Here is a 54869-nt window from a genome sequence, read left to right as displayed (position 1 = left end):
TGATGACTTTCGAGTTGGTAAAAAAAAGATTGAACCCCGATCTTTCGGTTTTAGGGGTGGTGCTGACCATGTACGACCGCCGTAATAGACTAGCAAGACAGGTTAAGAATGAAGTGCGTAAAGCCTTTCCGGACAGCCTGTTTGAAACTATCATTCCGCGTAATGTCAGGCTGTCGGAAGCACCCAGTTTCGGTAAACCAGCTATTTCATATGACGCTAAATCAAACGGTGCTTTAGCTTATGTTAACCTCGCTCAGGAAGTGGTAGCGAGGCATGCTGAGCAGGAACAGACATAAAAAAAGGCCGACAAGGTCGGCCTGAAATTCCTGTTTTTGCGGGAGTTCGTTAGTAGCGTGCTTCCATTCTTTGTGTCTTTTTGTCTATGAAAGGCTGGCACTCAACTGTGATTTCATCCTTGAAATGCTTTTTGATGATTCTGGCCTGACACTTGGTACATTTAAATGATACCAGGCCACCGAGGTTGCAGGATACAAGCCTGAACTTGCGTGGTTCATCCTTTTCCCAGTTCTCAGTTTGATTATCGCAAAGCTCACAGTGGACATCTGTGTCAACGGGGTAGGGAAAATCCCAATACTCCTTGAGCAGTTCCCAGTCTCCTGTAGGTTCTGGGCGCTCGGCAGGAGCTTCTTTGGGAAGAAAATCTTTGAGATGGGGCTTCATCTGTGTCCACATCTCAGCCGCGATCAGGACGCCAATCAGATTGCCGTCTTTATCGAAAAGTTCAGTCAGATTATCATCGTGTTTAGACATTTTGCCTCCGACGGTTCATGAGTTCAAGTTGATGGGCATACAATAATCACGGTTTGAATCAAGTCAAAGGAAATCTTATTAGCTCTTCGTGTGAGGAGTATCGTATAAAGGAGTATGGTCATGGCAGGAGTAACAGGTGGTCTCGGAAGAGGGCTTGATGCTCTTCTCGGTGGCGGCAAGTCGGGAGAAGAATCAACAGGCAAGGATATCTCAATTGATGCGCGGCAGATCGACATTGATATGATTGTGGCTAATCCTAATCAGCCCCGCAAGGAGTTTTCTCCGGAAGCCTTAAAGGATCTGTCTGAATCAATCCGTTCCAAAGGAGTTCTGCAGCCTATTCTTGTCCGTCCTGTCTCGGGTCGCAGGGATAGATTTGAGCTGGTAGCCGGTGAGCGTCGTCTTCGGGCCTCTAAGCTTGCAGGGCTTGGTGAAATTCCGGCACTCGTTAAAGAGATGACTGACCTTGAGAGCATGGCCATCGCTCTCATCGAAAACCTGCAGCGCGAGGATTTGAACCCTATTGAAGAGGCAAAAGGCTATCAGGAGCTGATTTCCAAGTTTGGCCTCAGTCAGGAACAACTGGCCGGGCAGGTAGGCAAAAGCCGTTCCGCTCTTTCAAACTCGATGCGTCTGTTAACATTGTCTGATTCGATTCAAGATGCAATCGGCGATGGGAAAATTTCTGCGGGCCACGGAAGAGCACTGATGGCAGTGAGCGAAGATGAATCCAGAGAAGTTCTATTTGAGAGAATTGTTTCTGGTGGATTATCGGTTAGGCAGGCTGAAAGTGCAGCAAATTACTTCAAAGAAAATGGGGAGCTTCCTCCTGAGGAAGCTGTTCAGAAGCCTAAGGGATCTAAAAAGGCTAAAAAGGAGCCGAAGCCTGTTGATGAGAGTCTTAAGCGGATTAAAGGTAGACTGGAAAGTGCACTGGAGACCAAGGTCTCTTTCAGCGGTTCGCATGCTAAAGGCAAATTAAGCATAAAATATTCTTCAGAAGAAGAGCTTGAGCGGCTTGTTGCAATTCTTGAACTGCGTTCCAGTTAACCCCATTTCAGAGGAATCACATAAATAATGAACAAAAAAATTTTAAGCGTGCTGCCTGCTCTCAAAGGGCAGAAGGTTCTGATTATCGGGGACGTAATGCTTGATCATTACGTGATTGGAGCGGTTGATCGTATTTCTCCTGAGGCCCCTGTTCCCGTTGTTCAGGTGACTGACGAAAAGTATCTTCTGGGTGGCGCAGGAAACGTGGCTAGAAGTATCGTAGCCCTTGGGGGAGAGCCTCACCTAACCGGCTTTGTAGGACGGGATGAAGAAGGTAAGGTTTTTGCCCGCCTATGTGCTGATTCAGGTATCAATTGCAGCCTCCATGAGTCAAACGATCGTCCAACCACAAAGAAGACTCGTGTTCTGGCTCATAATCAGCAGATGGTTAGAGTCGACAGAGAGAAAACGGATGATTTCTCTGCAGAGCTGATGGATAATCTTTTTGATTTTCTTGAAAAAGAAATCTGTAATTACAAGGTGGTGATCCTTTCCGACTATGGGAAAGGAACTTTGTCTCAATCCTTTTTTGATCGTTTTTGGAAGTTGATTGAAGAAAAGAGGCATAAACCTCATATTCTTGTTGATCCGAAAACAGTAAACTATGATCGTTACAAGTCCGTGAGCCTCCTTACTCCTAATGCCAAAGAGGCTGGGGAAGGTGCCGGTATGCTCGTTAAAAGTCGCAGTGATGTGCTCGAAGCCGGGCGCAGGCTTTTTGATAGGCTTGATCCTGATCATTTGCTTATCACCCTTGGGGGAGATGGAATGGCTCTTTTTGAGTCTCGTGAAGTAGTGAAGCATGTTCCTACTTTTGCCCGCAAAGTCTTTGATGTTACTGGCGCGGGGGATACCGTAATTGCTACAATGGGCTTAGGGCTTGCTTCAGGACTCGACCCTCTTACTTCAGCTGTACTTGCGAACTATGCAGCAGGAATCGTTGTAGGTCAGGTCGGTGCTGCAACTGCTTCCGTTGAAGAACTTGCAGAAGCTGTCCGCAATTGGCCTAAGCCGGAAATAAACACTTGGAGTGAATAATACTTGAACTTGTTCATGCTAACATGACATAAAGAAAGGTGAAGCTGTATTCCATTCTGAAAGTCTAAAAGGAGTCGGGGGGAGAAGTGAGTAGACAGGCTAAACGTTTGCAGAAGCTTATTCAGGCGAATGAAGTGTTGGCAAGTATTGAGTCTCTGACTGATCTCCTGCCGCAACTGCTCAGGCTGGCTCAGGATGTCACGGGTGCTGAGGCTTCTTCGATTTTACTTTATGATGAAGAGAAGAATGTCTTACGGTTCACTCTGGCTATGAATGACGTTCTGGGTGAAGAAAAGATGAAGGAGCTTAAAACCGGTTTTGAACTGCCGGTAGGGCAGGGAATCGCCGGTTGGGTAGCGGAGCACAGGACTCCCCTTAATGTTACCGACGCTCAGAATGATCCCCGTTTTTCCAAGGCCGCGGACAAAAAAACCGGATTTGTTACAAGGTGCATTCTCTGTATCCCCATTATTCACAGAGAAAGGCTGCTGGGTGTTGTGCAGGTTCTTAATTCTGCAGCCAAGGAGTGTTTCGGTCATGAGGATCAGGAATTACTTGAGAGCTTCGGACATCTTGCAGGGGTAGCTCTAGTGCGTTCCGATTTACTGATTCAGCGCCTGAATCAACAGAAATTTGAGACTCAGCTGGAAGCGGCTTCAAGGATTCAAAAGCAGTTCAGTCCCAAGCAGCCGGAGCTTGAGGGAGGCAACATAATATGGGGCAACTCTGTCCCTGCTCAGTTTGTAGGTGGTGATCTCTATGATTTTATACCTATTTCAGATGGAAGCTGGTATATTTATGTAGCAGACGTTTCCGGAAAAGGTTTGCCTGCTGCACTGATTATGTCCGCTTTGTGGACAAGAATAAGAGCTGAATCTTTGAGTGAGAAAGATCCCGGGAAAATGCTTGAGTCCATCAACATCGGGGCATGGGAGTTCATGGGTGGAGAGATGTTCGCCACAATGGTTCTCATGCGTTATCATCCTGATACTGGAGAAGGGCAGTTCGCTGTGGCAGGGCATACTCCGCCGATGCTTGTTTCAAAGGGTGAAGTTACCGATCTGGAGCGGCCTATGGGCCTTCCGGTTGGAATTCTTGACGAGGGTGAGTTCGGGACTCTGGATTTTAAGCTTGAAAAGGGGCAGTCGCTGATTGTTGTCACGGACGGAGTTGATGAAGCCAGAGCCGGAAACGGTGATTTTTTTGGTGAGGAAAGGTTGTTGGATACGTTACGCAGCTCTGGTGAACCTCCACTAGGGGAAAAGCTAATACAGAAAGTAGCCGACTGGCGTGGGGAGACCCCTCCGAATGACGACACTACAGTAGTTGAAATTTACAGAGCCTAGCGTCCGAAAGCGCAGGAGCGTTCGCGGAAGCTGAAATGGTTGTGCGTCAGCATAGAGATAAGGAGTGATTATGAGTTTGGCCTGGAAAATGGAATCCTCCATTGATGATGTATTGATTAAGATAATTGGTGAGGTTGATTTCACCGGAACTCCTCAGCTGCGTGAGGAGCTGCATGATTTCGTGGGGCAGACTTCGGGAGAGGTTCGGGTTGATCTTTCTGAACTGGAGTATCTGGACAGCTCTGGACTTGCATCGCTGATAGAATTGAGACGCATTCTGACAAAAGATGGGCGCAGTGTTAAGATTGTAGCAGTTACTGAACAGGTTGACAGGTTATTGAAGCTGACTCAGGTGAAGCCTCTTTTTGGAATGACTTAGAGTAGATGTGACTAATCTTTGAAAAGGTGAAATATGAACGGGACAAGCGTACTGGCATGGATGATTTCCAGATTGCTTGGATGCCTGCGTCTTACTCCCGGCAAGAAAAAAACATTTTATCGTAAAAGGCTCTATCGGGACCTGGCCCAGGTTGGAGCCGACTCCATTCCCATAGTGAGCGTGATTTCTGCATGCACCGGAATCATTCTGGCTCTGCAGTCCGCACAGCAACTCGAAAAAGTCGGGGCCATCAGCTATGTGGCCAATCTTGTAGGCGTAACGATCATTCGTGAGTTGGGCCCTCTCCTTACTGCTATCATTGTTACCGGACGATCTGGGGCCGCTTTCACTGCCGAAATTGCCACAATGCAGATTTCAGAAGAAATAGATGCATTGGAAGTAATGGGCATAGAGCCGGTGCGTTTTCTTGTTGTTCCCAAATTGATTGCCATGCTTATCATGGTTCCCTGCCTGACTGTCTGGGCTGATTTTATAGGTATTTTCTCAGGCGGTGCTTTCTCTGCCCTCGCTCTGGGTATCAATAAATCTACATATTTTTACAACTCAATTGAATTTCTGCAATTAAGAGATGTTATCTCAGGTCTTGTTAAAAGCGGAGGATTTGCAGTCGCTATTACAGTGATTGGCTGCTGGCAGGGGTTTCTGGCTCGGGAAGGAGCTGCCGATGTTGGCCGGAAGACAACTAACTCAGTAGTGATTTCGATTTTTATGATAATCCTGCTGGATCTCTTCTTCACAGCCTTGAACTTTCTTTTTCGGTGATAATCATGATGATTTCGCGATATGCTCAAGATATAACTCTCAAGAATCTCAGCCTTGGTTATCCCGGGAAAATTCTGATGGAGAATTTGAATGCTGTACTCCCTGCCGGGAAAGTAAATGTTATTCTCGGAGGCTCAGGCTGCGGAAAGTCTACACTTCTTCGTCATATTCTGGGGCTGAATAAGCCAGTATCCGGTGAAATTTTTCTTGGTGATACCAATCTGACCGGCCTGGATGATGAAGATGAGTACAAAAAGATCAGGACCCGTATGGGAGTTCTGTTTCAGGATGGGGCAATGCTCGGTTCATTGACTCTTGGAGAGAATGTAGCCCTCCCGCTGCAGGAGCACACAGAACTGCCGGACAGCATAATCGAGGAAGTGGTCCTGATGAAACTGCGTATGGTCGGACTGGGAGAGTTCATCCACTACTTTCCCAGCCAGCTGTCAGGGGGCATGCGGAAAAGAGCGGGGCTGGCCCGGGCTATGGTCATGGACCCCACAACCTTGCTCTGCGATGAACCTTCATCCGGATTGGACCCGATAACCGCCGCTGATCTTGATCAGCTTATTCTGAAGCTTAAAGAGACATTTAATGTTACAACAGTAGTGGTTACCCATGATCTGGACAGTCTGTTCAACATTGCTGATCATGTTGTGGTTCTGCATAAAAACAGATGTCTGTATCAGGGTGATCTGGACGGGCTGCGCGAGTCTGATGATCCATATATAATTGATTTTCTGGAACGGCGTCCCACTGAACATGATGAGACAATGGAAAGGGCAGTTAAATTCCGCAGCAGACTATAACCGGAGTATGAAATGGTTCTTAATCCACGAAGTTCCGTGTCGGATATAATCAAGGCAGGGCTGGCGGTCCTTGCCGGACTGGTTGTGCTCGGCCTTTTCATAGTTTTTCTTGGAGGGCACGATTTTTTTTCGGAATATTCCAAGTATAGAATTCTTTTCCACAATGTTAAGGATCTGACTTCAGGCAGGCCTGTTAAATATGCAGGTCTGAGAGTCGGTAAAGTGGACAGTATAAGCGTCGACCCTGAATCTCCCGGTCTGATTTCCGTAACCATCAACGTCCAGAAGGATTTCCCATTGTACGATGGAACAGTCGCTACTGTGACCCAGAAGGGGCTTGTGGGAGATAACTATATACTTCTCCAGCTTTCCGGAGAAGCGGGGAACAGACTTGATCCCGGAGACCGGATTCCTGCAGCTGTGACCATGAGCATGAATGATGTAGCTGCCGCAATGGGGAAATCTCTTGCCAGACTGACTCCTCAGCTTGAAAGGCTCATAAATGGCGTTGAGAGGCTCTTTTCCGATCAGAATGTGTCCAACATCGAAAAAAGTCTGAAAATGGCTCCTGAGCTGCTTGCCCAGACCAACGCAACTTTGGTTTCTTTCCGTAAAGAGTGGCAGAATCTTGCCGGGACTGGAGCTGAGGCAGTGCGAAGCGGCTCGAACAATATAACGAGGCTTACAGCAGAGGTTACGGATACTTTGCAGAAAATAGAGGAGGTTCTGTCTACTCTTGAAAGTGATCTGAGCAGTACTTTGCACAATGTGGACGGGCAGGTGGTCCGGGCTGTGGATGGAATTGAAGGTCTTACTGATGACCTGAGAAAAAATATGGAATACGATCAGGAAGAGTTGGAGATGATCCTTATCAATATAAACCGTCTTTCAAGGGAAATGAACCGGTTGGCCCGTTCCCTGCGTGAACGCCCCTGGCAGATTCTCAATCCTCCTCAGGGAGCAACAAATGATTAATAAGTTTATTTCGGTGCTGATTGTCCCGGTTTTAATTATCCTATCCGGCTGCATCGGAGGTAAATCTGTGGAGTCTTCTTTTCTCCGTGTGGGAATCAGCCATGATGTCAGCAGTTCATGTGAGCGGGTTAAACCTGATCTGCCCAGACTGGCAGTAAAAAGGTTTGTATCCATGCCCTCTATTGACAGGGAGACGGTCATAGTTGCCAATGGCCCTGTTCTTAAGCCTGATTACCGTTGGAGCTGGGAGGGAACTCCGGGGGAGATCATGGATCTGGAAGTTGTCCATGCCCTGAGCTGTCTGAACAGTTATGAAGTTGTAACTCCTTATAGGCCCGGTATTGAAAGATCCTTAGTGCTATCCGGAGTAATTACATCCTTTGAATTGCAGAGATCCGGAATGGATGAATTTCATATTGCGGTGCGCTATTCTCTGTGGGACGGTTCCGGAAAGAAACTGCTTGCCCGCAGATCCGTCATGGCAGCAACTCCGGTCGGTAGTATCACTGGGCATTCGATAGCGGATGCGGCAAGGCAGTGTATGGGAGTAGTTATGGAAAAGACAATTCACTGGCTTGAGAATCTTGGGGAAATCCTCCCTGTCACAAAGCAATAACGATAAGATGTATTTCATACATGCCATAGCCGAGGCGAAAATCAGCGAATCTGAGCGTAAAGGAGAGTTTGATGATCTCCCGTGCAAGGGACATCCTATCGAGTACGAGGACGACTCCATGATTCCTGCGGAGTTGCGCATGGCCTATAAGGCACTTAAAAATGCCGGGTACCTGCCACCTGAGATGCAATTGCATAAAGATATTCACTCCGCCCTTGATCTGTTGGAAAACATGGAGGATGAAAAAGAGCGGTATGTGCAGATGCAAAAGGTTAACATACTGTTTGAGCGGGTTAAATCCTCGCGGGGAAAGAAGATTTCAATTGACGCTGAAGACGAATATTATAAAAGCATTGTCGAGCGCATAACTTTACACAGCAAGAGATTCAAGGAAAAAGAAGAATGATTCCAAGATATTTTAGGGCCTGTTTATGTGGGATGACCTTAATTGTTATAGGAACAGTCCTGACCGGGACCGCCCACAGTTCAGACCGTGAACGGGTAGGGCAGTCCTACATAAATATCCCTCAGCAGTTGGAAAAGGGAACAACAGCATCTTTAAAAAAGTATGTATCCAAACTGCTTTCCACTGAGTATGTAAGTGCTTCAAAACTTTACGATCCACCCATTGAAGGGCTGGAAGACAAATTTTATTTTTCGGTTAAAAGAGAAAAGGCTGTCCCGATTATTGCGGGTGGCGTTTCGGCTTTCGCGGGTAATGAAGAGGGGCTCGCCGCTGCCCTTTACGATGGTACAGTCCGTATCTGGAGCGATCTACCGTGCCGTAAAATACATCTCCCCGGAGGGGGAGGGGCTGAAAATATCGGTTATGGTCCTGGGAGCCCCTCACTGGCCGCCACATCTGCCGATGGTAACAAGCTTTATGTTTTTGATGTAAAAGAATGCTCAAGGGTTCCGGGAGAAATTCCTGTAGAGCATGGACCGGTTAAAAAGATGGCTGTATCCCGGACAGGGGACTGGCTCGGAATAATAGACAGTTTTAACACCCTTAAATGTGGATCAGTCAAAGGCCCACTTGACGAAGTTAGCGTACTTGAGGGCACTCCCATACATCTTGGGTATACTCCCGGGCAAGGGGTTCTTATTGCCGTGGAAGCATCCGGCAAGATAACCAAGATGGGAATGAAGACCATGTCCCGAATGAATGCAGATCATGTTCCGGGGGGACCGTTCGGCTCTGCCAGAATGGCGGGTTATGTGGTCTGCCTGACTGCTGATGATGGAACTCAGGTCTACTGGGATCTGCGCAGGCGAGAAGTTGTTAAGAAGTCTCAGGCGTTGAGTGAGCAGCCTTCATGGATTTATGAACAGGGTGATTCTCTGGTTTATTCTACAGGGGTTGATCGCTGGAAAGTGACCGAGCACCTCGGAATGCCGATGTTTATTGTTTCCTGTTCCGTAAAGGAAAAGTTGCTCAGAGTTCGTGACCTGGATGGTGAAACCCGTTACTATAGTACACTGGACGGTAAAGAATGTTCCAGTGGCGAAGCTGATGACTGGGAAGTGATTACTCCTAAAAAGGGAGTATATTCCTCTGGAAAAGATTCTTTCAGGCTCTATGACAGGGTTTTTCAGAAAGGGCTGCAGGCGCTTTACTGCCGGCATATAGAAGGGCGCGGTTTCTACCTCTGGTGGAGCCAGACTTCAAAATATGCAAAAAGAAATGCTCACCCACTTGAATTACCGGTGCGGGAAAGTATACTGGCTGACCAGCCGGTGCTGTGGGTACCACTCATTGAAGGTGAAATCAGATAATTACAGGGCGTAAACCCGACTCAGGAGGTTTCGAATGCCTAAAAAAGCGACACAAGATAAGAGTTCAATCAACACTGATATCCCCATTCTGGGAAAAGCCAAAATTCCTTCACCGCTGAAGAGATGTATTTTTATTGAGGATCAGGAGCGCACTCTGGTTAACCTGGCAGAGGAGGAGATGGATTCATCCGTTGAGGATAATGTTTACCAGAAATTTGAGAAAGCCGGACCAAGGGCTTTTACCTATTTTGACCCTTCCAAAACCAAATGCGCTATCGTCACCTGTGGAGGGCTCTGCCCAGGTCTTAACGATGTAATCCGGTCAATTGTGCTTGAGGCGCATTACCTTTACAAAGTTCCTTCTGTCCTCGGGATCAAGTTCGGCCTGCAAGGTTTTATTCCTAAATACGGCCATGATGTTGTGGAGCTTACCGCTGAAAAGGTGGCCAATATTCACCAGTTCGGAGGTACAATCCTCGGTTCTTCAAGAGGGCCGCAGGATCCAGAGGAAATTGTGGACGCTCTGGAACGAATGAATATTTCCGTTCTTTTTATGATCGGTGGTGACGGAACCATGCGTGCTGCGCAGAATATCGTAGCAGAGATCGCAAAGCGTAAAATTAAAATATCTGTTATCGGCGTGCCCAAGACGATTGACAACGATATTAACTTTGTAACCAAGTCTTTTGGTTTTGATACAGCTGTAGACAAGGCTACAGAGGCCATTCAGTGCGCTCATGTCGAGTCGCTGGGCGTGGTAAACGGTATCGGGTTGGTCAAGCTTATGGGCCGTGAATCAGGGTTTATTGCCGCTCAGGCAACACTGGCTCTGAAGGATGTTAACTTTGTCCTTGTCCCCGAGCATCCCTTTGAATTTGATGGGGAATATGGATTGCTAAGGTCCTTGGAAAAACGCCTGGAAGAGCGTCAGCACGCTGTAATCGTATGCGCTGAAGGAGCCGGGCAGGAACAATGCGAGTATACCGGTGAAAAGGACGCTTCAGGAAACCCGGTGCTTTGCGACATCTGCACCCTGATCATCCGCCGTATCAAAGATTACTTCAAGGATAGCGGGAAAGAAATAACTTTAAAGTTCATTGATCCAAGTTATATTATCCGTTCAGTACCGGCTAATGCCAACGACTGCGTCTATTGCGGATTTCTGGGGCAGCATGCGGTTCACGCCGCAATGGCCGGAAAGACCGGGATGGTGGTCAGCCGTTTGCAGGCGCGATATGTCCACCTGCCGCTCAACCTTGTTACCACCAAGCGCAAGAAACTGAACATCAGGTCCGACTACTGGCGTGCTGTCCTTGAATCTACGGGACAGGGACATCTGCGCAATGATATGGAAAAGGATATCTGTGAAATGTAATTGTCCGTTTTAGGTTCGTTGAAAAAAATCCCGCAAAACCTCAGGTCTTGCGGGATTTATCCGTTTGGATAAGGTGATTGAATGCTGTCAGCTTTTTTTGAGTTCTTTAATGAAAGCGTCAGCCTCATCAATAGATTTCTGCATTTCCTTGATCAGGCGGCCTATGTCTGCTTCAAGGGTGTCCAGTTCGCTTTTAAGTGAAGCAATAGCTTGTGCATTAAGGTTGTGCTTCAGGTAAAGAACCTGATCACGAAAAACATCAAGGACAGGGTCAATTTTGCCTTCAGCCTTGCGCATGGCAGAGACTAGACGCTTGAATTTGCTTTTGGTTTTAGAAAGCTTGACCCGGCTCTCATTGCGCAGTTTTCTGCTGGTATACTGATCGAGTTCGCGGTTCCATTCTTCAAAAAGATCTGAGCCCACTTCTTCAACAGCGTCTATGCGTTTTCTGACATCAAGGGCTGCGGCCTCACTGTCCTCATATTCATCGTTCAGTCGTTCATATACTTCCTGAAGATCACCGCCATGGAATCCGGTCAGAGCGCTGAATTTCTCAAGAGCAGTTTTAAACTGTTCGCTGGCTTCCTCCTGTGATTCCCTCGCCTTTTCAACGTTTGAAACCAGAATATCACGCTTGTGATAACCCATGGTCTCCATTGTTTTATAGTAAGCGGACTGGCAGCCTGTGGATACCAGCATAAGGCCTACTAAAAAGGCACATATCAGTCTGTTTTTTAAATACATTAATTTCTCCTTTCCCTTAATGCGGGCTTTCAAAAAATATTTTCTATCTTAGAATTGGCGGTAATAATTGTCAAAAAAGCCCCGGCACTTGAGTGCCGGGGCTTAGATTGCTGATTTTGACTATGTCATCAAACTCGGCTGGATTATTTAAATCTTACTCAGGAAGTAAGCCCATGAACTGAATCACGAACCCAGAACATCATGTTGAAATTTTCGGCAATGCCCTCTTTGATCTGGTTCAGCGCGGCTTTCTCCATATCATGGATACGGATGAATACATGGCGCATGTTCTCCTGTTCCGGTTCGTAAGAGGTCAGAATAGACATGACTCTGGCGTTATTGTCTTTAAGGTAGTCGAGTACTCCGTTCAGTGAACCGGGCTTGTTGGAGAGAGCCAGGCCTATTTGAACGCCTCCGTCCATAACTCCGGTGATCTGGATAAGAACCTTGAAAACATCAGTGTTGGTAATGATTCCTACGCATTTGTTATTGACGTCAACTACAGGTATACCACCGATCTTTTTGTCTTCCATGATAACAGCTGCTTTCTCCACTGTGTCTTCCACAGATACAGTTATTACCTTGCGGGTCATGATATCCTTAACTTTGATCTCTGAAAGCAGATAGTAAAGCTCATGCATGTCAAGGGTGGTTGCTTTTGACGGTGACGCTTCCTTGATATCGCGGTCCGAAACAATCCCCACAAGTACGCCTTCATCATCAACTATAGGCAGTCTGCTGATATCATTGTCTTTCATGAGTTTGGCGGCTTTCATCATGGATCGGTCATGAGTGAGTGTGATTACATCAGTGGTCATCCAATTCTTGACGAGCATTCGGAACCTCCTTGAGTGTGGCTGCCTGCTACACGGTTGTACATGCTACCGCTGACTGACGGCTCTGCTTTAGGTGTTTCTATTTAAAATCTGCTTACACAATGCAGTGTAATTCCTGACTTGATTCAAGATATCCATTTTCCTACTAATATGATTATATAAACAAATGTCTGCGGTCAATGTTCAGTGTATGAATTTTATTTGCAGCTTGCATTTTCCTGATGAAGGATGAAATCAAATAGGTATGTGGCGTTGTTATTTTTTTAAAAACAGTTCCATTGGTGGAAAGTGATAAATTAAGTTAATGATTTGCGGATAAATAAACCCGGTTTTAAGTCATCGTTCTCACATCGCAGAACCGCCTGAGTTCCGGAGTGTATTGTCTCCTGTATTTCTCCGTGAATATTTTCAAACCGGTAACTGCCGGCGGACATTAACGGGCGGTTAAGGCCGGGAAGGATTATTTCCGCATTGCACTTGTTCTCCCAGCGCGACTTGACAGAGACCAGCCAGCTGTCATCGGATTGCTTTTCAATAACTCTGGCAACCATGGGCTTACGCTCATCCTTGCCGGGAGGGTTGGCAATTGTTGAAGGGCCGGACTTCTTGAAAAAAGCAGTGCTCAAGGGGCGGGTGGCGGTGTTGACGAGCTCTGGCATAGCCTGCTCCGGCAGGGGGAGTCCGTTTTGCACTGCGTCTATTACCGTGCGGTAAACATCCACCACCTGTGCAAGGTAGGAAGAGCTTTTTGTTCTCCCTTCAATTTTAAGGGAAGCGATCCCCATTCTGGAGAGCATCCGAACATACCGGACAAGGCAGAGGTCTTCTGCTGCGAAGAATTCAGTGTAACCGTCGTGATCAACCGTTTCCCATACATCCTGACCGGGACGAGTCTTTTCTTCCACTTTGATTCCGGTGGCCTTGTACTCAAAGCGGCAGGGGTGGGTACAGCGTCCCATATTTGCGGAGCGGTCATTCAACCATGAACTGAGGAAACAGCGTCCCGAAATAGCCATGCACATTGCTCCGTGCACGAACATTTCAAGTTCAATATCCGGGCATCGGGCAGCTATGTCAGCTACGTCTCTTGCGGATAACTCCCGTGCGAGGTTCACTCGTACAGCTCCGAATTTTTTCCAGAACCGGGCGGCTTCACTGTTGCCGGTATTTGCCTGAGTGCTGATATGAACGGGAATATCGGGAAGAATCTCCGAAGCAAGCATGAGCACGCCGGGGTCAGCTATGATCAACCCGTCAGGAGGGCATTCAGCGAGCTTTTCCATGTCGGCACTTACCGATCCCAGGTCCTTTTCCTTTGGGTAGGCGTTTATGCAGAAATATGCCTGTACATTGTTGGATCTGGTATGTTCGAAAGCCTGTGGCAGTTCTTCCCACTTGAAACCAGCCCCGGCGGAACGCAGATTGAGTCCCCCCGCTCCGAGGTAAACGGCATCAGCGCCATAAGCTACGGCTGTTTCGAGTTTCTCCATGTTCCCGGCCGGGCAGAGCAGTTCCGGCATTTTGGAGATATGTCCTTTCATCTTATGACCAATAGGGGTGTCTTTTTCAGTTTTACTCATGATAAATCTGGATTGAGAAAGTTATATTTTAAGTCCTTTGGACTGCCTGAAGGCTTTTAGGTCATCAAGAACGCTATGGTGGACAAAAAGATTTCCTGCGCCCTTGCCGAGCTGTATGTCTGGTTTGACGTATCCGTGGAAGTCCGATCCGCCACTGGCCTGCAGATTATATTTTTTGGCCATTTTCTTGATGAAACCTGTCATCTCGATAGTGTGTGAGCTGTAATATACTTCAATTCCCTCAAGGCCAAGGTCTTTAAGCCTGCGAATTTCGCTTTCCAGAATCTCTTCGTCAGAGCTCACCAGATAAGGATGGGCTAGTATGGGGGTAGCGTCGTTGGAGTGGAGCAGCTCAAATGCTTCCTCTGCGGTAATATTATTTTTGGGAATGTAGGCCTTCCCGTTTTTGCCCAGATAGTCCTGAAATGCTTCTTCAAAATCTTTGACATACCCCCTTGATAACATAATTCGGGCCATGTGCGGGCGTCCGATTGTGCCTGAGCCTTCCGCATGAAGATCTTCCATGGTAATATCCATACCCAGTTTTCGGAGGTTGGTTACCATGCCCTCGTTTCTGCTATTTCTGCGGGCGCGTATTTCATCAAAAGATTTTTTTAGTTTGTAGGAATATGGATCTACCCAGAGTCCCACAATGTGAAGCACTCCTACCTCTGTGTGGACACTTAGCTCACAGCCGGGAATGACTTCAACCCCGGTTTTGACTCCGGTTTCAAGGGCTTCGGGTAAACCGTCCATGGTATCATGGTCTGTCAGGGCTATGGCGGAGAGTCCGGCCTTTCTGGCAGCGCGGACAAGTTCTTCCGGTGGCATTGTTCCGTCTGAAGCTGTGGAATGTGTGTGCAGGTCAATGGCTGGCATCTGATTCTCTCCAAAATGACTGAGTGTTTCCTGCAGAATGTAATCATCATTGCGTGAAGTGGAAACTGCGGGGTTGAGGAATTTGTTTTCTATAGTTATAGGGTACTGATCAGACAATGCGCAAGGAGTACCTTAGTATGGCTCTTAATAAAGAACTGATTGATATTCTGGTCTGTCCCAAATGCAAAGGGGAACTTGAACTTCTCGAAGGCGAAACCGGGCTCAAATGTGATTCCTGTAAAGTCGTCTACCCGGTAAAAGATGAAATCCCGATAATGCTGGTGGATGAAGCTGTTCCCGCTGATAAGTGGGACAAAAGCTGATTTAAAAATAATAAACAATGCGGTTCACAGCCCCTATCGGCTGACCGCGACACACACAAGGAGTATCCATGTCCCAAGCCAAAGACGGCGACAAAATCCGCGTTCACTACGCCGGAGCCCTCGAAGACGGCACTGAATTCGACTCCTCTTACAAAAGGGGTGAGCCTCTTGAGATTGTTCTCGGCCAGGGAATGCTGATCAAGGGCTTTGAAGACGCCGTCAAAGGTCTTTCGGTCGGTGAAAAAGTAAAAGCAACCATCAGTCCTGAAGAAGGCTACGGTCCTTACCACGAAGAACATACCTTCGAAGTTGACCGCAATCAGATTCCGCCCGAGATCAACCCCGAAGTGGGCATGATGCTTCAGGTGAACACCGATCAGGGTGTAACCAACGTAACCGTTAAGTCCGTTACCGATGAAAAGGTAGTTCTTGACGGCAACCATCCCCTCGCAGGCCAGACTATGGTCTTCGATATCGAGTTGGTTGAAATACTCTCTTAAATAACTGTCTGGTCCGTTTTTCAGCGGACGTTTCAGCTGTTAAGTAAATAAAAACGGTCGGCTTTTCCGGGTAATTCCGGAAAAGCCGACCGTTTTTTTATTGAAAAATTACAGGGAGGACCTGAGTTGGGTGAAAATGTCCGTCTAATCTTCTGCTGAAACGGCTTTTTCAGGACTGACTAAATAAACCCCCGCACCGATGACCGGAACGGGGGCTTAATTTATCTGGACTCAAAGCTGTAGGTTAAATTAACCGCAGCACTTCTTGTATTTCTTGCCGCTTCCGCAGGGGCAGGGCTCGTTGCGTCCGACTTTTTTATCTTTCTTGATTGGCTGGGGAGGCACGATGTCACCATCCACATAAAGCCATTTACCTTCACGTTTTTCAAAAACGCTGGCTTCGTGGTGAGTATGAATCGCTCCCTGCTGTCTGAATTTGGCGATGAATTCTACTTCGCCCTTTTCGTCTTCGGGTTGCCCTTTGGAGGTGGAAACAATGGTGAGTCCCATCCAGGTGGAAGTTTCAGCCCAGTTTTTTACCTGTGCTTCATCGTAATCATGCTTGCTTTCGGGAGCCAGTGTGTCTCCCAGATAGTCCACTTTTTTTACAACAAAAGCGGAGTAACGGGAACGCATGAGGGCTTCGGCTGTGGGGGCAGGTTCTTTACCTGTGATGTAAGGTTCGCAGCAGCTTTCGTAAGCATTGCCGGAACCGCAGGGACATTCATTCATGTTTGTTGATCTCCAAATTTTTTTCTATGACCCGTGGACGTTTCAGTCCATGACAGGCCTAATGATTTCCGCAGGATTCGTGGTCGTCACAAACGGTTGCGGAATCAGTGACATTACCGGTGCTCCATTGAGCTACAGCTTCCTTGAGGTCACCGCTGCAACCGCGGATAACCTGAATACCGCTGTTCTGCAAGAGGTTCACAGCTCCTTGGCCCATATTGCCTGCAAGCATTACTTCAACACCCATTTCAGCGAGTGTGGGAACAATGTTGGATTTGCATCCGCAACCCGGGGGAGGGGTAAGTTTATCTTCTTCGACAATATTCTTGGACTCGTCCAGAGTGAAGATGGTGAAAGCTTCACAGTGACCGAAATGTCCGTCAATCTGCCCGTCTCTTGAAGGGAGTGCTATTTTCATGATTGTATTCTCCTTAAAAAAAAGTAAGAACGATGCAGACCCAAAAACATCGAACTCAATAGAATGCGTACGCCACATACGCATCCAAAAAACAGTAACATCCGATTGAGACGCTATGATAAGTATCACATCCGCATTGTCCATACCCGATAATGAAATAAATTTCATCTCCAGCCGCAGCTCCGGCCCCGGAGGCCAACACGTTAACACCACTTCGTCCCGGGTGACCCTGATTTTTGATGTAGAGGGTTCGCTGAGTCTTTCAGATCATCAGAAGCATCTGATCAGGACCAGGCTGGCCAACCGGATAAATTCAAAGGGAGAGCTTCAGATTTCCTGTGACAGTCAGCGCAGTCAGCACCGCAATAAGGAAGAGGCTTTAAGCCGTTTCAGATGTCTGCTTGCCGAGGCTTTGCGGCCTGTGAAAAAAAGGCGTCCCACAAGGGTCCCCGGCTCCGCTAAGCGTAAACGTCTTGACCGCAAAAAGAGACGTTCAGAGGTAAAGAAGGGGCGGGGGCGTGTGGATTATTAATTCATGGTGCTGATACCGGATAGCAGGGGAACTGTGAATCACCCCGCCATGTTGCAAATGCCAGATGGTTTCCGACCCTCTAATCGTGGGACCTGTCTTCCGGGTAGCAGTGAGCGCCTAGTAATTAACAGTCACCGATTAAATCAGAGAGTAAGAACAAAGTATACTGATCCGACCAGAAGCAGACTCAGCGTGCGTAATCCCTGATTGTAAATAATCAGCTTGAGTGCCATCCGGCCCCGGAAAATTCCTGCGTAATAGGGAAGCTGGTGGCGTAAGGCCCTCATTGGCGTGGAGAGAATATTTCCAATCATAAGCGCCAGCACTATGCTGTGCGGTTCCAGTGTCCCGGCATGCAGAAGTGAGCCGGCTGCGGCCAGCCCTGCGGTGAATTCTGCGGCCAGACTGAACGCGATTATACCGAAAACCTGTGGACTGAGCCATGACAGGAAGGTCATGTGTTCACTGAGATAGCTCTGGAAGTCGTTGAATAGCCCGTAATGGCGCAGAAAGAAAAAAACGATATAGATAGGCACGGTGATATAAATAACCCGGGGCAGCCTTTTTTTGAGTCTTTTGAGAGCTTTCTTTAGAATGGCCGAAAAGGATTTTGGTTCATGCTCCTGAAGCTTGCTCATAATGTCCGCGGTAAAGTCATCAGGCGGTAGGGTTATTCTTCCCCAGAGAACGATGGCTCCGGTACGGATCACCGCTGCAATCAGAGTCAGTCCGACATAGATGAAGGCAACGCTTCCGATGAACGGTGCGGCAATGAAAAAGACAGTGGGCATGTGAAGGAAGTAGGTCGGCAGGCTGTTGAAAAGGTTTGATACAACCAGTTCCCGGTCAGATATTTCACCTTTTTCATATGCTTCCGAAAGCATGGAGTTGGCAGCGACACCGGAGAAAAAGGCCAGCGCGAAACTGGCCCCGCTGATATCTTTCAATCTTCCGGCCCGGATGAGCGGGGTCGCCAGGCGCCCCATGGTTCTGGCCCACCTCAAGCCTTCTACAATGTTTCCTATCAGCAGCCCTATGCTGATAAAGAGGACCAGTCTGAACAGGGGCCAGCCCAGTCCGTTCCAGAGAATGTCGGGAGAAAGAGACAAAAAGACCTACTTTGTTTTCCAGGTGTCCGCTTTTGTAATGCTGAGCAGGGAGTTACTGTTTTTAACTGCTCCAGCAGCAGTCAGTTCTTTAAGAGCTGCATTAAAGTCGGTTTCATTACCGTTCCATTTGGCCAGGCATCCTTCGATGGAAATCTCGTCAGGTCTGGCTTTGCAGTTCGTATCAGGATCTATTTTGTTACCTTCCTGCCCTTCGATAAGCAGAAAAAGGGATACTGCTTCAACTGAAAGTCCGAGATCAAAAATGGTTTTAGCCATTGTGTCCTCCATATTTAAATTTTACTGGAAAGGTATACCTGAACCGGAACAAGGGCCAGTTAAAAATGTTATCTTTATGAGTATAGAGCGGGGACTTTATTGCTGCAATCCCTCGTACAGCTGAAGAGATTCGAGGCTGTGCCGGATAAAATTTAGCGAAATCGGCTCAGGAAACGCAAAGGCTGCAGAATACTATTTAACTAAAATCCGGGGTGGAATATTTTTCAATGTAGGGGAGCTATCTGAAACTGCATCCCGATCTGTCGCACATGATTGTTCCAAGAGTTGTGCCTGCCTGGTTCTTCAAGATACATCTTTTCAATGGTCTTCCACTGTAATTGTAATATTCTGCAAGGGTCCGGTACAAGCTGAGAGCTGTTGATTCTGTTTTACCGTTAAGGGCTTCATTGCTTACTGTTGCATACAAAGTGTGGCCTTCCCTTCTAAATTCATTGAAAATTTTCTTACCGGAAGAAGTTTTGAGGTTCATGAATTTTTCAAGGCCGTGAAGTTTTGTTTTATATGCCCTTAATTTTTTAGTGTAGAGTGTGGAGCTTGGATTTATCTTTTTCAGGGCAGCATAGCCATTGATATTTTTTTCAATGAGAAATCCGGGAAGCGATTGGACGTGACGCATCAGCAGTTCTTCTTCTGTTCCGGGCAGCAATTCCCTGTATTCCTGAGGACATTTTGTCTCACGCTTTTTCAAGTCAGCTGAATAGGCAACAATACAGATATTTTTCTCAGGTTTCGGAGTAAGTTCAGCTACTTTGTTCAGAAAGGCTTCAACAGTCGATAGAGGGTGCTGTGTGGAGGTGACTGCAAGATAGAAATCTTTTTTGACTACGAGGTCGACAATTGACTTGTCCCTCAGAGCTTCTTTTTCCGCCTTTTCTATGAACTGTCTGCGGTCCTTAATAAGCTGGAGTCGTTTTTCATAATGCTTCTGGCGTGCCACATAATAATTGTTGGAAGGGGAAAGGGCGTGAAGTCTGTTATAGCCATTAAGGTTTTTTTCAACATCAACCGGGCTAAGGGAGTATACATATTTATATAAAATCTTTTCGATATCGGACTTCTTCAATGAACCCTCGGTTCCACTTTTTATCGAATTGAGATCACTGTCCAGTATTACAATTTCAGACTTGGAGAAATCACATTCCGCTGAAATCCTGTCGTTACGCAGAGATTTGATCCGGGAAACAGTTTTTATATTTTCAGTACGCAGATTTGAGTCCAGAATAACCAGATAATCGTTGTTCTCATGCTCCACAGCTTCCACTCCGGAGGTATTTTCAAGAGCATTGGTAAGTAAAGATGCACAATTATCCTGTGCCCATGCAGGAAGAACCAAGGTAGAAAAGGTAAGCAGTAAGGCAAGGATAAGTCGGGTATTCATGTTTCTCTCTTTTTTATGATGTGAAGTTGACCATGCCTTTCTTGTTATTCCGGTATTATTACAGAACACCCAGAGCCTGAAATTTAAGATAGATTTCCCTGCTGACCCAGGCATCGGTCGCAGCGTAGGTTATCTGTTGCGGGGTCAGCTCCTTGCGCCCCCAGTTGGAGCACTGCACTCCCTTGGATATCCTGAATCCAAGCAGGTTGGCAGCCAGATTGCGCAGCCCGTTGGTCTGCATCTCAAGTGACCGGGCGAGGTCGCCAAGGTCTACGAAGCCTCTGCCCTCAAAGGATGAAACTTCCCTGAGTTCTTTGACGTCGTTAATAACAGCCACCCCGGTTTTAATTATATCGGCAGAGGAGAGCATTTTTTTTATGCAGTCGGAAAGTGAAATATGACTTAGATGCAGGAGGTATACGCAGTCTTCAGTGGCCAGTTGGATAAGAGAGGGAGGGTAGGAAACCCCTTTTCGGAAGACCGGTCTGGTTTCAGTGTCGAATCCAAGAAGAGGGCATCTGCATATTTCTTCAAGGGCAGCCGGTACATCCTCTTCCGTATCAATCAGTTTGATAGGCCCTTCATACTGTCTAAGCGGCAGTTCGTTAATTTCAGCCTTAGTGAACTTTTTCTTATATTTTTCAGGTACTTGCATATAAAAGACGGTTTCCGGTATTGGTTGAAATATCACGTTGCAATTCACAACAGATAGTTCCTACCGGCCCGTGATGCTTCAGGAAAAAGGCCTGAAAAATCACGGGCGGGCAGGATATAGATCTGAACTGACGGGCGCATTTCAGCAGAACGGCCGGAGAAAAAGGAAGGCGGAAAACGGTCCTCTAACCTGGCACTCCCCGACCGTGAAACTGTATTTGTCCTGCTTTTGGATATTAAGGTATCAAGGGTTCGTCAACCCCATGTAACATTTTACGTTCTATTGTCCGGGCAGAGAACACCTACTGGTGTTCTCTTGTTTTATTGAATTTAATCTTGGGCCATTCCTCTTCAGCCTGCTGCAGCCTCCATTGGCTGGGGGCCAGAAAGGTCAGGTTGTCGTCACCGTCGAGAGCAACAAAACGGGGGTAGCGTTTTTTGATCCCATCCAGTTCTTTCTGTTCATCACTGCTTAGCCAGCGGGCAGTGTGGTATTCAACCGGTTCATACAGGGCCGCGACTCCGTATTCATCTCTGAGGCGGGACATGATAACATCAAACTGGAGAAGACCTACGGCCCCCATAATCTTATCATTGTTTCCCAGAGGCTTGAAAAGCTGAACAGCTCCTTCTTCTGCAAGCTGGTGGAGCCCTTTGTCCAGCTGTTTGCTTTTCATCGGGTCTTTGAGAATAACCCGGCGGAAATGCTCAGGGGCGAAGTTGGGAATACCGGTGAATTTCAGTTCTTCCTTGGAGGAGGTGAATGTGTCGCCGATTTTAATTGTGCCGTGGTTGTGTACCCCGATGATGTCTCCGGGGTAGGCTTCCTCAACGCCAGTCCTGTCCTGGGCCATGAATATTGTGGCATTGGCGATTTGAACTTCCTTGCCTATCCTATGGTGGCGCACCTTCATGCCTCGTTTGAATTTTCCGGAGCAGATGCGCATGAAAGCAATACGGTCCCGGTGTGCCGGGTCCATGTTAGCCTGAATTTTGAATGCGACAGCAGTAAAGTCCTTTTCAAAGGGAGAAACTTCGCGGGTGGTGGTCGCTCTTGGCTTGGGATGGGGGGCGAGTTCTACAAAAGAATCCAGCATTTCCTGAACGCCGAAGTTGTTAATGGCGCTACCGAAAAAGACTGGAGTCTGTTTACCGGCCAAATAGCGTTCCTTATCGAAGGGATAACCGGCCCCTTCAAGAAGCTCTAGTTCCTCACGAAGCTGATCGGCCTGTTCTCCCAGAAGCTCGTCCAGACGGGAGCTGGAAAGATCCTTGATCACTTCACCTTTCTGGATTCCTCCGCCGTGTACAGCGGAGAAGAGATGCAGTTCGCCTTTGTGGATATTGTAAGTGCCTTTGAAATCGGCTCCCATTCCCACGGGCCAGCTAAGGGGGGCACATTCAATCTTAAGGGTATCTTCAATATCCTGCAGCAGGTCAAATGGATCTATTCCTTCGCGGTCCATTTTGTTGATGAAGGTGATAATGGGAGTGTCGCGCATGCGGCATACTTCCATAAGTTTCTTTGTCTGGACCTCAACACCTTTGGCGCAGTCAATGACCATGAGAGCCGAGTCAACGGCAGTGAGCACCCTGTAAGTATCTTCGGAAAAATCCTGGTGACCGGGGGTGTCGAGCAGGTTTACCTCATAATCCTTGTAATTGAATTTCATGACAGAGGTTGTAACCGAGATCCCGCGTTCCTGCTCCATTGCCATCCAGTCGGATGTCGCGTGTCGGTTTGCCTTGCGGGATTTCACTGTTCCCGCCATCTGAATGGCTCCACCGTATAGCAGCAGTTTTTCAGTAAGGGTGGTCTTACCTGCGTCAGGGTGGCTGATGATTCCGAAAGTTCTTCTCCGCTCGACTTCCTTCCGGATATTGGCGTCTATATTCTGGGACATGATATATTTCCTGTGTATTGATTATGTTCTGATCGGTGGTGAACTGTAGTGGAAGCCGGGGTTCGGCTAGTTTATATATAGATGTTCACCGTAAGTGCTGGCTTGTCCGTATCAGGATTAGCACAAAGGTCAAGTACAAGTTCACTCCCCGGGAGTCTATGTACGGTTTTTGCGTTGCGTGTTTTATTTGATTAAGACTCTTCTGTGATTCATATTGTAGCTTTCGTTTTTGAAAGAGGTTACGATCAGAAATAAAGACCTATGCGTATAATTTCTAACGGGTGAATAAGAATGATAAAGAAAGCCAGCCTGCGGTTATTACAGCGTCCGCCCATGCCGGAAATGGTTCTTCAGGAAGAACTCTACCGTAAAACTTCACTGTCTGCCGATCTGGATGAGGCCGGGGACCCTTCTCGCGAACTGGATGGGCAGTTGCTTATGAATATACTTGTGAAGTTCTTTCATGCTTATGTTTATCCGGGGTCACACGAAACAGTTCAGGATCTAAGCGAAATCTCTCTGCTTTTTGATCAATTTGTTCACCGCAGGCTGGGCAGTGATGTTCTGGAAAACAGTGAAGATCTTCGTAAGGAACTGCTTTCTTACGGTTTTGCTCTATGCATGCTTGCTGATCTCCCTAAAAGTGCCCACATTTTCAAGGCAATCGCCGGAGCAGAGTCTGCACTGGACGGCGAGGCTTTTACCGGACTGGATATCGGAGCCGGAACCGGGGTGCTTATGCTTGCTATGAGTGTTCAGGCCCTTCGTAATGGTTTTGATGGCTTTTCTCTTGTCGGGATTGAACGTAACCAGATTGTAGCTGAGCGTACTAATGATGTAATGGGTCGGATGGGGATTGGCAATGTTCTGGTTGCGGACGCTAAAAAAGTTGAGAGTTACGGTTTTCTGGAAGACCGCCGGTTGAATTTCGTAAGCAATGAAACTCTGCCCAGTGTGAATCACAGTCTCTGGAAGGAGGATTTTATTTTTATCGCCCGTACTCTGTTTGAAGGTTTTCCTGATCAGTTATCGGAGGCTTCGTTTTTTCCTGAGGCTGTGCTTGTCGGGCGGAGCCCTTCGGAGATGCTGACCGTGATTGACAGCTCAAACGGTTTCCAGCTTGAAGAGGAAGACTATCCATTAAGATTGATGAAGCCCTATGCCATCAGCCTTTCCGGGGTCATGACTCCTCTGGAACATGTGGGCAGGGAGTATTCTGATTATGTCTCCGGGTTGTGGGCATCGGTCCTGACCCGCCGCTGGTAGTTCAGTCCTGCAGGCTGAGATATTCTTCCAGTGTCTTGATGAGTTTTTTCTTCTTTACCGGTTTTGCCAGATGGGCTGTGCAGCCGCATTCAAGGCATTTCTGCTCATCTTCCTGGAAGGCATTGGCGGTCAGAGCCAGAATAGGGGTCTGCTCCAGATTGTTTTCTCTTTCATATTCCCTGATAGCTATGGTTGCCTCATATCCATCCATTACAGGCATCTGAATATCCATGAGGACAATATCAAAATCACCTGCCATGAATTTTTCGAGACCTTCCTTCCCGTTTTCAGCATAAGTTATTTCGTAAGGGTGCTTCTTAAGGAAAAGGTCTATAACCATTCTGTTGTCTTCGGAATCTTCTATGAGGAGAACTGATTTTTTTACCGGGGTAGCAGAGTCCGCTGTTAAGTTATCCACGTGCTGTTCCTTTGGTTCAATTTCGAAAGCAGGCTCTCTGCTTGAATAATATTGTTCATCTGCCATCGAGTGGTTGTCGGCATATCTTATTTCTTCCACTACAGCTTGAGGAACCACGGGACGGTGCACATAGCTTGCTCCAAGCTGTTTCACTCTGGCTGTTGCTCTTGGCTGTGCTTTGGCCTCCATCAGCATAAGCAGTTTCCACTCACTGCAAGGGCCATGCTTAAGTTTTTTTAACACTTCGAACCGGTCATCCTTGCCACGGGGAGTTCCTACAATCAGTATTCTGCTATCATAGTCGGAGAGGGATATTTCCGCAGCCGCGGCTGAAGCCTGCCCAAGGTCTTCAGCAAGATGGACGGATGCTCCCAGATCAGTAAGGCTCTGGCATAAAAAGTCCCGGCATACAGATTCACGGTCGACCATAAGGATTGACATCTCAGTCATTGGTGGGTCTATCTCAGGTTGTATTGGAAATTGGGGAAGTATGGTGAAGGCAAAGGAGGAGCCCTTCTCCGGCTGACTACTGACAAAAATAGCTCCCCCCATGCTTTCAACCATGCGTTTGCATATTGAAAGACCAAGCCCTGTTCCGCCGAAATTACGGGTGGTGGAGGAGTCCGCCTGAGAAAATGTTTCGAAAATGGAGTTCATTTTTTCTTCGGGTATTCCGACTCCGGTATCCCTGATGATTACCCTGAGCATGCCCCTTTCAGTTACATCTACCTCAATGGTTATTGAGCCTCTTTCCGTAAATTTAAGGGAGTTGCCGACCAGGTTGACGAGTACCTGGCGCAGGCGTGTCGGGTCACCGGTGATGATTTTGGGAACATCACCGCGAATATGCCAGCAGAACTCAATGTTTTTTATCTGGGCTCGCAGAGCGAAAATAGATCCTACTTCTTCGAACAGTTCTTCAAGATTAAAATCAATCTCTTCAAGGGTGATCTGTCCTGCCTCTATTTTGGAAAGGTCGAGAATATCATTAATCAGGAGAAGCAGATTCTCTCCAGCATTTTTGAAAATTTTTACATAGTTACGTTGAGTCTTGTTCAGGCGCGATTCCCACAGCATATCAGCCATACCCAGTATGGCGTTCATGGGGGTTCGAATTTCATGGCTCATGCTGGCCAGAAAGTCGCTTTTTGCCTTGTTGGCGGCATCAGCTGCAACTTTTGCTCGTTCAAGTTCGCGGGCTTTTCTTTTCTCGGTAACATCTTCAAGCACGCCTTCGATGCAATGCTCCCGTTCTGACCCGTCACGGTTGAGTGAAGCAGTGGTATTCACCCAGATAAGGGTGCCATCCCGGCGTCGCATCTGGATTTCCCTGTCCTGAACATTATATCCGATGATCAATTCATCAAGAATACTTTCATAAAGGCGGGGCTCAATAAATAGGGAGCGTAAGGGAGTGCTCCTGAATTCCGGCCAGTTGTGGTAGCCGAACATTTCTGCAAGGGCCCTGTTGCCTTTAAGGAGTCTTCCATCGCGGTCCGCCTCACAGCGGAAAGCGCCGACATTGATTCTTTCCAGAAGTGTTCTGTGCTGTGTCTCCGAATCGCGCAGGTCTGAATACAGACGGGCATTCTGGATGGAAATGGCTGCCTGTGAACACAGTAGATTGAGGACTTCAAGGCGATCTTCCGTAAAGACACCCGGACTCAGGTTGTTTTCAAGATAAAGCACTCCGCGCATGATCTGCTGGTTCACTACAGGCATGGCCAGAATGGATTTGGGCTTATATCTGATTATATAGCTGTCTATGGTGAAGGGACCTTGAGATCCGGCATCCCTCAATACTATATTATCCTTGGAGCGCAGAACATAGTTTACAATACTTTTGCAGTAGAGTTCCTGATCGTGATCCTGTTTTATTTTGGTGGTTATACCATGGGGTGAGACAAATGCATGAGCGGTCAGTTCAAGTTTATTCTTGTTGTGCAGCAACAGGCAGGCTTTCTGCGCTCCGGCATTTTCGATTACTATACGCATGAGCTTGTCCAGAAGCCTGTCCAGAACTATTTCACCGGAAATCGCCTGTGAAGCTTTAATCACTGCAGAAATATCAAGAGAATGGCCGGTTTTGTGATTGTCATTCAAGGCGAATCTGTCAAACCCGGTAAAAGGTCCACGCCCTTCATTCTGTAATAGACGGTGATCCTGTATCAGTCGCTGAACTTTTGCGGTTGCCCCCCACTTTTCATAGTGGTCACAGGCCTCGGTGAGCATCACAAGGCCTGATTTTTTTCCTCCGACCGAAAAGTGAAATTCTGCAGCCAGTTCACAGGCCAGTCCGGCAAATCCGAAGGAACCTATTTTCAGGCTGCTCCTCACAGCTTCCTCGTAAAGATATAACGCATCTCCTTTTCTGTCAGTCAGACGGTAGAGTTCGGCTTTGGCCAGACTGTACATGTGTCTGAAGTTTTCAGGACAGTTCTGTTGCCATTTCTCCAGCAATGACAGGGAGTGGTATATCTGCTTGAGGTATTGTTTTTGTCTGGCTCTGGAAATGTCTTTATAAACAGCAGTCATGTTCACGATGCTGAAAAGGTGGAATACAGGAACAGTATACATTCCAAAAAGAGTCCTTTCGACTCCGTTGTATATATCCTCTATGTATTCCAGAGCCTTGCTGTGGTAGCCGAAAAAGGAGAGAGTGATTATCTTGGAAACTGAGGTCCAGTGCTCTACAACCTCCGAGCCACTGCTCCTGGCCATGTTAACCAGATGATTCTCCTGGAATATGTCGTCATCCAGATAGCCGGGGGTATATGTTTTACCTTGAAGGCTTTTGCACATCTGGACAGCCATTCTCATAATGCTGTCGCTTAAAGAGCTGTTGTTTTTCTGGACGAAGCTGGATAGTTTGTCAGCATATTCATATACTTCTGAAATTGAATTACCCTGAAGGAAACGGTAGTAGATGATGAAATATGTGCAGTAGCGGGCGTAAGAGTTGTCGCCATGCAGGAGGCCGCTCCGGAATGCTGTTTCAAGAGTGCTGATATTCTGGGAGATGGGGTAATGCCAGTGGTCGTGTAGTGCTCCCCGCAGCATTCCTATTTTTGTTTCCAACTCAGGATTATTGAACTTCCTGTTCAACTTAACAGCCAGTTCTTTGAAGTCTTTTGATTTGTCGAAAGAAAAGTCTTTCGCTGCAAGATGCATGGCGTAAAACATATACCCATATGCGGAAAAGGGTGAGTTGCCATGCTTAATGGAAAGCCTGATCATTTTCATAACCATCAGGAAAACCATTTTTTTGTTGAACATGTATGCCGGAGCTATCGTGTACATGAACAATCGCATGATTTCCAAGTGATCGGGGTTTTCCATTTCGGCCATATTAAGTAATTCTTCTGCTGTTTTTTTACCGAGAGTGAGCCTGGTTTTCAAAAGTTCCAGTGACAAGAATGTTCTGGAGGGATTCAAAGGTATATTAATTCCATGCAGCGAAAGCATTTCCCTGCCTATCTGGACAGCTTCATGGTAGCGGCTCTGATCAAAATAAAGTTGAAGCCTGGTTGTATTGGCTTTAACCAGATCTTTTTTGTTCCGGGCATGTTCAAGAATCTGTTTAAAAATTGTTTCGGATTGTTTCACCGATCCGCTCAAATATTCGCATTCATACCATTCCAGGTACATCTCAAATGAATTTTGGTAATCGTAATCCCAACTGGAATCTCCATACATTTTGACTGCTTTGGAAATGTAGTTTCCAGCCATTTCAAAAGCTGAACTTCTTTTGGCTTTTCTGCCTGAAAGAAGGAATATGTCGGCAATTTCCTGTTGTTCCCGCTGGTCGGTAATTTTATCAAGGCAGAGACTGTACTGGGCTGCTACTTCAAAAATAATGTCATGAACTTCCTGCCTGTTGTAATTTTCGAGCATGGCCCTGCCTATCCTGAGGTGATAGGCGTTTTTTTCGGTTTGAGTAAGCATGGAGTATGCTGCCTGTTGGACCCGGTCATGCATGAATGAAAGGTATTGCGGACTTTTGGTATCCTGATCCAGGCTTATTCTTGTCGTGGGAGCCTCTTTATCAGAAACTATAAGTCCTTCCTGCAAAGCCATGTTGAGGTAGTCCATGACCACTTCTTCCGGGGAATCCAGCACCGCCATCAATATTCTCAAGTCGAATTTTCCGCCGATGCATGAGGCGGTTTTAAGAATCTCCTGTCCTTCGAGTGGCTGGGACATAATTTTTTCTGCCATCAGTTCTACAATATTACCGTCAACAGATATGTCCTTGATGGCTTTCAGATCCCATTCCCAGCGTGAATGTTCATGGTTGAATACTATCAGTCCGCTCCGGTAGAGATTGCGCATGTATTCGCGCAGGAATAGTGGATTACCTCCGGTCTGAGTGAATACAATCTTTGCCAGTCCCTCTGTCCTTTTCCGGTCAGTGCGTAATGTCCGGCTGATAAAGCCGTGAACATGTCGCATTTTCAGGCGCTCAACTGTTATTGCCTCAACATTCGGACTGAGTTCTTCAATATCCGTAAGAATATCCGCGATATCTTCTTCCACAGGCTGGTCGGTCCTGTATGACCCGATGAACAAAAGATACGAAGTCTCTTTGTCATCCATAAGTCTTTTTATGAGCTGAAGACTGGATCTGTCGGCCCACTGCAGGTCGTCCAGAAATAGGACCAGAGGACGCTCCGGACTGGGAAATACTTTGATGAAATTTTTGAATGTCTGATTAAATCTGTTGCGCGATTCAGCAAGAGGAAGTTCAACCGGTGCCCTTTGAGGACCTGTCAGTCGTTCAAGCTCAGGGATTACTTCAGTAATCAGGGCGCAATTATCTCCCAGCATATCGGTAATCCGCTTTTTCCATGCCTCAATTACCATTGGCGGACTGTTTAATCTTTTGCGCAGCATTTCCTGAAATGCCTGAATAATTGCACTGTAAGGGCGGTTGCGCTGGAACTGATCGAATTTACCGGAGATGAATTCACCTCGGTCCAGCAGTATCTGCTTGCTGATGGAGCGGATCAGAGAGGTTTTGCCGCATCCCTGTTCTCCACGGACAATCACTGCCTCCGTGCTGCCCAGAGAACTTTTCTTGTAGGCTTTGAGGATTGTTTCCTTCTCTTCCTTGCGCCCGAAAAGTCTTCTGGAGAGAGTGAAGCTGTCAGAAATATCATGATGTCCAAGAGCAAAGCTGTCCGCAGAGTCTTCATTCTCAATGATTCTAAGGCATGCTTTGAGGTCCTGTATCAGGCCATGCGCCGACTGGTAACGTTCACCCGGGGATTTTGCCAGAAGTTTGAGGATAACTTCAGACAAAGGAAGAGGAATTTTCTGGTCGACGATATGGGGAGCAACGGGTTCTTTGGCAAGATGGCAATGGATGAGTTCAAGGGCATCATCGGCCGTAAAGGGCTGCCTGTTGGTGAAAAGTTCATACAGGGTCACACCCAGTGAATAATAGTCGGATCTCCGGTCGAGTTCACTGCTGACTCTTCCAGTCTGTTCCGGGGAGATATAAGCAAGGTTTTCTTCGGAAATAAAAGCTGCGTTTGAACCGGCGGCAACTTCTGTAATTTTTGTGCTGAATTGAAGGTTTGTGAGCAGTGCCTCACTTAAGTCGCCGGGCAGAGCAATGCTGCAGGGCCTGATATTCCTGTGCAGGTAACCCTTGGCGTGAACTTTGCCTAAGGATTTCGTCATCTTGACGGCGAGCTGTGTCTTCTCAAGTAAGCTGAGCTTGTTTTTTTCAATAATATTATTCAGAAGAATAAAATCACGGTCTTCGTGTATTAGGGCAAGTGAATTTTCGGTTCGCTGAAGGGAAAGTGTTTGAACTATGCCTTGGCCGCTTAGTTCCTGAGTTGCGGCGAATTCATTTTTAAGGCCGGATAAAATACGGGGTGAGGGCAGGTCCGAATTGGGAAACTTAACAAGCACATTAAGCTCATCATAGCTCCTCACGGCGCGGCAGATAGTTGTGTCCGCTCCTATATGCAAAGGGCTGAAACTTTCATAACCAACAAGATTGATTACTCTTGGATTTTCTTGGAGATTCATTAGCAGTCGTGCAGTTCTTAGTCTGCTTGGCTGTAGGTTCTTTTCTCAGTTTACTTGAAATACTCCTGTTTTTTGTTCGGGAACAGGACAAAGCTCTTAATTCTCTTCTAACATGGAAAGAGGGCTCTGTCATGGCATGATTTCATGTATGTGCTGACTTCCGGGGTCAGGATAGGTGAGCGGTAAGCATTATTGTGCCGAATCCGAGTATTACCAGTCCTCCGCAGAGAGAGAGGAGGGAATATGCTATAGATAGTTTCGAGGATGTGGAAGCACGGTCTACCATGCAGCGTGTTTTGGCCGCAGTAAAAGCAAATAAAGATGTGGTGACAGCCATGCCGGTGGCCAGAAAGACCATGGCCAGTAATCCTGATTTAAGGATGCCAGTTGAAAGGCTGTAAACAAGGATTATAGCTGCTCCCGGGCAGGGTACAATGCCTGTAACCAGAGCAACCAGGGCGATCTCCTTCAAAGAAGACTGTTTAGTCTCATGGCATTCGTCCTTCCTACTTAGCCTGAAGGATTTTAAAGCACAAACCGTAAGCCAGAGACCTATCAGGGCAACAAGTCCGAAGCTGGCACTCTGCAGATAATGATTAAAACTTTCGAATCCGGACATTCCGCTCTTAAACAGAAAGTACGCAAGGCATACTGTCAATGTGGCGGATCCGACATGGACTAGGGTTATGAGCCAGGACATGAATGAGGCCCCGGCCATGGAGCCCGAACGGGATAAAAAATAGGCGCATACTACCGATTTGCCGTGCCCCGGGCCCACAGCATGAACTATCCCGTAAAGAAAGGAAAATCCCAGAAACATCCATAGGGACTTTCCCCACGGGTCTTTCTTTATTCCCCGGGCGAATCCGGTAAGTTTCAGGCGTATCTCTTTTTGGAGAATTGTAATCTTCGCCATTATTGTTCCGTACAGGGAGGGGGACTGCGATGTTTTGTCCAGAGAGGACTGGGATAGCGGCTGTTTATTCTCACCGAAACGGGATCTGTGCTCAGGGGAGGAGGGAACTGCCTCTTTGGAAGTCTCCTGATTATTCGGGCTCAGGAAAGGATTGGTCGCAGACTGGGCTTCAGGGGTCAGAGCAGCAGTAAAAGTAAATGATACTGCAATCAGCAGCAGGAAAAATATGATTCTGTTCATTTAGCGGGGGCTCATTGTCAGCACAGCGGCTTCAGGAACAATCTGGCCATAGAAGTATGCCATTTCCGCTACCGGTTCCACTGCAAGAGTTGGTTTTATATTATCAGGTGCACCTTTGATGTTGTTTTGAGGATCCATCAGAATGGATGTGTAAAAACTTTTATCAAAAATAGCTACTTTGACTGTATGAGGGGTTTTCTCAAACCTTAAAGGGACGAGAAAGTAGTATACCAGTGTTCCATCTTCGATTGCGGGTTTAAACTCAGTTGCTTCAACCGGCTTGAAAGGTTTGCCGTCGACGAAGATGCGTGTGAAGTAATCGAAGTTCTTGAGGTTTACGAAGGCCCCTTGCTCAAGAGCCGCTGCTTCATCTGGCGAAAGTTTGTTATCGTGATTTTTATCAAAATCACCCAGAATCATTGCTGCAAACATTTCGTCAAACCACCACTTCTGACGCACTCCTTTTAACCCCTGTTTGTCAAATTCAAAGGTCAGGGAACAGTCTACAAATACATGCGGGTGCGCATGTACCTGTTTGATTGGGGACAATCCGATGAATATGATTGTCATTAGCGCAATCAGCTGTACATATCTAACCTTGGCGGCAAATAATATCAATGCGTTTTTCATATGGGATAAATGTAAGAGGATGTCTGTTCTGTCAAGCGTTACACAGGACATAAAGCAGACAAACCGCGAGGATGCCTCACGGTTCGTCTGTTCAGCCAAAAGATGAGATTATTGACAAAGTCTAAATCATAAGAGTGAAGACAGGGTTAATCTCTGGCCTTGATACTGCGTACAACGAATTCAGTTGTCTCTTCATAAAGATTCGGCAGGTCATAGGGAGACAGAAATCTTGTCCTGACCGTACCTACTATATTGGAGTATACAATGGTGGTTGTGTCATCAATGGAGAGATCCCTGATAGATCCGTCTTCAATGCCCCGCTCAACACATTCTCTGATTATGTTGAGGAGCTGCTGAAATTTGATGGAAATCCTTGTCCGGTCCATATCGATTTGCACATCCGAAAAAGGTGAACACCGCAAAAGTACCGGAAAAGTATTGCGATGCTGGAGGGTGTAGCTCAGATAGCTTTTCATGAAAAGCTGAACTCCTTCAATGCCGGATTCTGCTTTGCGTATTTCCTGAATCAGATAGTTCATCAGGTCATCGACAAGAGCTACGCCGGCGGTGACAAAGAGTTCCTCCTTAGAGCCGAAGTAATGAGACACCAGTCCGAAAGCAACCCCAGCCCTTTCAGAGATCATTTTAACCGTTGTGCCGGCATAGCCGTAACGTCCGAATGTCTCCTGTGCGGCGTATAGGATTGCGTCTTTTTTGTTTTTACCTTTCATGGCCCCTCGCTGGCACAAGTTTAGGTTTAAAGTTTGCTCGCTTGGCAAATGTTTTAGTATTCTTTAAAGGCCGGGTCAAATTAACCGGCAGGAAGATTATTCAAATTGAAATAAAAGAGAAATCCCCGGCACCTAAGCACCGGGGATCAAGAATAAGTCAGATTCAATATGATGATTATTGCTTGAGTTCTTCTGCCTTGAGAATTGTTATGGGCTTTACCGGGACATCATCATAAGGACCTTTGCGGAAGGTTACTGTGCTGGCGATTTTATCCACAACTTTCTTGCCACCGATTACTTTACCGAAAACGGCGTATCCCCATCCTGATCCACTGGGGGATTTGAAGTTAAGGAAGGCGTTATCGGCGACATTGATGAAAAACTGGTCCGTTGCGGAATGGGGGTCATTGGTACGGGCCATGGCGACGGTGTATTTATCGTTGTAAAGTCCGTTACGGGCTTCGTTTTCAATAGGCGCATAAGTGTCGCGGGGTTTCATGAATTTATCCATGTTGCCGCCCTGAATCATGAATCCGTCTATGACCCGGTGGAAAATAGTCCCATCATAGTGGGCCTCATTAACATACCTGAGAAAGTTGGCTACGGTATTGGGGGCTTTTTCCTTGTCGAGTTCGAGGACAATGTTGCCCATGTTGGTCTGAAGTTTTACAAATACTTTAGATCCCGCAGAGGCCGTCCCTCCGATCATGAAAAGACAGAGAAGAGCCGACAAAAGCAGTATTTTGATGAATTTCATTTGATATTCTCCTTTCTGAAGAGTTTCGTGCCATTTACCAGAAAGAGCAGGGACGGGCAACGCTATCCTGAATGGGTTTTGCTTTTTTGGGATATTATATATTAGTGTTCGTAAAACTGTCGTTGCAATGGAACACGGTTTGTTATGCCCGGGGTTTCCGGGTACTTAATCCGGAAATGATTTTGGGAGAGTATATGCCTGTTCTGAAGTGGAAGGAAGAGTATTCAGTGGGAGTCAGGGTCATAGATGAAGAGCACAGGCTGCTGGTCGAAATGATCAATAAAGCGTTCGGCTCTATGGAAAATATTAAAGAGGAAAAATTCCTCGCTGAGCTTGTCGAAGAGATGCGCAGATATGCCATGAGACATTTTGCCACAGAAGAAGGCCTGATGACCCTTTATGCCTACCCCTTAGAAGAAGAGCATAAAATGGAACACAGCGATTTTATGTTGACGGCGGCTTCTTCGGATGGAGTGCTCGGTAACGACAGGGGGGTGTTGGATCCCGTCAGTATTATCAAGTTTCTCGCAGATTGGCTTCAACATCATATTCTGGAAACGGATATGAAGCTAGGCAGGTTTCTTAATGATCAGGGGGTCAGCTAGGTCTCTGCTGGAGTAAAGAGAAAAGGCCCCGTGGTAAAGGAGCCTTTTGCACATGTCCATACTTTGCTCAGCTGAATCATCCCGGTCAGCCTCATTTCCGCTGATTCTGGTTTCATCTGCTGGTTGATCTTTTATTCTGCTGTTATCTGTATCTTTCGTGGCTGAACTTCCTGCATTTTTGGCAGGAATAGTTCAAGTACCCCGTTTTTAAGGCTGGCTTTGATATTTTCCCTGTCCACCACATCCGCGATAGTGAACCTGCGGCTGCATTCGCCTTCAGTGAACTCCCGGTCTATGTATTTTTCATCTTCGGATATAGCTGCACCGGTTTTGGCGCTTACCACCAGAGTATTCTCTTCAAGGTCAATGACAAGATCTTCGTGTTTTACTCCGGGAAGGTCCATATACATGTAAAATCCCTGATCACTTTCCACAATATCGGTAGCAGGACTGTATTTTTCGAGTCTTTTTTCATTGCTCATGACTGACCTCCCTTATTCCACAGCTATATCAACTTTTCTTGGTACCGAAGTACCTGCTTTTGGCAGTGTTATTTTCAGGATTCCGTCTTTCATCGAAGCGGATACTTTATCGGCTTCGATGGCAGTGTTAATTGACACTATCCTCTGGAACACACCGGACGGTCTTTCCTGCCGGAAGTATCTTCCTTCAGGCAGTTTACGTTCCCCCTTGATGACAAGGTCTTTAGCGGTAATGGTGATTTCCATGTCTTCGATTGTAACACCGGGGATTTCCGCACGTATATAAATAGTGTTCTGATCTTCTGTGATGTTCAAAGGAGGGTAAGCTGTCTTTCTCCTTTTGTATTGATAGGGATTGAAGGTGTCATTGAAAACCTTATCGAACTCATACGGAAATTTGTAAAATGATCCAAAGTCAATAACCATATGAAACCTCCTGTGTCTTTTGGCTTTGTTTACAAATATGCATTAAGTTATGGTTGTCAATACTGTTTTTACAGGAAAATTTGTCTATTTGATTCAGAACTGAATTTTAAATGAATTGAAAATAAAAAAACCGCATTTCCAGATCGGGAAATGCGGTTTTCGCGCAGAAAATCTGCGAGGGGGACAGTGTCGAAAGACTACACGTAGTCCCCCCGGTTAAATTTAATTTGTTCGGTCGCTGCCATAACTTCCAGTTCGGAGACAATGGAACCCAGTTCGGGATTCTCGCTGTTTACGCCCGGCCAGTTCTGCTTGAGGGATTCAACTCCACCTTGAATTCCTTCAAGCGTATTGTAGGCCTGCTTCAGCCCGTCTTCGGAGCCTAATTGCGCGGCATAGTCTTCCAGCTTGCCGAAAAGTTCTTCCACCCTGTCTACAAACTCTCCTTCACTGACCTGAGCGGTCTGTACCGGAGCAGTCTGCTGCACCTGCAGCAGAGGATTCATGGCCTGAAGACCAGGCACCGGAGGAGTTGTGACAGTCTTCTGGGCTTCGCCCTGCTGCACTTCCTGATTAAGGAACTCCCCGAAAGCCGCCCCGTCAACCTTCTTTGCCTTATTCGACTGCTGTTGCTGCTTTTGTAAGGCTTCAATTTGTTCAGGACTTATCTTCATATCTTACTCCTCAGCCTTTGGTTTCCCTTTGAACAATGCAATGACCTTGCCAAAGTCTAGACTTTTTTACAAATTGCTGAATTGATTGCTTTTGTCTTTTTGATAGGTCGGAAAAAAATTCCTGAGAAAATTAGATAAAAATTAAGCCAAGACTTTTTTTCCACCTGAATAATAAAACATAAGAAAATGCTTGTCCATGTACTTAATTATCAGCTATTATAAACAGTAAGTAATTTCGAAAATGCACTTTCTTCCATTTTCAAACTGATACAGGGAGGATTTATATGGCAACTATCAAGAAGATTCTGTGCGCAGTGGACTTTTCCGATCACAGCCCTGTTGTAGCTGACTACGCGAGCACTCTGGCAAAGACAATGGGAGCGGAAATCCTGTGCCTGTATGTGGCACCTTCGCTGGACCAGTATGTGGGATTCCATGTACCGCCCAGCTCCATTGAGAACTTTGTGGGCGAAATTGTGAGCGGTGCAGACTCAACTATGGAAACCTTCATCGCGGAAAACTTCAAGGATGTGACTGTAAACGGCAAGGTCGTTACCGGTTACGCCGCGGAGGAGATCCTCAGCCTTTCGGAAAGTGAAGGCGCGGATATGGTTGTAATGGGAACTCACGGGCGTGCCGGAATTGACCGCATCCTGTTTGGCTCCGTTGCTGAGAAGGTTGTAAAGTCTGCCAAGTGCCCGGTTCTGACCGTAAGGCCCAGCTGATCAGGAACAGTCTGATCTTTTAGGAAGATTTGATTGTGTTGTTTTAAAAGAAGGCTGGATGTAGATGGAATTTTACCTCACTACCTCAGACAAGCCGTAGATCGGCATGAGCCGATTTTTTCCGGTTTGGCCTCCTAACCCCGAAAGCCCCCCGTCCCAGCATCAGACGGGGGGCGACTTTTTTCCCCGGCTGCCGGTCTCAGCCCTTCTCTGTTTTTGACAAAAGGCCGGTTCCAAACTATCAGGGTTCTGCAACCCCGACTTTCCGTGACTTAGGTTCTCAAGTCCTTTACGGGGAAAATCATCACAATTAAGAGGATTCCCGCATGTCCCCCATCAAAGTCCGTTCCGATATGATGGATTCTAAGCCCTACGCACCCGGGCTGACCATCGAAGAGATCAAGGAAAAATACGGTCTCGATACTGTTATCAAACTGGCCAGTAATGAAAATCCGCTTGGGGCTTCTCCTTTGGCCCAGAAGGCCATAATCCGTCATGCTCCATATATTTTTCGTTATCCTCATAACGGCAATCCCAGGCTGAACAAGGCTATTGCCGAGCGTATCGGCGTGGATGAAAATCAGATAATCAGCGGCAACGGCTCTGATGAAGTTATCGATCTACTGGTTCGTATCAAGGCCAACCCCGGTCAGGATGAAGTGCTGACCTACGAGTCCTGCTTCAGTATGTACCGCCTCATGTCCAGATTATGCGGAGTCAATTTTCGGCAGGTTCCGCGTGACAGGGGATATAAACAGCCGCTCAAGGCTCTGACGGATGCTGTGACAGAAAAGACGGCTGTTGTATTCATTACTACTCCTGATAATCCCACAGGACTGGCGGTTACTGCCGCAGAGGTCCGCGAGATGGCTGCCGCCATTCCCGCGCAGACGATTCTGGCCATTGACGAGGCGTACATAGATTTCGCCACTCCGGCTGAAGTCTATGACATGCGGGGGCTTTTAAATGAATTTCCGAATATTGTGCTGACCCGTACCTTTTCCAAAGCGTACGGTCTTGCGGGTATGCGTGTAGGTTTCGGCATAATGAGTCCCGAACTGGCGGACTATATCAAAAGTGCCCGTGCTCCCTTCACCGTGAATCTTCTTGCCGAAGAAGCCGCTGTTGCCGTGCTTGGTGATGATGCTTTCTACAGGACTACTATGGATGTGGTGCTCCGGGGACGTAGGCTTTTTACCGATGAACTTCGTGCATCCGGCTGCGAGGTTCTTGATTCACAGGCCAATTTCATAATGTTCAAGCCGCCCCGTGATGCTGGCGTGATTTTTGAGGAACTCCTCAAGCGGGGAATAATTGTCCGTCCTCTTAAGAGTTTCGGTCTGCCTGAGTATATCAGGGTAAATATGGGCACTGATCACGAAAATGAAGTTTTTCTAAAAAATATCAAGGAGATTCTTTAATGTCCGCTCCTTTCATTATCACCCTTGACGGTCCTGCCGGGGTTGGTAAGTCAACTCTCGCCAAACGACTGGCCGATCGTTTTGAAATTGCCTATCTCGATACCGGAGCCATGTTCAGGGCTACCGCATGGAAGCTCGGTGAAGGTTCATGGGAGTGGGAAGATGGTCGTCTTGAGGCCGCTCTTGAGGAACTGGAGTTTGCCTTGTCCGGTAGTGGCGGGGCTTCCGTGCTCAGTCTTAACGGAACTTCCCTTACCGATGAAATACGTACTGAAAAGGTTGGAATGTGGGCTTCCAATGTTGCCAGAATACCTGCTGTGAGAGCTTGTCAGAAGCAGGCTCAGCGGGATATCGGGGCTACAACTTCCCTCATAGCCGAAGGCCGTGATATGGGAACGGTTATTTTTCCACAGGCTCCATGTAAATTTTTCCTTGATGCCGACCTTGAAGAACGGGCCAGAAGACGTTTTCTGCAGCTTGAAGAAATGGGAAAACCCGCTGATCTATCAGAACTGGTAGAGCAGATCCGAGCACGGGATGAACAGGACCGGAACCGGAAGGTCGCCCCTCTCAAACCAGCGGAAGACGCTATAATTGTTGATACCACCAGATTGGATATCGATGGAGTCTTTGATCGGCTGGTGGAAGAAGTAAAAAAAATACAAGGCTGAACTGAATCCAAATATTAAGCATATCAGGCCGCTTGGACTAATGTTCAGGCGGCCTGTCAGTTTCTGTAACCCAAAGTAAACTTGACTTTGTATGGACTGGCACTACCAATTCTCTTTATGCACTGTTGATTGAATGGCTTTTCAGATCATATATACCGCATTAAGCGGCCAAAGGAGCAGGCTCTTTGGGAATATCATTAAACAAGTAAACTCAAGCATTCGCAGAAAGGTGTACTTGATACAACATGCCTTGCCTGCTGATTGAAATTACGAAAATAAAATGAATTACAAAATATCCTCAGCGGAGCAGTCCGTGAAATTGTCCAATGTATTGAAAGAAATTTTTCCGGAGCCCAAAGCCCCGGTGGTTGAGATTCTGAACGATGAAACCGCGGCCTCTTTTTATCCGGCGGATTCGACCCGTCTGGCACATATGCGCCAGGCATCCTGCACCGCAAAAAGAATAGTCAGTCAGGCGGGATACGACTCCGAACTGGCTGACAAGATTGTAACCGCGGCCCTTTTCCATGATATCGGTTATTCAGAAAAGTTGAAGAATACAGGTTTCCATCCTTTGGACGGAGCTGCTTATCTTGCCCACTGCAATGCTCCAGAAGATATCATAGAGGCCGTACTGTGGCATTCCAGTACCCCGATTGAAATTGAGGTTCTCCCGGATATCAAGGAGATATACGACCGCTTCCCTGAGCCGGAGCTTGATGGAATAATTCATGATGCGGTTCGTTATTGTGATTTTCGAACTTCTCCTGTTGGGGAATCATATTCTTTCGGTATGCGTATTCTTGAGCTTGAAAACAGATTCGGTAATGAATCTGTTCCGCCCAGCATAGCCAGAGCGACACTTCCTGTCGCACGCAGGGTTCAGTCTTCTTATGCGGACAGGATCGCCCGAAATCATAACGGTTCGCTGCCCTGGGTCTTCTGTGATATCGATGGAACCCTCATTGAGCCGGGCAAGAGCATTGACCGCCGTTCTCTTGATGCCATCAATCGTTATACCACGGCGGGAGGGCGTTTCTCCCTCGTAACCGGAAAACACATGATCAGTGTTCCGGAGTTGATCAGCAGTGTAGGAGATCACAATCCACATGCCGGAGTAAACGGTTCAGTAATATCCCGTAACGGTAAAATAGATATTTACGGCAATACCCTGAAGCTCTATGAAGAAATTGAGGACAGGTTGACAGCTGAAGGAATTAATTACGCCAGCTATGTTGCCGATGGAATTTGGAGTAATGTTGATCTCAAAGAAGAGGAACTGGCCGCATTTACGCTTGTAGGAGAAATGTTGCCCCAGAGTGGGCCTACTCCCGGTGAAAAGGGTGTAATCAAGATTCTGACCTTTTCCCACCGCAATAACCGCAAGCAGTGCGAATTTGTAAGGGCACTGGCGGAAGAGTACGGGCTCTGTTGTGTGCGTACTGCCGAGGAATTTCTGGAAATAGGCCCCGCAGGACACGGCAAGCATTCAGCCGCTCTGCAGATCATGAAGGAAAACAACTGGCCGGATCTCAATTCCATTGCCATAGGTGACAGTGAAAATGATCTGACCCTCTTCGGGCACGCGGGAATCAGTGCCGCTGTGGCGAATGCCGCCCCTGAAGTGCTTCCGGCGGCAGACCTGCATATCCCTTCCTGCTCGGAGTGCGGAGTAGCAAGATTGTTGGACTCCCTTGTGGACTCTGTTGAGGATGGCAAATGGTCCATCCCCGCAAACTGGCTCGCTGAATATTAGATTACAGGCCTTACTGTTCAATTAAAGAAGCCTCCATGCGGTAAGCATGGAGGCTTAATAATGCTGAGGAAGAACAATCGCAATTGTTGTTTCATGAAAGACTGACAATCCCGCATGCCTGACTGGTTTCCGCTTCAGCTTTCAGCCAGTTCTTTTTGGGCTGTACGGGGCTTAGGCTGCAGGATTGCTTTCTTTAGATTTTCTGTTCAACCTTTTCAAAGCAGGGGATGCACAGGGTTTTTCCGGCAAATCTTCTTGATCTGGATTCCATGTGTGTTTCTCCGCAATCTTCACAGACCATTGACTGCAGGATCTTGGCCGGTCTCGGCATAGGTATTTCCGGTGCACTGACAATGAACAGCTCTTCAAGGTCGGCTTCCATGTAGGCTTTCTCGCATTCGGTTCGAATCCCTTCGCAGGCAGCTTTCTCTTCTTCACTGGCTTTGCCTTCAAAGCTCAGACCCATGAGCCTGCTCATTTCTTTGCGTTCTTCCGCCATGAAATCCTGATTGAGCAGTGCTCTCAGACCCTTGCCGTCGCTGCGCCTGAAAAAGGTAAAAGCCATCTTGCCGTGGTCGCGAAAGATGAGGTTGCCTTTTCCCGCGGAGCATCCGGTCAGGTATTGTATGGCGTCCACCCCGCACATGTCCGTTTCACATATGGCAACAATGGAGGACTGGTTGTTATGCCCAAGTTCCCGCAGGCACAATTCAGAGGCCCTGATACCTATTGCAAGGCCGGGACAGCTGTGGCCGTGGAATTCAACAACCCCGTCAAGGTCTTCGTTGGAGAATATTGTGCTCATGTGAGTTTACCTCTTATGTGTTAAAAATATTGCTTAATGAAATACAGGATGGATGTTGCCTGTATCTTTTCTGAGCTTGAAACTGATCCGGTTTGCATTCCGATATCTATCAGCCAATTATATGGCTAAATCCGTCACAGATGATCTATCTGCGCTTACTTATTGTGCCGGATGAACATCATGTAGCTCGTGATGGTCATGCCCGTGGTTTATAGAGTCCGGATTGTCCAGTGGATGTATCACCGGAATGCCTTTCCGCATTTCAATTTCCACCTCAACCCCGTAAACCGCTTCTATGGTTTCAGGGGTGACGGACATTTTGCCACCGCAGCCGAATACAGTTCCGTCTTTAAGAAAAATAAATTTGTCAGCATAGCGCAGGGCTGTATTGAGATCGTGCATGGTCATCACCGCTGAGACCTGATGCCCTTTGACCACTGCCCGGACAGTCCGCAGGATCTCAAGCTGGTTCTTGAGGTCAAGGGAGCTGGTTGGTTCGTCCAGAAGAAGCACTTCAGGTTCCTGAACCAGAGCCCTCGCAATGCTGACCTTCTGCAGTTCCCCGCCACTTAAGCGGTCAATGTAGCGCAGGGAGAGGTGGGCGAGTGACAGTCTTCTGAGAGCTGCGTCAACTATTCTGATATCGTGATCCCTGACCCGCCATCTTATGTGCGGCTTACGGCCCATGAGGACGGAATCAAAAACAGTCAGTCTGGCCGGTTCAACCCGTTGCGGCACATAGCCGATCAACCGGGCTATGTCATCGGAGGAGAGTTTGAAAACATCACGGTCCTTGACCATGACAGCACCGCTGCCGGGTCTGTGGATTGCGTTCATGCATTTCAGAAGTGTTGTTTTTCCTGCCCCATTAGGGCCGAGTATCGCCAGAAGTTCACCCTGTTCAACGCTGAAGTCTATGTTTTCAAGAACCGGTGTGCCGTTATAGCTGAACTTGATACCGTTAACTTTCAGGTTCATTTATTCCCCCTGATGATAAGCCAGATGAAAACCGGAGCTCCCAGAAAGGCTGTAAGAACAGATACCGGAAGGACATTCGGGGCGAGCATTAGCCGGGCTGCGGTATCAGCCCCTAAAAGAAGCACGGCTCCGGTTATGCATGATGCGGGCAGCAGAAAACGGTAGTCGTCTCCTATAATTCTTCGCACCATGTGCGGGCATACAAGCCCGACAAAGCCGATTATTCCCAGAAAGGATACTATTACAGCTGTAACCAGCGAGGCCAGCAGCATGCCGACGATACGCACACGCTCTACTTTGACTCCAAGACCTTTGGCTGTTTCATCTCCGGCCTCAATGGCGTTGAAGTTCCAGCGGTTCATGGTGAACCAGATGTAGGCACATACTGTCACAGCACTTATTATCCCCAGTTCCGCCCATGTGGCTCTTGCCACATCGCCGAAGGTCCAGAAAACCATAGCCGCAAGTTGAACATCATCGGCAAAGTATTGTAGAAACATGGTCCCGGCCGTGAACAGAGCCCCAAGGGCAACTCCGGTCAGAACCATCACTTCAGGAGTGGCCCGGCGCAGGCGTGAAATTGTGATTATGGCAAAGGTGGCGACAAGGCTGAACCCGAAGGCCACCGCAGTCGTCAGATAGGGGGAGTTGATGGTTACCGCACCTACGTTCGAGCTGGCCATGGTCCCGAGATCCAGCAGCATAACCGAAACCGCTGCACCGAAAGCGGCGGCGTGGGATATTCCGAGAGTAAATGGGGAGCCAAGCGGGTTGCGCAGAATAGCCTGCATAACAGCTCCGGCAACGGAAAGCCCGGCTCCCGCGGCAATGGCTGTAAGAGCCTGCGGGAGCCGGATATTCCAAATGATGAGATCAAACCGTTTGGTAACGGTGTCGCCCATCAAAGTCAGCAGGGCCTGCAAAGGGGAGATGCGGACCGGGCCCATGCCGACTGAGGAGATAAGAACAAACACGGTCAGCAGTAGACCGGCTATGATGAAAATGGTTTTCCGCCTGATATGAGCAGAATACTCTACGGGAACCTGCCCGTCATCAAAGTGCATTTACTACCTCAGACTCAGGCGGTCGAATGCCTTTTCCTTGAAGGCACTGTCCATCACATTGAATACGGGTTTACCGACAAGGAATGAATAAATAACATCAGCCTGCTTTTTGGGGTCAATATCCTTGAAGTGTTCAGGATAAAGGACTTTGCCCACGTAGAAGGCATCGGCAATGATTGAGCCGTAGTTTCGTGAGTACCAGTTATAGGGCAGCACGGTGAATACTTCTCCGTTTTTAACTGCTTTCAGGGACTGGTACGCGGGGTCGGTTATTAGTTCGTAAACAGCTCCGGCTTTTTCTCCAAGCTGACAGGTTGAAATGTCTACAAAAAGTATTTCAGGGTTCCAGGCCACTATCTGCTCTTTGGAGACATTGGCGTGCTGGAGGGGCTTACCTTCCCCGGCTGGAGGACAGGCCACGTTGTTGGCATTAACAAAGCGGAAAGGCGGGTAGGCGGGTTCGGTGGATTGGAAACCGTGCGGACCCTTTTTGGCTATACCGCCCACGTAGCAGCTCTTACGTTCATTTTCAGGTATGTCGGCTGTCCTTCTTTGGAGATCGAGAATCTGTGCTTCCATAAAATCACAGACTTTCTTAGCTCTTTCAGATTTGCCGATAACATCTCCCATCAGCTGCAGAGATTTATAAATGACATCACGTTTAGCCGCCAGACTGGAGTAAGACACACAGATCACCGGAATACCGGTCTTTGCCTGAAGTTCATCAGGATCGTAGCCCATGTCTTTGTATGTTTTGAAGATAACTTGAGGCTGCGGTTCCAGTCCAAGAATCAGTTCCGGGTTGTCGTGTCCCCTGAATTCCCCTATCAGAGGCAGTTTTTTAAACTGCGGATTGGCAATGGCATATGGGCGGGCGTCAAATCTGTTTTTGCGAAGTTCAATTGAGTCCACTCCGACAATCATGTTCTGGCCCTGCAGATAGGTCAGGTAGCGCAGGCATCCGGGACCAGAGCAGATGACCCGGTCCACTTTCTCAGGGATTTCGACCGTGCGTCCTGCCATATCAGTTATAGTTCTGGTTCCGGCAGCCGCGGGTAAAGCCATAAAGATGGTCAAAGCAAGCATTAACAGTTTGACTAAGAGTCTTTTCATATGAACCTCAGGTTTAATTTTATACTTTTTTAGGATGCATATATTGTGTATAAATATAACTTCGAGGTATACATATTTAAAAATCGTGTCAACAATGACTGTAAAAAAGCCCGACGGTTTAAAACCGACGGGCTTATTTGCGTTACGATTTCAGGATCAGGAGGCTTTGTTCACCAGATAGGTTGTGCAGGCCACGCGCAGCAAAGAGGCGAAATTGGATATATCTCCATGCAGGGTGTATGCCTCGGAATGCAGATTGGATATGAACCTGCCAGTAGTGGTTTTTTCCGTTTCAGCGAGTTCGTCAAGAATATTCCAGAATCTGCGCTCAAGGCGAATGCTGGTGACCGCTCCGTTAATCCTTACTGAACGGGTAAACTGTTCATATTCCGGGGGTGGGGTGGAAGAATAAATTTCGCACATGGGAATTCCTCCTCATGTTGATTGCCCCACCTGACCGGATTAATTAAAGCTGGAAGTCTAGCCGATGCGGTCAACAAGCAGGCGCAGCCATTTCGGATGCGCAGGCCAGGCAGGAGCGGTTACAAGATTGCCGTCACAAATTGCATCATCAAGGCCGATTTCGACATACTCACCGCCTGCAAAGCGTACTTCCGGGGAGCAGGCTGGATAAGCGGAAACTTTTTTGCCTTCAAGGATTCCGGCTGCGGCGAGCAGTTGCGGGCCATGGCAGATAGCGGCAATGGGCCGGTCTGAAAAATCTCGCACCATATCGAGAACCTTATCGTTAAGACGCAGGTATTCTGGCGCGCGGCCACCGGGGACCACAAGGGCAGCATAATCCGCGGTATTAACCGTGTCAAAGTCCGCGTTGAGTGTGAAGTTGTGTCCAGGCTTTTCAAGGTAGGTCTGCTGGCCTTCAAAGTCATGTACAGCGGTTGCGACCTGTTCCCCGTCTTTCTTGTCCGGGCATACGGCATCCACTTCAAAGCCCATAGCCTGAAGAGCCTGGAAAGGCACCATTACTTCATAATCTTCGACAAAGTCACCAACAATCATAAGAATTTTCTTAGCCATCAATTTGTCTCCTTGTTTGCTGTTTCGCAGTACAATAATACAATTATCCTCAGCATAGTAGCATTCCTCTACTACAACTTGCGTCCCTGACCCTATCAAAATCGAATAATTTTATGCTCATTAGTTATCTTGATCATTCTTAATAATAGGAATGATATTTGCTGTAATACCGTCATTCGTTTCAATGGGGAATTTTTTACCTTTAACGATAAGCTGTATTTAGGAGATAATCGTGAGCATAACAGAGCTAAGCGGGGGACAGAAGCCACAGAATTATGCTGAATCACTAAGCGATTTTGCAAATATTCCAGAAAAGCAGCAGCAAACTGATTTTGTAGAATCGTTAATGATATCGAAGGATAAGGATTCAGATGGAGTTCTTAGCCTAAAAGAGTCAGGCCTGCGCGCGAAAGAATTTGCCAAGCTTGATTATGATGGTGATGGCCGCATTACTGCTGTGGAGGTTTCTGCTCATTTTGAGCGGAAGGCTAAAATGGGTGAATTGTCAGTCGCCTTAGGAGGAGTGGAAAAATTTTCCGAAAGCGGTGCTGAAAAAGCTGATAGTGAACTGGTCAGTTTCGAGGATAGCGGACTTGATGCTGAAAGTTTCAAGCAGGTTGACCCCGATGGTGATGGCCTGCTTTCCAGAGAGGAGTTCGCCAGTGTTGATCTGACAGAAAATGTTGAAAGTGAAGCGGACTCTTCGGAGGCGTTTTCAGAAGCCTTTGCTGAGTTTAAGAAGAATGCCTTCGGGGCCGGGGATGAGGATAAAAAGGAAGATTTGAATGGAGACGGTGAAGTCTCAGTTGAAGAAAGAAGGATCAGTCGGGAAAATGATGCTGATAAAGAGGAATTGCCAGAAAGCTCTCAAGCTATGTCCGGAAGAAATGAAGCAGTTAGTGAGAATGCGGAATATGAATCCGGAAACAGCTATTCAGCAAGCTATCTGGCCGGAGTCCGAGCGTATCAGAAACAGGCAGGAGAGTCTGATGTTTTAGGCAGTCGTCATATTGCCGAGTTCTGATTGTTAAAAACATTAACTTTCATTTCTTCAACATAAAGCCCCCGGCAGAGAAATCTGCCGGGGGCTTTATGTTGGTTATTTTATTGAGAGTCTATTCAGTTGCAGGCTCAGTAAAAACGCGGGTGCTTAATTCTTTGTCCAGAATAAACATTCCGTTTCCTTCTCCGTTGAGAAGTCTAAGTTTGTTCAGGACTGCATTCACGTTGTCCTCCTCTTCAACCTGCTCGGTAACAAACCACTGCAGGAAGATATTGGTGGCGTGGTCTTTTTCCTGAATTGCAAGATCGACAAGTCCATTGACCAGAGAGGTCACTTTCTGCTCATGTTCAAGCACTGCCTCAATACAGGCCAGGGGGGACTCCCACTCTGTTTGGGGTGCATCGATTGCGGCAAGGATTACACGTCCGCCCCGTTCATTAATGTAATCGTAGAACTTCATGGCGTGGAACTGTTCTTCCTTGGCCTGCACCCGCATCCAGTTGGCAAATCCATCCAGTCCGATGTCGCTGAAATAGGCGGACATGGAAAGGTAAAGGTATGCAGAGTAGAGTTCAGCATTAAGCTGTTCATTCAGGGCTTTTTCAAGAACTTTGTTGGACATTTCAATGATCTCCGTGGGTTTTAGTAGCCCAGATCCTCGTCGGTTATCTTGGTTGCGAATACCTTGTGCATCCAGAACTGGTAACCGATGACGATGGGTACCATGATCAGAGCGACGGTCAGCATAATTTTCAAGGTAAGCTGGCTCGAAGCCGCATTATGAATGGTGATGGAGAAAGCCGGATTGATGCTGGAAGGCAGCAGGGCCGGGAACAGTCCGATCACACCGAACATGGTGATGGAAACGATGAGCAGTGCGGAACATGCCCATGCTTTCCACCATTTGCGGGTAGATATGAGAGTGCGAACCTTGACGATAGCAAAGACCGGAACCAGAATAATGAGCAACAACAGCGGGTTCGCCAGAAAGTTGCCGAGAAGCTGTGTGTATACACCGGTCAGGGCAAGGAAAGCAACAAAAACAGCTACCAGAAGAGGCCAGATAGTCGCTGCCAGTTTACCTGCACGTTCGTTGAGGTCTCCAGTAGTGCGCACAGCCAGCCACAGACATCCATGCTGGGCAAAAAGCAGCACAAAGAGAATTCCGCCAGCGAGACCATAAGGGTTGAGCAGGGTCAGCAGGTTGCCCTGGAATACGCCGTTCTCATCAATGGGGATTCCCATGAAGATATTGGCGAAGGCAACACCGAGAAGCAGTCCGGGCAGGAAGCTGCCGAGCACAGCAAGCTTGTCCCAGAGAGACCGGGCCCAGTCGCTTTCCACCAGTCCACGGAATTCAAAAGCTACTCCGCGAATGATCAGCGATATCAGGAGCAGCATGAGCGCGGTGTAAAGCCCGCTGAACATTACCGCATAAGCCTTTGGAAATGCCGCGAAGGTAACTCCGCCGGCGGTGATAAGCCATACTTCGTTACCGTCCCAGAAAGGGCCCATGGATTTATAAATTGTTTTTCTGTCTTTTTCGTCCTTTGCCAGAAAGGGCATTACGGAACCGAGCCCGAGGTCATACCCGTCGAGCATGAAGTATACGGCCCAGAGCACTCCCCAGAGTATGAACCAAATTGATTCAAGCATCATAATCTCCTTGTCTTACAGGCTCTTAAGAGTTCAAAGGTTCAGGACCCTTGCGGGCAAACTTGGTCAGAAGGTAGATTTCTGCGACGCCCAGCAAGGTGTAAAGGGTGGTCAGGGCGATGAAAGAAAACGCCACCTGTCCTGTCACAATGGGTGAGACCGCATCGGAAGTTCTCATCATGCCATATACAATCCAGGGCTGGCGTCCTACTTCAGCTACGGCCCATCCTGCCCACATTGCGATGTAGGGCAGAGGTATGGATAAGAGCATGATACGCAGATAAAGCTTGTTTTCGGTGAGCTTTTTGCGGTTCATCCATCCCCAGATGCATAACAGCGGGAAGAGGGTTCCGAGTCCTACCATCAGGCGGAAGGAGAGGAATGTCAGTGTTACGGGGGGGCGGTCTTCCTTGGGCCATTCCTTGAGACCTTTGACCGGGGCGTCGAAACTGTTGAAGGCAAGGAAGCTCAAAGCACCGGGAATGCCGAGGAACTCAACCTTGTTGGTCTCATTCTTTTCGTCAGGCATGAGTAAAAGGTACATGGGAGCGCCGTTCTCAGCTGTGTCCCAGAGTGCTTCCATGGCGGCCAGCTTTTCAGGCTGTTTAACGGCAACATCCTGTGCATGGTTGTGGCCCTGGGCAGCAACAAGCACGGAAAAGATAAGAGCGGTAATCATACCCATCTTAAAAGATTTGTTGAAGAACTCAATTTCATTCTTTTTAAGAAGGTGATATGCGCTGATGCCCATTACAAAGAAGCCGGCAACAACAAAGGAACCGAATGAGTTATGGAAAAACTGTCCCCAGGCAAAGGGGTTGGTGATCACTTCTGTGAAGCTTGCCAGTTCGGCGCGGCCGTTACGCATCACATAGCCGACAGGATTCTGCATCCAGCCGTTTGCGAGGATAATCCAGACCGCGGAAATGTTGGATGCAATTGCAACAATCCAGATGGAAGCAGCATGCATTTTGGGTGAGAGCTTTTTCCAGCCGAAAATCCAGGCTGCGAGAAAGGTCGATTCGAGGAAAAAGGCCACTGTTGCTTCTATAGCCAGCAATGAACCGAAAATATCCCCTACATATTCGGAGTAGCGGGACCAGTTGGTTCCGAACTGGAACTCAAGTGTGAGACCGGTTACGACTCCGAGAACAAAGTTGATGACGAACAGCTTTCCCCAGAATTTGGTCATGCGCAGATAAATGTCTTTTTTAGTGCGCACGTACATGGTTTCCATTATGGCAACCAGTATGGAAAGCCCCAGTGTGAGCGGTACGAAAATGAAGTGGAACATCGTTGCCATGGCAAATTGCAGCCTTGACAGCATCAGAACATCCATCATTCCTCTCCTTGTTCAATAGTGTTGATTAATCCCCTGAAATTCTGTCCAGAGCTTCCTGAGCCAGACTTCCCACTGTCACTGATTGCAGCGAACAGTCCTTGTAAATGTCAATAATAGTATCATTATCCACCAAAGCTTCAAGAGTTTTGACGGATTTGGATGATTTTATTCCCCCCAGAGCCCAGCAGGCTGTGCCTGCAATAACAGGGTCCGGGTGCTTCAAAAAACGGATCATGTCATCTTCTGCCTGAGCGGCAGTTTCAGGCCTGTCCTGTGCAAGGCGCGCAACTCCCCATACAGCTCCACGCAGAAGGGTGGTGAACTCAAGATAGTTTTCTGGCCCCTTCTCGTCTTCATGGCTGTAGCTGATGAGAATTCGACCGTATTCATCAGCCATGAGTTTATTGACTGCTGTGATTTCACCCATTGCCTCAGGGACTCCCCAGGCGCATCCACCGGACTCTTCATTAAGCATCCACATGATTCTGCGCATGACTATTCTTGCCTTGGGCGCATCTTCTTCTGTCATCCGTGAGATTACTTTTCCGAAACAGGTGATGGCGTGCCAGCGCACAATAACTTTCGGTGCGCATAAGGCGGCAAAAAGGGGAGATATAAGATTCTGCATGGAAAACTCATCCATCATGCGTTCGAATTCATCTTCCCAGTCATCTGAAGCAAGAACCTGCATTACCTGTCTTTTGATTTGTCGTCCGACTGCCATAAGTCAGCCCTCCCTGATCACTTGAAGCTCAACTTGGATTCATAAAAGAAACTATTATCAGTAATCGAGTAACAACTTCCGATTATTAAACATTGCCGGAACCTTAGCACAACAATATCTAAATTGTGAATTACTTTTCAGTTATTACTATAAATAAATTTCAGGGTGGTAGTGTCTAATGTGGTTTAAGGGCGGGCATCGCCCGCCCTTAAATGGATTATTTTCCGGTTTTTTCTTTAATGGCCGCCGCAATGGAGACACCAAGCTGAAAGCATTCTTTCAGTGTGTCGTGATCTGGACGGTTTTTGGATTTAATTTTAGGCTCGATAATTTCCATATTCATGGCTTCAAGCCATTCGTTGAGAATGTTCACGCACTCACCAGACCAGCCGAAAGAGCCTACAGCTGCACCGATCTTACCCTGGGGGCGAAGGCCCTTGATGTAGGTCAGAGTGTCCGCCATTCCGGGGAGGATACCGTTGTTGTGGGTGGGAGAACCGATGACAACAGCGGCGGCATCGAAAACTTCGCTCATGACATCACTGTGGTGGTTGGCCTTAACGGACATGACTTTAACGGAAATACCTTCTGAAGCAAGTCCGGAAGCAACGGAATTGATCATGCGTTCTGTTGATTTCCACATGGTGTCGTAGAAAAGGACAGCTTTGTTCTTGGGAGTCTGCTTAGCGTATTCTGCGTACTTTTCAAGGGCGAACGCGCAGTCCTCGCCACGGAAAATAAGACCATGGTCAGGGCAGATTGTGTCCAGCTCAAGGTTGAGCCCTGCGAAAGTTTCAAGGGTCTTGAGCACTTTGGGAGCATAAGGGGTGATGATATTCGCAAAGTACTGCTGCATGTAGTCGTCAACCATTTCTTTGCTCATTTCATCAACATAGCGTTCGCTGGAAGCTATGTTCTGGCCGAATGCATCACTGGTGAAGAGTATTTTTTCTTCGGGAACGTAAGTGAACATGTTGTCGGGCCAGTGCAGCATTCTGGTTTCGTAGAAACGCAGGGTGCGCTTGCCGATTGAAACTTCTTCTCCGGGCTTGATGATGTGCAGGGGCCAATCTGCGCAGTCAAAGAAAGTTTTTATTGCCTTGCCGCCCATGGGAGAGACAAAGATTTTTTCGGGTTTGCAGAGGGCAACCATTTTATCCAGGCAGCCCGCATGGTCAGGCTCAAGGTGGTTGACTACGATGTAATCGATTTCTTCGGGGTTGGTGAGGTGTGACAGAGCGCAGACAAGCTGGCTTTCGAAACCGCTGGAAACGGTGTCAATCAGTACTTTTTTCTCGTCTTCAATATAAAAGGAATTGTAGGTGGTGCCTTTGGCGGAAAGGGCGTAGCCATGGAAGTTACGGCAGTTCCAGTCCACAACGCCAAGCCAGTGCACTCCTTCTTTTATTTCAACAGGTCTCATTTTGATGCATCCAGTTTTATTTGTGTTTTAAGGGCACGAAAGCCGGGGCTTAACCCGGCTTTCGTTATTATCATGTTGAGATTTCCGAGTTATTATTCTTCAGGCTCGAAATCTTCTTTTCCTGCTCCGCAGACCGGGCATTCCCAATCATCAGGCAGATCTTCAAATTTGGTGCCGGGAGCGATGCCTCCATCGGGATCGCCTTCAGCGGGATCGTAAACCCAACCGCAAAGTGTGCATACGTATTTCATTTTTCAATTCTCCATTCAAGTATTGGTTCAGCCTAATGGCTTGAAAGCCTTCTTACTGGCTCCGCAGACCGGGCATTTCCATTCTTCAGGAAGATCCTCGAAGGCCGTGCCTTTGGGGATCTTGCCTTTGCGATCGCCCTTGTCCGGGTTGTAAATGCACCCGCAGTTGTTAATCTGGCATTGGTACATATCTTTCGGTTCAGCCATGTGGTCTTCCAGCTGTTTCTTAAGCCTTCCAGAGGCCGTGCAGGTTACAGTAAGCGCGGGCAGTCACAGGCTCATCGCCGAACTGGCAACCGCAGAAATCTGCTTCGGGTGCTTCACCGGGATTGAGCTGCTTGAAGTAACGGTTGTTACCGGAAACAAGTTCAATCCATTCGATCCAGTGTTTTTCTTCCATGGGGTGAGCAACGTCACCGACTTTGACTTTGTAGCCGCCTTCGATCTTTTCGATGACGGGAACATGTTTTTCCTTGGCAGCGTCAACGGTGTTTTCAGTCATGAGTTTCATAGGACTTCCACAGCAGACAAGTTCTCCCTCACCGCCATGAACAACCATGGTGATATTACCACAAGCGTCGCATTTATAGACTTCGTACAGTTCAGCCATTTTACCCTCCAAAAGGATTTAGGGTTTTACTACCAGTTTTCACATACCAGTTGAAAATGAGCCTGTGCGTGTGCGCAGGCGGGACACTTCTCAGGAGCTGTGGCACCTGCGTGAGTGTAACCACAGTTCTGACACTGCCATATCACAGTTGTGTCCTTTTTGAAAACCTTTCCGTCTTCAATGTTTTTAGCAAGAGCAAGGTAGCGTTTCTCATGAAATTCTTCTGCAACAGCGATTGCCCTGAAAATAGCAGCAATACTTTTGAAACCTTCTTCTTCAGCCACTTTAGCGAAATCAGGGTACATTTCTTCCCATTCATGTCTTTCGCCGCCGGCTGCTTCCTTGAGGTTTTCAACGGTGGTTCCGATGACTCCGGCTGGGAAGGAGGCGGAAACTTCGACTTCTCCGCCTTCAAGAAGCTTAAAAAGTCTTTTGGCGTGTTCTTTTTCTTGGTTGGCGGTTTCCTCGAAAATCTTGGAAACCTGAACAAAGCCTTCTTTTTTTGCCTGGGAGGCAAAGTAGGTGTAGCGGTTGCGTGCCTGGGATTCCCCGGCAAATGCAGTCAGAATGTTTTTTTCAGTTTGAGTGCCTTTGAGTGAGGGCATTTGGGAAACTCCTTAAATAACGATAAATGTAGTTTAGATTAAGATCTATTTTTCAGAAAGTAATAGTGCAACATTAACAGCAAACAGTGTCAATGTCAGTCTATTTTATTAAAAATAATCCTATTATTAGTTAAGAACTATCTCAACTAACAGGATTTATGGAGTCCTTGAGGCTTAATGGCTGGCTGAACAGCAGTCAGGGCAGAGTCCGAAGTATTCTATTGAACACCCTTTTACCTCGTACCCTCTAGCTTGGTGTCCATCCAGAGGTGGGGCTTCTATATGCTGTTTGACATCGTCCACCTTCCCGCACTGCATGCAGCGGATATGGGGATGAGGGGTGGCTGTTCCGTCAAATCTGTTCTTGCCGCCTGTCTCAATCTTGAGAATCATGCCGTTGGCTGCAAGCAATTCAAGGTTGCGGTAGACAGTGCCAAGGCTGATGTTGGATATGCGTTTACGCACCAGTTCGTAAAGTTCATCTGCCGTTGGGTGGCAGGTTAGTCCTCTGAGCTCCTCTAAAATGAGCTCCCTCTGCTTGGATCTTCTTTGTCCTACTTTCATAATAATGACCTCTTAAGCCACTAGTAGTAATAATTCTTGTTTGTGTCAAGCCTGTTTGAATTCGTTGACGCATAATTCTGGCAATTCCTTATTCAAAATTCTTTCTTTTTAGAAGTATATTATTTTGCTATGAAACGCTGACCTGTCCTTGCGAATCAATAAGATTCAAGCTATCACTGAAATAATTAGATTAATTAACTTGGGAGAAGCCTTGCCCAGTTTGAAAGCACTTATACTTCATACGGAATCCGGGGTCCGGTCTGCCATCCGCGAAAGTCTGAGCGGATCTAAAGTCGTGCGCATTCTGGGGGAGACTGTCAGAGCCGATGAGGCCCTTGAGCTGCACAAGGCGGTTGGCTACGGGATAATATTTTTAGGACTTGATCTTGAGGAAAAGGGCAGCGGGATCGAATTGGCACAGTCTCTGGGGGCTAGCAAGCACAAACCGGGTTTGATCTTTATTGCTGAAGACGAGACAGAGGCTTATCAGGCTTTTGAGCTTGGAGCAGTTGACTATCTCATCTGGCCGCCTGATGAAGATCGAATGGCTAAGACTCTGGAGCGTATTGCACGTTTCAAAAGTCACTTCAGGGAAATCCCCGAACCTTCAGACTGGAAGGAGTCCGGTTCGGGAGTCGAGACCGGGGAGGAAACTCTTCAGCTTGCACTTGAAGAAGACGAGCAGGACCGTTTTCTTTCGGCCCTTAAAAATGCATGGGATTTTTCGCAGGCGCGTCAGCCCGAGATCGAAAAGCTTCCTGTCAATCAGGATGGGCGAATGATACTCATCCCGTATACCCAGATTATTTTTGTGGAAGCTTACGAAGACTACTCTTATGTGCATACGGCCAATCAGAAATTTCTCACTTCCCACAGGTTGAAGAATCTGGAAGAACGGCTGGAACCGCACCGTTTCTTCCGTGTTCACCGCAAGTATCTGGTCAACCTTGAAATGGTTACGGAGATAGCAAGTCTTCCGGGAAGTAATTTCATGTTGAGGACCGCCGGACGGACCCGCATTGAGCTGCCTATCAGCAGGAGACGGATCGGTAAACTCAAACAGATTCTGGGGATGTGATCATGCCGCTTACCGATACCATCTCGCCGTCTGCCGATAATGGGGTGCACA

The 54869-nt window shown here is 47.5% G+C and carries 59 protein-coding genes (1 of these 59 running past the window's edge); 23 read left to right on the top strand and 36 right to left on the bottom strand.

The features are described from left to right. A protein-coding gene (locus ACZ5PW_RS02090) for a ParA family protein (protein WP_464557598.1) crosses the window boundary here: on the top strand, positions 1 to 296 show its 3' end. The gene continues 484 nt to the left of window position 1, outside the view; only the last 296 of its 780 coding nucleotides appear in the window; its start codon lies off the left edge, out of view; the stop codon is at positions 294 to 296. A gap of 49 nt (positions 297 to 345) precedes the next feature. Here ACZ5PW_RS02090 and ACZ5PW_RS02085 read toward each other — a convergent pair whose 3' ends face one another. After that, positions 346 to 771 (bottom strand): hypothetical protein, encoded by a 426-nt coding sequence (locus tag ACZ5PW_RS02085; protein ID WP_464557595.1) that lies wholly within the window; start codon positions 769 to 771, stop codon positions 346 to 348. Positions 772 to 891: 120 nt separating this feature from the next. Here ACZ5PW_RS02085 and ACZ5PW_RS02080 point away from each other — a divergent pair, with 120 nt between their 5' ends. The 11 genes from ACZ5PW_RS02080 to ACZ5PW_RS02030 all read left to right on the top strand — a co-directional run bounded on the left by ACZ5PW_RS02080 (position 892) and on the right by ACZ5PW_RS02030 (position 10918). Then, positions 892 to 1821 (top strand): ParB/RepB/Spo0J family partition protein, encoded by a 930-nt coding sequence (locus tag ACZ5PW_RS02080; protein WP_464557593.1) that lies wholly within the window; start codon positions 892 to 894, stop codon positions 1819 to 1821. 27 nt (positions 1822 to 1848) lie between these two features. Then, on the top strand, positions 1849 to 2859 hold the full coding sequence (gene rfaE1, locus ACZ5PW_RS02075) for a D-glycero-beta-D-manno-heptose-7-phosphate kinase (protein ID WP_464557591.1): 1011 nt from the start codon (positions 1849 to 1851) through the stop codon (positions 2857 to 2859). 86 nt (positions 2860 to 2945) lie between these two features. Continuing rightward, positions 2946 to 4205, top strand: coding sequence for a PP2C family protein-serine/threonine phosphatase (locus tag ACZ5PW_RS02070; RefSeq protein ID WP_464557590.1), 1260 nt, complete (start codon positions 2946 to 2948; stop codon positions 4203 to 4205). A gap of 70 nt (positions 4206 to 4275) precedes the next feature. Continuing rightward, a complete protein-coding gene (locus ACZ5PW_RS02065; protein ID WP_464557587.1) occupies positions 4276 to 4584 on the top strand; it encodes an STAS domain-containing protein in 309 nt (102 codons plus the stop codon). Positions 4585 to 4617: 33 nt separating this feature from the next. Further along, on the top strand, positions 4618 to 5367 hold the full coding sequence (locus ACZ5PW_RS02060; RefSeq protein WP_464557584.1) for an ABC transporter permease: 750 nt from the start codon (positions 4618 to 4620) through the stop codon (positions 5365 to 5367). A gap of 5 nt (positions 5368 to 5372) precedes the next feature. After that, positions 5373 to 6176, top strand: a complete 804-nt coding sequence (locus ACZ5PW_RS02055) for an ABC transporter ATP-binding protein (protein ID WP_464557581.1) — start codon at positions 5373 to 5375, stop codon at positions 6174 to 6176. 12 nt (positions 6177 to 6188) lie between these two features. Next, complete coding sequence (locus tag ACZ5PW_RS02050; protein ID WP_464557578.1) at positions 6189 to 7151, top strand: MlaD family protein; 963 nt, start codon at positions 6189 to 6191, stop codon at positions 7149 to 7151. Then, positions 7144 to 7767, top strand: coding sequence for a hypothetical protein (locus ACZ5PW_RS02045; RefSeq protein WP_464557575.1), 624 nt, complete (start codon positions 7144 to 7146; stop codon positions 7765 to 7767). Before ACZ5PW_RS02050 ends, ACZ5PW_RS02045 begins: the two co-directional genes overlap by 8 nt. A gap of 7 nt (positions 7768 to 7774) precedes the next feature. Then, on the top strand, positions 7775 to 8173 hold the full coding sequence (locus ACZ5PW_RS02040; protein WP_464557573.1) for a DnaJ family domain-containing protein: 399 nt from the start codon (positions 7775 to 7777) through the stop codon (positions 8171 to 8173). A 32-nt stretch (positions 8174 to 8205) separates the two neighbouring features. Continuing rightward, the gene (locus ACZ5PW_RS02035; RefSeq protein WP_464557572.1) at positions 8206 to 9543 is read left to right on the top strand and encodes a WD40 repeat domain-containing protein; all 1338 of its coding nucleotides are present in this window, start codon (positions 8206 to 8208) and stop codon (positions 9541 to 9543) included. Between the two features lie 34 nt (positions 9544 to 9577). Next, complete coding sequence (locus ACZ5PW_RS02030; RefSeq protein ID WP_464557571.1) at positions 9578 to 10918, top strand: ATP-dependent 6-phosphofructokinase; 1341 nt, start codon at positions 9578 to 9580, stop codon at positions 10916 to 10918. Positions 10919 to 11005: 87 nt separating this feature from the next. Here ACZ5PW_RS02030 and ACZ5PW_RS02025 read toward each other — a convergent pair whose 3' ends face one another. From ACZ5PW_RS02025 to ACZ5PW_RS02010, 4 genes are all read right to left on the bottom strand, one after another. Further along, positions 11006 to 11662: a DUF2959 domain-containing protein gene (locus ACZ5PW_RS02025; protein WP_464557570.1), complete on the bottom strand. Its 657-nt coding sequence runs from the start codon at positions 11660 to 11662 to the stop codon at positions 11006 to 11008. A gap of 158 nt (positions 11663 to 11820) precedes the next feature. After that, positions 11821 to 12498 carry a CBS and ACT domain-containing protein gene (locus tag ACZ5PW_RS02020; protein WP_464557568.1) on the bottom strand — a complete coding sequence of 226 codons (678 nt, stop codon included), beginning with the start codon at positions 12496 to 12498 and terminating at the stop codon, positions 11821 to 11823. Between the two features lie 296 nt (positions 12499 to 12794). After that, the gene (locus ACZ5PW_RS02015) at positions 12795 to 14078 is read right to left on the bottom strand and encodes a peptidase U32 family protein (protein ID WP_464557567.1); all 1284 of its coding nucleotides are present in this window, start codon (positions 14076 to 14078) and stop codon (positions 12795 to 12797) included. A 21-nt stretch (positions 14079 to 14099) separates the two neighbouring features. Further along, positions 14100 to 14957, bottom strand: a complete 858-nt coding sequence (locus ACZ5PW_RS02010; protein WP_464557566.1) for a PHP domain-containing protein — start codon at positions 14955 to 14957, stop codon at positions 14100 to 14102. 137 nt (positions 14958 to 15094) lie between these two features. On the opposite strand from ACZ5PW_RS02010, the gene ACZ5PW_RS02005 reads away from it, so the two are divergent. Both ACZ5PW_RS02005 and ACZ5PW_RS02000 read left to right on the top strand, forming a co-directional pair. Then, positions 15095 to 15280 (top strand): Trm112 family protein, encoded by a 186-nt coding sequence (locus tag ACZ5PW_RS02005; protein ID WP_464557565.1) that lies wholly within the window; start codon positions 15095 to 15097, stop codon positions 15278 to 15280. Positions 15281 to 15348: 68 nt separating this feature from the next. Beyond that, a complete protein-coding gene (locus tag ACZ5PW_RS02000) occupies positions 15349 to 15780 on the top strand; it encodes an FKBP-type peptidyl-prolyl cis-trans isomerase (RefSeq protein WP_464557563.1) in 432 nt (143 codons plus the stop codon). 249 nt (positions 15781 to 16029) lie between these two features. Here ACZ5PW_RS02000 and ACZ5PW_RS01995 read toward each other — a convergent pair whose 3' ends face one another. Both ACZ5PW_RS01995 and ACZ5PW_RS01990 read right to left on the bottom strand, forming a co-directional pair. Then, positions 16030 to 16512 (bottom strand): YchJ family protein, encoded by a 483-nt coding sequence (locus tag ACZ5PW_RS01995; RefSeq protein WP_464557562.1) that lies wholly within the window; start codon positions 16510 to 16512, stop codon positions 16030 to 16032. 58 nt (positions 16513 to 16570) lie between these two features. Then, entirely contained in the window at positions 16571 to 16930 is a 360-nt protein-coding gene (locus tag ACZ5PW_RS01990) for a NifB/NifX family molybdenum-iron cluster-binding protein (RefSeq protein ID WP_464557561.1), read from the bottom strand. Between the two features lie 115 nt (positions 16931 to 17045). Here ACZ5PW_RS01990 and arfB point away from each other — a divergent pair, with 115 nt between their 5' ends. Next, positions 17046 to 17462, top strand: coding sequence for an alternative ribosome rescue aminoacyl-tRNA hydrolase ArfB (gene arfB, locus ACZ5PW_RS01985; RefSeq protein WP_464557560.1), 417 nt, complete (start codon positions 17046 to 17048; stop codon positions 17460 to 17462). A gap of 143 nt (positions 17463 to 17605) precedes the next feature. Here the strand turns inward: arfB and ACZ5PW_RS01980 are convergent, their stop codons facing one another. The 5 genes from ACZ5PW_RS01980 to ACZ5PW_RS01960 form a co-directional block, all read right to left on the bottom strand. After that, positions 17606 to 18571: a hypothetical protein gene (locus ACZ5PW_RS01980; protein WP_464557559.1), complete on the bottom strand. Its 966-nt coding sequence runs from the start codon at positions 18569 to 18571 to the stop codon at positions 17606 to 17608. Between the two features lie 6 nt (positions 18572 to 18577). Continuing rightward, positions 18578 to 18847, bottom strand: coding sequence for a hypothetical protein (locus ACZ5PW_RS01975; RefSeq protein WP_464557557.1), 270 nt, complete (start codon positions 18845 to 18847; stop codon positions 18578 to 18580). Between the two features lie 238 nt (positions 18848 to 19085). After that, positions 19086 to 20246 (bottom strand): hypothetical protein, encoded by a 1161-nt coding sequence (locus ACZ5PW_RS01970; RefSeq protein ID WP_464557556.1) that lies wholly within the window; start codon positions 20244 to 20246, stop codon positions 19086 to 19088. Between the two features lie 58 nt (positions 20247 to 20304). Next, positions 20305 to 20901: a 3'-5' exonuclease gene (locus ACZ5PW_RS01965; RefSeq protein ID WP_464557554.1), complete on the bottom strand. Its 597-nt coding sequence runs from the start codon at positions 20899 to 20901 to the stop codon at positions 20305 to 20307. 301 nt (positions 20902 to 21202) lie between these two features. After that, positions 21203 to 22792 (bottom strand): peptide chain release factor 3, encoded by a 1590-nt coding sequence (locus tag ACZ5PW_RS01960; RefSeq protein WP_464560471.1) that lies wholly within the window; start codon positions 22790 to 22792, stop codon positions 21203 to 21205. Between the two features lie 303 nt (positions 22793 to 23095). Between ACZ5PW_RS01960 and ACZ5PW_RS01955 the strand changes: the two genes are divergently transcribed. Then, positions 23096 to 24070, top strand: a complete 975-nt coding sequence (locus tag ACZ5PW_RS01955) for a hypothetical protein (RefSeq protein WP_464557553.1) — start codon at positions 23096 to 23098, stop codon at positions 24068 to 24070. 1 nt (position 24071) lies between these two features. Here ACZ5PW_RS01955 and ACZ5PW_RS01950 read toward each other — a convergent pair whose 3' ends face one another. The 5 genes from ACZ5PW_RS01950 to ACZ5PW_RS01930 form a co-directional block, all read right to left on the bottom strand. Continuing rightward, positions 24072 to 30530 carry an AAA family ATPase gene (locus ACZ5PW_RS01950; RefSeq protein ID WP_464557552.1) on the bottom strand — a complete coding sequence of 2153 codons (6459 nt, stop codon included), beginning with the start codon at positions 30528 to 30530 and terminating at the stop codon, positions 24072 to 24074. A 166-nt stretch (positions 30531 to 30696) separates the two neighbouring features. Then, a complete protein-coding gene (locus tag ACZ5PW_RS01945; RefSeq protein WP_464557550.1) occupies positions 30697 to 31686 on the bottom strand; it encodes a nickel/cobalt transporter in 990 nt (329 codons plus the stop codon). After that, complete coding sequence (locus ACZ5PW_RS01940; protein WP_464557548.1) at positions 31687 to 32256, bottom strand: DUF1007 family protein; 570 nt, start codon at positions 32254 to 32256, stop codon at positions 31687 to 31689. Positions 32257 to 32462: 206 nt separating this feature from the next. Beyond that, the gene (locus ACZ5PW_RS01935; RefSeq protein WP_464557545.1) at positions 32463 to 33047 is read right to left on the bottom strand and encodes a TetR/AcrR family transcriptional regulator; all 585 of its coding nucleotides are present in this window, start codon (positions 33045 to 33047) and stop codon (positions 32463 to 32465) included. Positions 33048 to 33222: 175 nt separating this feature from the next. Continuing rightward, complete coding sequence (locus ACZ5PW_RS01930; protein WP_464557544.1) at positions 33223 to 33804, bottom strand: peptidylprolyl isomerase; 582 nt, start codon at positions 33802 to 33804, stop codon at positions 33223 to 33225. Positions 33805 to 33998: 194 nt separating this feature from the next. On the opposite strand from ACZ5PW_RS01930, the gene ACZ5PW_RS01925 reads away from it, so the two are divergent. Further along, positions 33999 to 34409, top strand: coding sequence for a bacteriohemerythrin (locus tag ACZ5PW_RS01925; RefSeq protein WP_464557542.1), 411 nt, complete (start codon positions 33999 to 34001; stop codon positions 34407 to 34409). Positions 34410 to 34540: 131 nt separating this feature from the next. Here the strand turns inward: ACZ5PW_RS01925 and ACZ5PW_RS01920 are convergent, their stop codons facing one another. The 3 genes from ACZ5PW_RS01920 to ACZ5PW_RS01910 all read right to left on the bottom strand — a co-directional run bounded on the left by ACZ5PW_RS01920 (position 34541) and on the right by ACZ5PW_RS01910 (position 35991). After that, complete coding sequence (locus ACZ5PW_RS01920; RefSeq protein WP_464557541.1) at positions 34541 to 34891, bottom strand: Hsp20/alpha crystallin family protein; 351 nt, start codon at positions 34889 to 34891, stop codon at positions 34541 to 34543. A gap of 12 nt (positions 34892 to 34903) precedes the next feature. Continuing rightward, a complete protein-coding gene (locus ACZ5PW_RS01915) occupies positions 34904 to 35317 on the bottom strand; it encodes an Hsp20/alpha crystallin family protein (RefSeq protein ID WP_464557536.1) in 414 nt (137 codons plus the stop codon). A gap of 197 nt (positions 35318 to 35514) precedes the next feature. After that, positions 35515 to 35991, bottom strand: a complete 477-nt coding sequence (locus tag ACZ5PW_RS01910; protein ID WP_464557534.1) for a hypothetical protein — start codon at positions 35989 to 35991, stop codon at positions 35515 to 35517. Between the two features lie 284 nt (positions 35992 to 36275). On the opposite strand from ACZ5PW_RS01910, the gene ACZ5PW_RS01905 reads away from it, so the two are divergent. From ACZ5PW_RS01905 to ACZ5PW_RS01890, 4 genes are all read left to right on the top strand, one after another. Beyond that, positions 36276 to 36716, top strand: coding sequence for a universal stress protein (locus ACZ5PW_RS01905; protein WP_464557533.1), 441 nt, complete (start codon positions 36276 to 36278; stop codon positions 36714 to 36716). 326 nt (positions 36717 to 37042) lie between these two features. Next, positions 37043 to 38137, top strand: coding sequence for a histidinol-phosphate transaminase (hisC, locus tag ACZ5PW_RS01900; protein ID WP_464557530.1), 1095 nt, complete (start codon positions 37043 to 37045; stop codon positions 38135 to 38137). Further along, positions 38137 to 38808 (top strand): (d)CMP kinase, encoded by a 672-nt coding sequence (cmk, locus tag ACZ5PW_RS01895; RefSeq protein ID WP_464557526.1) that lies wholly within the window; start codon positions 38137 to 38139, stop codon positions 38806 to 38808. The genes hisC and cmk overlap by 1 nt, the downstream gene beginning before the upstream one ends. A 313-nt stretch (positions 38809 to 39121) precedes the next feature. Beyond that, positions 39122 to 40564 (top strand): HAD-IIB family hydrolase, encoded by a 1443-nt coding sequence (locus ACZ5PW_RS01890; RefSeq protein WP_464557522.1) that lies wholly within the window; start codon positions 39122 to 39124, stop codon positions 40562 to 40564. A gap of 193 nt (positions 40565 to 40757) precedes the next feature. Here ACZ5PW_RS01890 and ACZ5PW_RS01885 read toward each other — a convergent pair whose 3' ends face one another. From ACZ5PW_RS01885 to ACZ5PW_RS01860, 6 genes are all read right to left on the bottom strand, one after another. Beyond that, the gene (locus ACZ5PW_RS01885; RefSeq protein WP_464557520.1) at positions 40758 to 41369 is read right to left on the bottom strand and encodes an FmdE family protein; all 612 of its coding nucleotides are present in this window, start codon (positions 41367 to 41369) and stop codon (positions 40758 to 40760) included. Between the two features lie 159 nt (positions 41370 to 41528). Beyond that, positions 41529 to 42347: an ABC transporter ATP-binding protein gene (locus ACZ5PW_RS01880; protein ID WP_464557518.1), complete on the bottom strand. Its 819-nt coding sequence runs from the start codon at positions 42345 to 42347 to the stop codon at positions 41529 to 41531. Continuing rightward, positions 42344 to 43411, bottom strand: a complete 1068-nt coding sequence (locus ACZ5PW_RS01875; protein WP_464557517.1) for a FecCD family ABC transporter permease — start codon at positions 43409 to 43411, stop codon at positions 42344 to 42346. Before ACZ5PW_RS01875 ends, ACZ5PW_RS01880 begins: the two co-directional genes overlap by 4 nt. A gap of 3 nt (positions 43412 to 43414) precedes the next feature. After that, positions 43415 to 44524: an iron ABC transporter substrate-binding protein gene (locus ACZ5PW_RS01870; protein ID WP_464557516.1), complete on the bottom strand. Its 1110-nt coding sequence runs from the start codon at positions 44522 to 44524 to the stop codon at positions 43415 to 43417. 156 nt (positions 44525 to 44680) lie between these two features. After that, positions 44681 to 44947 (bottom strand): ribbon-helix-helix domain-containing protein, encoded by a 267-nt coding sequence (locus ACZ5PW_RS01865; RefSeq protein ID WP_464557515.1) that lies wholly within the window; start codon positions 44945 to 44947, stop codon positions 44681 to 44683. Between the two features lie 57 nt (positions 44948 to 45004). Next, positions 45005 to 45562 (bottom strand): DJ-1/PfpI family protein, encoded by a 558-nt coding sequence (locus ACZ5PW_RS01860; RefSeq protein WP_464557512.1) that lies wholly within the window; start codon positions 45560 to 45562, stop codon positions 45005 to 45007. Between the two features lie 232 nt (positions 45563 to 45794). Here ACZ5PW_RS01860 and ACZ5PW_RS01855 point away from each other — a divergent pair, with 232 nt between their 5' ends. Then, positions 45795 to 46586, top strand: coding sequence for an EF-hand domain-containing protein (locus ACZ5PW_RS01855; protein ID WP_464557508.1), 792 nt, complete (start codon positions 45795 to 45797; stop codon positions 46584 to 46586). A 91-nt stretch (positions 46587 to 46677) separates the two neighbouring features. Here the strand turns inward: ACZ5PW_RS01855 and ACZ5PW_RS01850 are convergent, their stop codons facing one another. From ACZ5PW_RS01850 to ACZ5PW_RS01805, 10 genes are all read right to left on the bottom strand, one after another. Next, positions 46678 to 47187 (bottom strand): ferritin, encoded by a 510-nt coding sequence (locus tag ACZ5PW_RS01850; RefSeq protein WP_464557504.1) that lies wholly within the window; start codon positions 47185 to 47187, stop codon positions 46678 to 46680. Positions 47188 to 47207: 20 nt separating this feature from the next. Next, entirely contained in the window at positions 47208 to 48221 is a 1014-nt protein-coding gene (gene cydB / locus ACZ5PW_RS01845; protein WP_464557501.1) for a cytochrome d ubiquinol oxidase subunit II, read from the bottom strand. A gap of 25 nt (positions 48222 to 48246) precedes the next feature. Beyond that, positions 48247 to 49560 (bottom strand): cytochrome ubiquinol oxidase subunit I, encoded by a 1314-nt coding sequence (locus tag ACZ5PW_RS01840; protein WP_464560469.1) that lies wholly within the window; start codon positions 49558 to 49560, stop codon positions 48247 to 48249. A gap of 28 nt (positions 49561 to 49588) precedes the next feature. Further along, positions 49589 to 50287, bottom strand: coding sequence for a DVU0298 family protein (locus ACZ5PW_RS01835; protein ID WP_464557500.1), 699 nt, complete (start codon positions 50285 to 50287; stop codon positions 49589 to 49591). A gap of 217 nt (positions 50288 to 50504) precedes the next feature. After that, positions 50505 to 51710, bottom strand: a complete 1206-nt coding sequence (locus ACZ5PW_RS01830; protein ID WP_464557499.1) for an FprA family A-type flavoprotein — start codon at positions 51708 to 51710, stop codon at positions 50505 to 50507. 92 nt (positions 51711 to 51802) lie between these two features. Then, a complete protein-coding gene (gene rd, locus ACZ5PW_RS01825; RefSeq protein ID WP_464557497.1) occupies positions 51803 to 51961 on the bottom strand; it encodes a rubredoxin in 159 nt (52 codons plus the stop codon). Between the two features lie 27 nt (positions 51962 to 51988). Then, entirely contained in the window at positions 51989 to 52168 is a 180-nt protein-coding gene (locus ACZ5PW_RS01820) for a rubredoxin (RefSeq protein WP_464557496.1), read from the bottom strand. A gap of 19 nt (positions 52169 to 52187) precedes the next feature. Next, positions 52188 to 52571 (bottom strand): desulfoferrodoxin, encoded by a 384-nt coding sequence (locus ACZ5PW_RS01815; protein ID WP_464557495.1) that lies wholly within the window; start codon positions 52569 to 52571, stop codon positions 52188 to 52190. Between the two features lie 29 nt (positions 52572 to 52600). Continuing rightward, positions 52601 to 53176: a rubrerythrin gene (gene rbr, locus ACZ5PW_RS01810; RefSeq protein ID WP_464557494.1), complete on the bottom strand. Its 576-nt coding sequence runs from the start codon at positions 53174 to 53176 to the stop codon at positions 52601 to 52603. 174 nt (positions 53177 to 53350) lie between these two features. Further along, positions 53351 to 53740: a Fur family transcriptional regulator gene (locus tag ACZ5PW_RS01805; protein WP_464557493.1), complete on the bottom strand. Its 390-nt coding sequence runs from the start codon at positions 53738 to 53740 to the stop codon at positions 53351 to 53353. A 211-nt stretch (positions 53741 to 53951) separates the two neighbouring features. Between ACZ5PW_RS01805 and ACZ5PW_RS01800 the strand changes: the two genes are divergently transcribed. Then, a complete protein-coding gene (locus ACZ5PW_RS01800; protein WP_464557492.1) occupies positions 53952 to 54818 on the top strand; it encodes a LytR/AlgR family response regulator transcription factor in 867 nt (288 codons plus the stop codon). The last annotated feature ends 51 nt before the right edge of the window (positions 54819 to 54869 follow it).

Source organism: Maridesulfovibrio salinus (genome assembly GCF_055394525.1).
Note: the sequence above shows the minus strand (reverse complement) of the source record. Positions and strands in the feature narration are given on the sequence as shown.

What these genes read in the sequence shown, in the direction of transcription:
- ACZ5PW_RS02055 (WP_464557581.1), top strand. Translation starts at nt 5,373, where the DNA reads ATGATGATTTCGCGATATGCTCAAGATATAACTCTCAAGAATCTCAGC.
- ACZ5PW_RS01865 (WP_464557515.1), bottom strand. Translation starts at nt 44,947, where the DNA reads ATGTGCGAAATTTATTCTTCCACCCCACCCCCGGAATATGAACAGTTT.
- ACZ5PW_RS01945 (WP_464557550.1), bottom strand. Translation starts at nt 31,686, where the DNA reads ATGAACAGAATCATATTTTTCCTGCTGCTGATTGCAGTATCATTTACT.
- ACZ5PW_RS01860 (WP_464557512.1), bottom strand. Translation starts at nt 45,562, where the DNA reads ATGGCTAAGAAAATTCTTATGATTGTTGGTGACTTTGTCGAAGATTAT.
- ACZ5PW_RS02030 (WP_464557571.1), top strand. Translation starts at nt 9,578, where the DNA reads ATGCCTAAAAAAGCGACACAAGATAAGAGTTCAATCAACACTGATATC.
- ACZ5PW_RS02035 (WP_464557572.1), top strand. Translation starts at nt 8,206, where the DNA reads ATGACCTTAATTGTTATAGGAACAGTCCTGACCGGGACCGCCCACAGT.
- ACZ5PW_RS02040 (WP_464557573.1), top strand. Translation starts at nt 7,775, where the DNA reads ATGTATTTCATACATGCCATAGCCGAGGCGAAAATCAGCGAATCTGAG.
- ACZ5PW_RS01885 (WP_464557520.1), bottom strand. Translation starts at nt 41,369, where the DNA reads ATGAGCACAATATTCTCCAACGAAGACCTTGACGGGGTTGTTGAATTC.
- ACZ5PW_RS02010 (WP_464557566.1), bottom strand. Translation starts at nt 14,957, where the DNA reads ATGCCAGCCATTGACCTGCACACACATTCCACAGCTTCAGACGGAACA.
- ACZ5PW_RS01990 (WP_464557561.1), bottom strand. Translation starts at nt 16,930, where the DNA reads ATGAAAATAGCACTCCCTTCAAGAGACGGGCAGATTGACGGACATTTC.
- ACZ5PW_RS02065 (WP_464557587.1), top strand. Translation starts at nt 4,276, where the DNA reads ATGAGTTTGGCCTGGAAAATGGAATCCTCCATTGATGATGTATTGATT.
- ACZ5PW_RS01835 (WP_464557500.1), bottom strand. Translation starts at nt 50,287, where the DNA reads ATGGCAGTCGGACGACAAATCAAAAGACAGGTAATGCAGGTTCTTGCT.
- ACZ5PW_RS02000 (WP_464557563.1), top strand. Translation starts at nt 15,349, where the DNA reads ATGTCCCAAGCCAAAGACGGCGACAAAATCCGCGTTCACTACGCCGGA.
- ACZ5PW_RS01965 (WP_464557554.1), bottom strand. Translation starts at nt 20,901, where the DNA reads ATGCAAGTACCTGAAAAATATAAGAAAAAGTTCACTAAGGCTGAAATT.
- arfB (WP_464557560.1), top strand. Translation starts at nt 17,046, where the DNA reads ATGATAAGTATCACATCCGCATTGTCCATACCCGATAATGAAATAAAT.
- ACZ5PW_RS01880 (WP_464557518.1), bottom strand. Translation starts at nt 42,347, where the DNA reads ATGAACCTGAAAGTTAACGGTATCAAGTTCAGCTATAACGGCACACCG.
- ACZ5PW_RS02085 (WP_464557595.1), bottom strand. Translation starts at nt 771, where the DNA reads ATGTCTAAACACGATGATAATCTGACTGAACTTTTCGATAAAGACGGC.
- ACZ5PW_RS02005 (WP_464557565.1), top strand. Translation starts at nt 15,095, where the DNA reads ATGGCTCTTAATAAAGAACTGATTGATATTCTGGTCTGTCCCAAATGC.
- ACZ5PW_RS01820 (WP_464557496.1), bottom strand. Translation starts at nt 52,168, where the DNA reads ATGGCTGAACCGAAAGATATGTACCAATGCCAGATTAACAACTGCGGG.
- ACZ5PW_RS02025 (WP_464557570.1), bottom strand. Translation starts at nt 11,662, where the DNA reads ATGTATTTAAAAAACAGACTGATATGTGCCTTTTTAGTAGGCCTTATG.
- ACZ5PW_RS01930 (WP_464557544.1), bottom strand. Translation starts at nt 33,804, where the DNA reads ATGAAATTCATCAAAATACTGCTTTTGTCGGCTCTTCTCTGTCTTTTC.
- ACZ5PW_RS01875 (WP_464557517.1), bottom strand. Translation starts at nt 43,411, where the DNA reads ATGCACTTTGATGACGGGCAGGTTCCCGTAGAGTATTCTGCTCATATC.
- ACZ5PW_RS01950 (WP_464557552.1), bottom strand. Translation starts at nt 30,530, where the DNA reads ATGAATCTCCAAGAAAATCCAAGAGTAATCAATCTTGTTGGTTATGAA.
- ACZ5PW_RS01975 (WP_464557557.1), bottom strand. Translation starts at nt 18,847, where the DNA reads ATGGCTAAAACCATTTTTGATCTCGGACTTTCAGTTGAAGCAGTATCC.
- rfaE1 (WP_464557591.1), top strand. Translation starts at nt 1,849, where the DNA reads ATGAACAAAAAAATTTTAAGCGTGCTGCCTGCTCTCAAAGGGCAGAAG.
- ACZ5PW_RS02015 (WP_464557567.1), bottom strand. Translation starts at nt 14,078, where the DNA reads ATGAGTAAAACTGAAAAAGACACCCCTATTGGTCATAAGATGAAAGGA.
- cydB (WP_464557501.1), bottom strand. Translation starts at nt 48,221, where the DNA reads ATGCTTGAATCAATTTGGTTCATACTCTGGGGAGTGCTCTGGGCCGTA.
- rd (WP_464557497.1), bottom strand. Translation starts at nt 51,961, where the DNA reads ATGAAATACGTATGCACACTTTGCGGTTGGGTTTACGATCCCGCTGAA.
- ACZ5PW_RS02060 (WP_464557584.1), top strand. Translation starts at nt 4,618, where the DNA reads ATGAACGGGACAAGCGTACTGGCATGGATGATTTCCAGATTGCTTGGA.
- ACZ5PW_RS01910 (WP_464557534.1), bottom strand. Translation starts at nt 35,991, where the DNA reads ATGAAGATAAGTCCTGAACAAATTGAAGCCTTACAAAAGCAGCAACAG.
- ACZ5PW_RS02080 (WP_464557593.1), top strand. Translation starts at nt 892, where the DNA reads ATGGCAGGAGTAACAGGTGGTCTCGGAAGAGGGCTTGATGCTCTTCTC.
- ACZ5PW_RS01995 (WP_464557562.1), bottom strand. Translation starts at nt 16,512, where the DNA reads ATGAATGAATGTCCCTGCGGTTCCGGCAATGCTTACGAAAGCTGCTGC.
- ACZ5PW_RS01815 (WP_464557495.1), bottom strand. Translation starts at nt 52,571, where the DNA reads ATGGCTGAACTGTACGAAGTCTATAAATGCGACGCTTGTGGTAATATC.
- ACZ5PW_RS01805 (WP_464557493.1), bottom strand. Translation starts at nt 53,740, where the DNA reads ATGAAAGTAGGACAAAGAAGATCCAAGCAGAGGGAGCTCATTTTAGAG.
- ACZ5PW_RS02020 (WP_464557568.1), bottom strand. Translation starts at nt 12,498, where the DNA reads ATGCTCGTCAAGAATTGGATGACCACTGATGTAATCACACTCACTCAT.
- ACZ5PW_RS02050 (WP_464557578.1), top strand. Translation starts at nt 6,189, where the DNA reads ATGGTTCTTAATCCACGAAGTTCCGTGTCGGATATAATCAAGGCAGGG.
- ACZ5PW_RS02045 (WP_464557575.1), top strand. Translation starts at nt 7,144, where the DNA reads ATGATTAATAAGTTTATTTCGGTGCTGATTGTCCCGGTTTTAATTATC.
- ACZ5PW_RS01970 (WP_464557556.1), bottom strand. Translation starts at nt 20,246, where the DNA reads ATGAATACCCGACTTATCCTTGCCTTACTGCTTACCTTTTCTACCTTG.
- ACZ5PW_RS01830 (WP_464557499.1), bottom strand. Translation starts at nt 51,710, where the DNA reads ATGAGACCTGTTGAAATAAAAGAAGGAGTGCACTGGCTTGGCGTTGTG.
- ACZ5PW_RS01850 (WP_464557504.1), bottom strand. Translation starts at nt 47,187, where the DNA reads ATGTCCAACAAAGTTCTTGAAAAAGCCCTGAATGAACAGCTTAATGCT.
- ACZ5PW_RS01870 (WP_464557516.1), bottom strand. Translation starts at nt 44,524, where the DNA reads ATGAAAAGACTCTTAGTCAAACTGTTAATGCTTGCTTTGACCATCTTT.
- ACZ5PW_RS01935 (WP_464557545.1), bottom strand. Translation starts at nt 33,047, where the DNA reads ATGAAAGGTAAAAACAAAAAAGACGCAATCCTATACGCCGCACAGGAG.
- ACZ5PW_RS01905 (WP_464557533.1), top strand. Translation starts at nt 36,276, where the DNA reads ATGGCAACTATCAAGAAGATTCTGTGCGCAGTGGACTTTTCCGATCAC.
- ACZ5PW_RS01940 (WP_464557548.1), bottom strand. Translation starts at nt 32,256, where the DNA reads ATGACAATCATATTCATCGGATTGTCCCCAATCAAACAGGTACATGCG.
- ACZ5PW_RS01840 (WP_464560469.1), bottom strand. Translation starts at nt 49,560, where the DNA reads ATGGATGTTCTGATGCTGTCAAGGCTGCAATTTGCCATGGCAACGATG.
- cmk (WP_464557526.1), top strand. Translation starts at nt 38,137, where the DNA reads ATGTCCGCTCCTTTCATTATCACCCTTGACGGTCCTGCCGGGGTTGGT.
- ACZ5PW_RS01920 (WP_464557541.1), bottom strand. Translation starts at nt 34,891, where the DNA reads ATGAGCAATGAAAAAAGACTCGAAAAATACAGTCCTGCTACCGATATT.
- ACZ5PW_RS01925 (WP_464557542.1), top strand. Translation starts at nt 33,999, where the DNA reads ATGCCTGTTCTGAAGTGGAAGGAAGAGTATTCAGTGGGAGTCAGGGTC.
- ACZ5PW_RS01915 (WP_464557536.1), bottom strand. Translation starts at nt 35,317, where the DNA reads ATGGTTATTGACTTTGGATCATTTTACAAATTTCCGTATGAGTTCGAT.
- ACZ5PW_RS01955 (WP_464557553.1), top strand. Translation starts at nt 23,096, where the DNA reads ATGATAAAGAAAGCCAGCCTGCGGTTATTACAGCGTCCGCCCATGCCG.
- rbr (WP_464557494.1), bottom strand. Translation starts at nt 53,176, where the DNA reads ATGCCCTCACTCAAAGGCACTCAAACTGAAAAAAACATTCTGACTGCA.
- hisC (WP_464557530.1), top strand. Translation starts at nt 37,043, where the DNA reads ATGTCCCCCATCAAAGTCCGTTCCGATATGATGGATTCTAAGCCCTAC.